Origin of the sequence: Brevibacterium sp. HMSC08F02, from assembly GCF_001807555.1 — a bacterium.
GTDB classification, from domain to species: Bacteria; Actinomycetota; Actinomycetes; order Actinomycetales; family Brevibacteriaceae; genus Brevibacterium; species Brevibacterium ravenspurgense.
In genome coordinates, this window is record NZ_KV789367.1 from 120,466 (window position 1) to 167,432 (window position 46,967).

At 62.9% G+C, this 46,967-nt stretch carries 43 protein-coding genes and 1 tRNA gene; 29 read left to right on the forward strand and 15 right to left on the reverse strand.

Going from position 1 to position 46,967, the window contains the following annotated elements:
- Positions 1-135: 135 nt before the first annotated feature.
- Positions 136-219 (forward strand) — tRNA-Leu (locus HMPREF3172_RS09945).
- Between the two features lie 296 nt (positions 220-515).
- Here HMPREF3172_RS09945 and HMPREF3172_RS10805 read toward each other — a convergent pair.
- Positions 516-788 carry a metal-sensing transcriptional repressor gene (locus HMPREF3172_RS10805; RefSeq protein WP_141741636.1) on the reverse strand — a complete coding sequence of 91 codons (273 nt, stop codon included), beginning with the start codon at positions 786-788 and terminating at the stop codon, positions 516-518.
- Positions 789-804: 16 nt separating this feature from the next.
- Here HMPREF3172_RS10805 and HMPREF3172_RS09950 point away from each other — a divergent pair, with 16 nt between their 5' ends.
- The 6 genes from HMPREF3172_RS09950 to HMPREF3172_RS09975 all read left to right on the forward strand — a co-directional run bounded on the left by HMPREF3172_RS09950 (position 805) and on the right by HMPREF3172_RS09975 (position 6,497).
- On the forward strand, positions 805-984 hold the full coding sequence (locus HMPREF3172_RS09950) for a hypothetical protein (protein WP_070517221.1): 180 nt from the start codon (positions 805-807) through the stop codon (positions 982-984).
- A 140-nt stretch (positions 985-1,124) separates the two neighbouring features.
- Positions 1,125-1,403 carry a mycoredoxin gene (locus tag HMPREF3172_RS09955; RefSeq protein ID WP_019174058.1) on the forward strand — a complete coding sequence of 93 codons (279 nt, stop codon included), beginning with the start codon at positions 1,125-1,127 and terminating at the stop codon, positions 1,401-1,403.
- Positions 1,404-1,546: 143 nt separating this feature from the next.
- Complete coding sequence (locus tag HMPREF3172_RS09960; protein WP_256173436.1) at positions 1,547-3,775, forward strand: bifunctional copper resistance protein CopD/cytochrome c oxidase assembly protein; 2,229 nt, start codon at positions 1,547-1,549, stop codon at positions 3,773-3,775.
- Between the two features lie 198 nt (positions 3,776-3,973).
- Complete coding sequence (locus HMPREF3172_RS09965) at positions 3,974-5,311, forward strand: MFS transporter (protein WP_070517223.1); 1,338 nt, start codon at positions 3,974-3,976, stop codon at positions 5,309-5,311.
- 146 nt (positions 5,312-5,457) lie between these two features.
- Positions 5,458-6,210: a 3-hydroxybutyrate dehydrogenase gene (locus HMPREF3172_RS09970; RefSeq protein ID WP_070517225.1), complete on the forward strand. Its 753-nt coding sequence runs from the start codon at positions 5,458-5,460 to the stop codon at positions 6,208-6,210.
- Between the two features lie 59 nt (positions 6,211-6,269).
- Entirely contained in the window at positions 6,270-6,497 is a 228-nt protein-coding gene (locus tag HMPREF3172_RS09975) for a hypothetical protein (RefSeq protein WP_070517228.1), read from the forward strand.
- A gap of 64 nt (positions 6,498-6,561) precedes the next feature.
- Here HMPREF3172_RS09975 and HMPREF3172_RS09980 read toward each other — a convergent pair whose 3' ends face one another.
- Positions 6,562-7,431, reverse strand: coding sequence for a LysR family transcriptional regulator (locus HMPREF3172_RS09980; protein ID WP_070517231.1), 870 nt, complete (start codon positions 7,429-7,431; stop codon positions 6,562-6,564).
- Positions 7,432-7,643: 212 nt separating this feature from the next.
- Between HMPREF3172_RS09980 and mmsB the strand changes: the two genes are divergently transcribed.
- Both mmsB and HMPREF3172_RS09990 read left to right on the forward strand, forming a co-directional pair.
- Positions 7,644-8,558, forward strand: a complete 915-nt coding sequence (gene mmsB, locus HMPREF3172_RS09985; RefSeq protein WP_070517315.1) for a 3-hydroxyisobutyrate dehydrogenase — start codon at positions 7,644-7,646, stop codon at positions 8,556-8,558.
- Positions 8,559-8,714: 156 nt separating this feature from the next.
- Positions 8,715-9,482, forward strand: a complete 768-nt coding sequence (locus tag HMPREF3172_RS09990) for a YggS family pyridoxal phosphate-dependent enzyme (RefSeq protein WP_070517233.1) — start codon at positions 8,715-8,717, stop codon at positions 9,480-9,482.
- Between the two features lie 98 nt (positions 9,483-9,580).
- Here HMPREF3172_RS09990 and HMPREF3172_RS09995 read toward each other — a convergent pair whose 3' ends face one another.
- The 3 genes from HMPREF3172_RS09995 to HMPREF3172_RS10005 are packed head-to-tail and all read right to left on the reverse strand — an operon-like array spanning position 9,581 to position 12,506.
- Positions 9,581-10,834 carry a MalY/PatB family protein gene (locus HMPREF3172_RS09995; RefSeq protein WP_070517236.1) on the reverse strand — a complete coding sequence of 418 codons (1,254 nt, stop codon included), beginning with the start codon at positions 10,832-10,834 and terminating at the stop codon, positions 9,581-9,583.
- A 28-nt stretch (positions 10,835-10,862) separates the two neighbouring features.
- A complete protein-coding gene (locus HMPREF3172_RS10000; protein ID WP_070517238.1) occupies positions 10,863-11,645 on the reverse strand; it encodes an HNH endonuclease family protein in 783 nt (260 codons plus the stop codon).
- Positions 11,646-11,651: 6 nt separating this feature from the next.
- Positions 11,652-12,506 (reverse strand): fumarylacetoacetate hydrolase family protein, encoded by an 855-nt coding sequence (locus tag HMPREF3172_RS10005; RefSeq protein ID WP_070517240.1) that lies wholly within the window; start codon positions 12,504-12,506, stop codon positions 11,652-11,654.
- 181 nt (positions 12,507-12,687) lie between these two features.
- Between HMPREF3172_RS10005 and HMPREF3172_RS10010 the strand changes: the two genes are divergently transcribed.
- The 4 genes from HMPREF3172_RS10010 (at position 12,688) to HMPREF3172_RS10025 (ending at position 17,559) form a co-directional block, all read left to right on the forward strand.
- Positions 12,688-13,413 carry a DedA family protein gene (locus tag HMPREF3172_RS10010; RefSeq protein WP_070517243.1) on the forward strand — a complete coding sequence of 242 codons (726 nt, stop codon included), beginning with the start codon at positions 12,688-12,690 and terminating at the stop codon, positions 13,411-13,413.
- A gap of 155 nt (positions 13,414-13,568) precedes the next feature.
- Positions 13,569-14,534, forward strand: coding sequence for a diaminopimelate dehydrogenase (locus HMPREF3172_RS10015; protein ID WP_070517244.1), 966 nt, complete (start codon positions 13,569-13,571; stop codon positions 14,532-14,534).
- 8 nt (positions 14,535-14,542) lie between these two features.
- Positions 14,543-15,376, forward strand: a complete 834-nt coding sequence (locus HMPREF3172_RS10020) for a histidine phosphatase family protein (RefSeq protein ID WP_070517247.1) — start codon at positions 14,543-14,545, stop codon at positions 15,374-15,376.
- A 242-nt stretch (positions 15,377-15,618) separates the two neighbouring features.
- On the forward strand, positions 15,619-17,559 hold the full coding sequence (locus tag HMPREF3172_RS10025; protein WP_070517249.1) for an NHL domain-containing thioredoxin family protein: 1,941 nt from the start codon (positions 15,619-15,621) through the stop codon (positions 17,557-17,559).
- 126 nt (positions 17,560-17,685) lie between these two features.
- Here the strand turns inward: HMPREF3172_RS10025 and HMPREF3172_RS10030 are convergent, their stop codons facing one another.
- The 4 genes from HMPREF3172_RS10030 to HMPREF3172_RS10045 form a co-directional block, all read right to left on the reverse strand.
- A complete protein-coding gene (locus tag HMPREF3172_RS10030) occupies positions 17,686-18,186 on the reverse strand; it encodes an Abi family protein (protein WP_083281537.1) in 501 nt (166 codons plus the stop codon).
- Between the two features lie 166 nt (positions 18,187-18,352).
- A complete protein-coding gene (locus HMPREF3172_RS10035) occupies positions 18,353-19,369 on the reverse strand; it encodes a hypothetical protein (RefSeq protein ID WP_070517255.1) in 1,017 nt (338 codons plus the stop codon).
- A 1-nt stretch (position 19,370) separates the two neighbouring features.
- The gene (locus HMPREF3172_RS10040) at positions 19,371-20,471 is read right to left on the reverse strand and encodes a hypothetical protein (protein ID WP_070517258.1); all 1,101 of its coding nucleotides are present in this window, start codon (positions 20,469-20,471) and stop codon (positions 19,371-19,373) included.
- A gap of 21 nt (positions 20,472-20,492) precedes the next feature.
- Positions 20,493-22,622: an LPXTG cell wall anchor domain-containing protein gene (locus HMPREF3172_RS10045; protein WP_070517260.1), complete on the reverse strand. Its 2,130-nt coding sequence runs from the start codon at positions 22,620-22,622 to the stop codon at positions 20,493-20,495.
- Positions 22,623-22,857: 235 nt separating this feature from the next.
- Here HMPREF3172_RS10045 and dcd point away from each other — a divergent pair, with 235 nt between their 5' ends.
- The 10 genes from dcd (at position 22,858) to HMPREF3172_RS10620 (ending at position 32,842) form a co-directional block, all read left to right on the forward strand.
- Positions 22,858-23,457, forward strand: coding sequence for a dCTP deaminase (dcd, locus tag HMPREF3172_RS10050; RefSeq protein ID WP_070428923.1), 600 nt, complete (start codon positions 22,858-22,860; stop codon positions 23,455-23,457).
- Positions 23,457-24,338: a hypothetical protein gene (locus HMPREF3172_RS10055; RefSeq protein ID WP_070517263.1), complete on the forward strand. Its 882-nt coding sequence runs from the start codon at positions 23,457-23,459 to the stop codon at positions 24,336-24,338. The genes dcd and HMPREF3172_RS10055 overlap by 1 nt, the downstream gene beginning before the upstream one ends.
- Before the next feature lie 61 nt (positions 24,339-24,399).
- The gene (locus HMPREF3172_RS10060; protein WP_070517265.1) at positions 24,400-27,483 is read left to right on the forward strand and encodes a Na+/H+ antiporter subunit A; all 3,084 of its coding nucleotides are present in this window, start codon (positions 24,400-24,402) and stop codon (positions 27,481-27,483) included.
- Complete coding sequence (locus tag HMPREF3172_RS10065) at positions 27,480-28,034, forward strand: Na(+)/H(+) antiporter subunit C (protein ID WP_061942372.1); 555 nt, start codon at positions 27,480-27,482, stop codon at positions 28,032-28,034. Before HMPREF3172_RS10060 ends, HMPREF3172_RS10065 begins: the two co-directional genes overlap by 4 nt.
- On the forward strand, positions 28,031-29,722 hold the full coding sequence (locus tag HMPREF3172_RS10070; RefSeq protein ID WP_070517268.1) for a Na+/H+ antiporter subunit D: 1,692 nt from the start codon (positions 28,031-28,033) through the stop codon (positions 29,720-29,722). Before HMPREF3172_RS10065 ends, HMPREF3172_RS10070 begins: the two co-directional genes overlap by 4 nt.
- A complete protein-coding gene (locus HMPREF3172_RS10075) occupies positions 29,719-30,468 on the forward strand; it encodes a Na+/H+ antiporter subunit E (protein WP_070428926.1) in 750 nt (249 codons plus the stop codon). The genes HMPREF3172_RS10070 and HMPREF3172_RS10075 overlap by 4 nt, the downstream gene beginning before the upstream one ends.
- Positions 30,468-30,899, forward strand: a complete 432-nt coding sequence (locus HMPREF3172_RS10080) for an MrpF/PhaF family protein (RefSeq protein WP_070517271.1) — start codon at positions 30,468-30,470, stop codon at positions 30,897-30,899. Before HMPREF3172_RS10075 ends, HMPREF3172_RS10080 begins: the two co-directional genes overlap by 1 nt.
- Complete coding sequence (gene mnhG / locus HMPREF3172_RS10085) at positions 30,896-31,471, forward strand: monovalent cation/H(+) antiporter subunit G (RefSeq protein WP_070517273.1); 576 nt, start codon at positions 30,896-30,898, stop codon at positions 31,469-31,471. Before HMPREF3172_RS10080 ends, mnhG begins: the two co-directional genes overlap by 4 nt.
- Complete coding sequence (locus tag HMPREF3172_RS10090) at positions 31,464-32,252, forward strand: HpcH/HpaI aldolase family protein (RefSeq protein WP_176746151.1); 789 nt, start codon at positions 31,464-31,466, stop codon at positions 32,250-32,252. The genes mnhG and HMPREF3172_RS10090 overlap by 8 nt, the downstream gene beginning before the upstream one ends.
- Before the next feature lie 56 nt (positions 32,253-32,308).
- Positions 32,309-32,842, forward strand: coding sequence for a hypothetical protein (locus HMPREF3172_RS10620; protein WP_218078940.1), 534 nt, complete (start codon positions 32,309-32,311; stop codon positions 32,840-32,842).
- Between the two features lie 97 nt (positions 32,843-32,939).
- Here the strand turns inward: HMPREF3172_RS10620 and HMPREF3172_RS10100 are convergent, their stop codons facing one another.
- From HMPREF3172_RS10100 to HMPREF3172_RS10110, 3 genes are all read right to left on the reverse strand, one after another.
- Entirely contained in the window at positions 32,940-33,941 is a 1,002-nt protein-coding gene (locus HMPREF3172_RS10100) for a glycine betaine ABC transporter substrate-binding protein (protein WP_019174021.1), read from the reverse strand.
- Between the two features lie 92 nt (positions 33,942-34,033).
- Positions 34,034-34,885: an ABC transporter permease gene (locus HMPREF3172_RS10105; RefSeq protein ID WP_026022638.1), complete on the reverse strand. Its 852-nt coding sequence runs from the start codon at positions 34,883-34,885 to the stop codon at positions 34,034-34,036.
- A gap of 2 nt (positions 34,886-34,887) precedes the next feature.
- Positions 34,888-36,189, reverse strand: a complete 1,302-nt coding sequence (locus HMPREF3172_RS10110) for a quaternary amine ABC transporter ATP-binding protein (protein ID WP_141741633.1) — start codon at positions 36,187-36,189, stop codon at positions 34,888-34,890.
- Between the two features lie 362 nt (positions 36,190-36,551).
- Here HMPREF3172_RS10110 and HMPREF3172_RS10115 point away from each other — a divergent pair, with 362 nt between their 5' ends.
- The 4 genes from HMPREF3172_RS10115 to aroD all read left to right on the forward strand — a co-directional run bounded on the left by HMPREF3172_RS10115 (position 36,552) and on the right by aroD (position 40,083).
- A complete protein-coding gene (locus tag HMPREF3172_RS10115; RefSeq protein WP_070517283.1) occupies positions 36,552-37,187 on the forward strand; it encodes a hypothetical protein in 636 nt (211 codons plus the stop codon).
- A gap of 153 nt (positions 37,188-37,340) precedes the next feature.
- A complete protein-coding gene (locus tag HMPREF3172_RS10120; RefSeq protein ID WP_070517286.1) occupies positions 37,341-37,934 on the forward strand; it encodes a copper chaperone PCu(A)C in 594 nt (197 codons plus the stop codon).
- A gap of 2 nt (positions 37,935-37,936) precedes the next feature.
- Positions 37,937-39,259, forward strand: coding sequence for a Dyp-type peroxidase (locus HMPREF3172_RS10125; protein WP_070517289.1), 1,323 nt, complete (start codon positions 37,937-37,939; stop codon positions 39,257-39,259).
- Positions 39,260-39,276: 17 nt separating this feature from the next.
- Entirely contained in the window at positions 39,277-40,083 is an 807-nt protein-coding gene (aroD, locus tag HMPREF3172_RS10130) for a type I 3-dehydroquinate dehydratase (RefSeq protein ID WP_070517290.1), read from the forward strand.
- A 363-nt stretch (positions 40,084-40,446) separates the two neighbouring features.
- On the opposite strand, the gene HMPREF3172_RS10135 is transcribed toward aroD, so the two are convergent.
- From HMPREF3172_RS10135 to HMPREF3172_RS10145, 3 genes are all read right to left on the reverse strand, one after another.
- Positions 40,447-42,810 carry a (Fe-S)-binding protein gene (locus tag HMPREF3172_RS10135; RefSeq protein WP_218078941.1) on the reverse strand — a complete coding sequence of 788 codons (2,364 nt, stop codon included), beginning with the start codon at positions 42,808-42,810 and terminating at the stop codon, positions 40,447-40,449.
- A 74-nt stretch (positions 42,811-42,884) separates the two neighbouring features.
- The gene (locus HMPREF3172_RS10140; protein WP_061942349.1) at positions 42,885-43,157 is read right to left on the reverse strand and encodes a DUF4235 domain-containing protein; all 273 of its coding nucleotides are present in this window, start codon (positions 43,155-43,157) and stop codon (positions 42,885-42,887) included.
- A 154-nt stretch (positions 43,158-43,311) separates the two neighbouring features.
- A complete protein-coding gene (locus tag HMPREF3172_RS10145; RefSeq protein WP_070517292.1) occupies positions 43,312-44,412 on the reverse strand; it encodes a VIT1/CCC1 transporter family protein in 1,101 nt (366 codons plus the stop codon).
- 224 nt (positions 44,413-44,636) lie between these two features.
- On the opposite strand from HMPREF3172_RS10145, the gene HMPREF3172_RS10150 reads away from it, so the two are divergent.
- Both HMPREF3172_RS10150 and HMPREF3172_RS10155 read left to right on the forward strand, forming a co-directional pair.
- Positions 44,637-45,092, forward strand: coding sequence for a DUF3817 domain-containing protein (locus HMPREF3172_RS10150; RefSeq protein WP_062019304.1), 456 nt, complete (start codon positions 44,637-44,639; stop codon positions 45,090-45,092).
- An 86-nt stretch (positions 45,093-45,178) separates the two neighbouring features.
- The gene (locus HMPREF3172_RS10155) at positions 45,179-46,672 is read left to right on the forward strand and encodes a glutamate-cysteine ligase family protein (protein ID WP_070517295.1); all 1,494 of its coding nucleotides are present in this window, start codon (positions 45,179-45,181) and stop codon (positions 46,670-46,672) included.
- Positions 46,673-46,967: the final 295 nt, after the last annotated feature.

Genomic DNA, 46,967 nt, shown 5'->3' on the forward strand with positions numbered 1-46,967 from the left:
AGATTCCGGCTAAAGGGTGTGCGGAGGTTTTAGGACGAGGTGCTGGGCCAGAGGGGTGGGGTGCCGCAAGGGTGGTTTTGGCACTCGTTTTGCTGCCGGGGCCCAGATGTGTGTATAGTTTCTTTTTGCTGCTTCGCGCGAGTGGCGGAATTGGTAGACGCGCTGGCTTCAGGTGCCAGTGGTGGCAACATCGTGGGGGTTCAAGTCCCCCCTCGCGCACAGATTGAAAGCTCGGACATCGGAAACGATGCCCGAGCTTTTTTCATGCACCGTGCGCACACCGGTTAGCAATGAATCCACGCTTTAGCCGTAGGGAGACTCCCTTTAGCAAGAGAAACTCCCGTTAGCAGTTGTTGCTAAGGCGCAGATTCCGGCTAAAGGGTGTGCGGAGGTTTTAGGGCGAGGTTCCGGGGTCGGCAGAAGCTGCACTTCATGCTTGAACGGAGGCGGGTGTGGCCAGCTGTGCGCACACCGGTTAGCAATGAATCCACGCTTTAGCCGTAGGGAGACTCCCTTTAGCAACAGAAACTCCCGTTAGCCGTTGTTGCTAAGGCGCAGATTCCGGCTAACGGGTGTGCGGTGGTTCTGGGACGAGTTGCCAGCCAAGTGAGGGAGTTGTGGAACGAGCTCCCGGGCTGGCAGGAGGGCGAGGTGCCGGGCTGGCAAGAGGCCGAGGTGCGGCAGTTGGCGTCGTCTTCGACCTGCCGGATGACGGCGGCCAGCTGGCCTTCGGCCCGACGTAGAATGTTGAGCTCGATTGGGCAGCTGAAAAGTGACCAACTGCGAATCTACAAGGAGAAACATATGTGCCGACCAGTCACTTGCCGTGTGTGCGATAAAACGACGTGGGCCGGTTGCGGCCAGCACATTGCCGATGTCAAAAAGCAGGTGCCGGCCTCGCAGTGGTGCGACGGCAAGCACTCCGACGCAGAAAAAGCGCAGGCCGGTTCGGGCGGATTCTTCGCGCGCCTGTTCGGTCGCTGATCCCCGGTCGGTCGGCTGACTCAGCCGACCTCCACCTCTTCTGCTTTTCGGGGCACGAGGTGGAGGGCACGGGAATAAGGTTCCCGCGCCTTTCGTTCCCAATTCAGCAAGACACCACGTAACTCAGCAGAGGAGTGTTCATGTCCGACATCACCGCACCCTTCCTTCCCGAAGCCGGCACAGTGACCATGTTCACCACATCGTGGTGCGGCTACTGCAAGCGTCTTATGCCCCAGCTGAAGCAGCAGGGCATCGAGTTCCGCGAAGTCAACATCGAAGAGATCGAAAACGGTGCGCAGGTCGTCGAAGCCGCCAATGACGGCAACCAGACCGTGCCCACTCTTCTCTACGCGGACGGCACCACCCAGACCAACCCGGGAATCGGCGAAGTCAAGAAGAAGCTCGAAAGCCTCGCCTGACGCGCTTCACAGGTTCTCTGAAAGCCGCAGCGACCAGGACCCTCTGGCGCTGCGGCTTTTCTGCGCTCTGAGCGTTCCGCGTCGGTCTCAGCAGAGGGTGACGTCCCAGCGGCCGTGTCAGAGGGCCTTAGTACCCTAGGGGCATGCGCCCGAATGATCGTTCCTCTGGCTCTGCGGACTCCAAACGAGCTTCGTCAGCTGCCGTGCTCGCCCGCCGTTTGGCCATTCCGCTCTTCACGGTCGTCGGCGCCGCTTTCGGGGGCTGGGCGCTCATCTACACCGGCGCCACGAATCCCATGCTCGTCGGGGACTCTGGTCCGCTGGGCCGCATCGGCCTGCCGATCGCCGAATTCTTCTTCCAGTCGGCCAGCGTGGTGGTCATCGGCGCCATCATGCTCATGATGCTCATCCTGCCGCGGTCGAAACCTCAGCGCCGTCGCGGCGCGGGAGCGCGCAGGGCAGAAAAGAAAGCCAAACAGCTCGCGGCGAAAAAAGCTGCGGCCGGCAAGGCATCGGCTACTGGGGAAGCAGTGGCTGCTGCAACATTGACTGCTGAGGCCACAGCAGCGTCCGCTTCTGGTGCAGACGCGTTCAAGACTGACCGCAAAGCGGACCGCGACGTCGAACTCGACCCATCGTGGGCGGCAGCGCTCCTGACAGCGCAGATCGGGTCGATTTTCCTTGTCCTGTCCTCGGTTGCCACCCTGATTCTGCGCTACGTCAACACCGCCGGCACGGCGGCGACAAACGCAACCCAAGCCGAATTCTCTGCCCAGCTGGGCGCCTACATCACTCAGATCGACTCGGGCCGACTGTGGTCGCTGGTCGTGGTCACTGCCATCGTCATGTCGATGATCCTGTTCGCCACCCGCAGCTTTGCCGGGATCGGCTGGACGGCGCTTCTGACGGTGCTCATCCTGTTGCCGCAGGCGCTCATGGGTCACGCAGCAGAAGCCAAAGGCCACATTGAAGCCGTCAACAGTCTGGGCCTTCACCTGGTTGCGGTCATGGCGTGGGTCGGCGGACTCGTGGTCCTCGCACTGATCTCGCCGACCCTCACGGGACGGCAGGACCTGGGCGAAATCATCAAGCGCTACTCGACGATCGCCCTGTTTTCGATCGTCATCATGGCCTACTCCGGCTTCGTCAACGCCACCCTGCGTGTCAAAGGCCTCGACGACTGGCTGACCCCCTACGGGCAGCTGGTCATCATCAAGGTCGTCTTGACCGTCATCCTCGGCTTGATCGGGTTCTGGTACCGCCAGCAGATCATTGACCGCCTGGGCTCGAGCATGCGCGCCGTCGCAGAATTCTGGCGTCTGGTTCTTGCCGAGATCGCCATCTTCGGCGCGGTTGTCGCCATCGGCATCGTGCTTGCCAGTTCGCAGCCGCCGGTCCCGCAGGAGCTGCGCTCCCAGCCCACCCCCTCGGAAATCCTGTCCGGCGAACTCCTGCCGCCGGAACCGGTCTGGTACAACTACTTCCTCGAGTGGCGCTTTGACCCGCTGTGGGTGGTCATCGGCGTGGGCGCATCAGTCCTGTACATCATGGGCTACCGCGAACTGAAGAAGCGCGGCGGACAGTGGCCTCTGTGGCGCACCATTTCGTGGGTGGGCGGCATGGCCATGCTCATCTATGTCACGTGCGGCGGTCCCATGGTGTACGGCCGCGTGCTGTTCTCCGGCCACATGATCCAGCACATGCTGATTGTCATGCTCGTGCCCATCCCCATGGTTGTGGGCGCTCCCATCACGCTGCTCATGCGTGCCATCCACCCCCGCCAAGACGGTTCGCGCGGTGTGCGCGAATGGATCCTCATCCTGGTGCACTCCAAGTACATGCGCTTCTGGGCTCACCCGATTGTCGCGTCGATCAACTTCTCCGGTTCGCTCATCGTCTTCTACTACAGCGGCATCATGTGGTACGCGCTGAAGTTCCACCTGGGCCATGAACTTATGATCATCCACTTCCTGGCGGCGGGCTACATGTTCGCGCAGGCCATGATCGGCGTGGACCCCGGCGTGAAGCGCTTCCCCCACGCGGTGCGGTTCGTGGTGCTCCTTGTGACCATGACCTTCCACGCCTTCTTCGGCATTTCGATCATGACCACAGAAGTGCTCATTGAACCCGAGTGGTACGGCAACATGGGCCAAACGTGGATCAGCGCCCTTGACGACCAACAGCTGGGCGGCGGAATCGCGTGGGGCATCGGCGAATTCCCCACACTCATCCTGGCGTTCACCGCCGCGGTCCAATGGTCGAAGGCCTCCGACCGCGAAGCCAAACGAAAAGACCGCGCAGAAGCCCGTTCCGGTGACGCCGAGCTGCGCGCCTACAACGAATACCTGGCCTCACTGGGCGGCAAACGCTGAATCTCGTCACCCTGTGCGTCCCGGCACAGGGTGAGTGCGCATTTTTTCACTGCCGAATGGCGGTACGAAGGCCCTTTGCCGTTCACTGTGCGCTTATAGATGGGTCATCTCACAATTGCGTGAGTGCTGTTGCCCGCATGGACGCGGGTACCGGACCCGCGCGTTGAGTCGCACGCACTATGAGGCAAAGGAGCCGAAATGGCAATGGACGTTCAGGAGCGTCGCGGCCTGCAGAAGGTCGTCGCCGCCTCGATGGCCGGAACGGTCGTCGAATGGTATGAATTCTTCCTCTACGGGTCAGCTGCGACCCTGGTGTTCAACCACATCCTCTTCCCGCCGTCGGACAACCCGCTCACCCCGATTCTCGCAGCGTTCGTGACCTACGCGGTCGGCTTCATCGCCCGCCCCGTCGGCGGCATTGTGTTCGGCCACTTCGGCGACAAGCTCGGCCGTAAGAAGCTGCTGCAGCTGTCGATCATCCTCGTGGGTGTTTCCACCTTCCTCATGGGCTGCCTGCCCACATACCAGGCGATCGGCATCATGGCGCCGATCCTGCTGGTGCTCCTGCGCTTTGTGCAGGGCTTCGCAGTCGGCGGCGAATGGGGTGGCGCTGTGCTTCTGGTTGCAGAGCACTCACCGAAAGAATCCCGCGGATTCTGGGCCTCCTGGCCGCAGGCCGGTGTGCCCCTGGGCAACCTGCTGGCCACTGCTGTCCTGTGGGTCCTGTCCACCACCCTCGATGAAGCGCACTTCATGTCCTGGGGCTGGAGGATCGGCTTCTGGCTGTCGGCTGTCATCGTGCTCATCGGCTGGTACATCCGCACGCAGGTCTCTGACGCCCCGATCTTCAACGAAACCAAGGACGCCATTGACGACGGCGCGGCCGAATACGGTGTGTTCTCGGTTCTGAAGAAGTACCCGCGCGGCGTCCTCTGCGCTATGGGTCTGCGCCTGATTGAGAACATCCACTACTACCTGGTGGTGACGTTCACGATCACGTACCTGTCGGTCGAAGTGAACATCAAGTCCAGCGAAATCCTCGGCCTTCTGCTGGGTGCCCACGCCATCCACGCCTGCCTCGTGCCGCTGGTCGGAAAGATCACCGATATCGTCGGACGCAAACCGCCCTACCTGGTGGGAATCCTGCTGTCGGCGTCTTGGGGCTTCTTCGCCTACCCCCTGTACTCGACGGCCGACCCGTTCAACATCTTCATCGCAATGCTGGCCGGTCTGGTGTTCCACGCCCTCATGTACGCGCCGCAGCCGGCGATCATGTCCGAAATGTTCCCCACCCGCATGCGCAACTCCGGTGTTTCGTTCGGCTACCAGGTCACGGCAATCGTCGCCGGGTCCTTCGCCCCGATCATCGCCGTGTTCCTGCTGGACAAGTTCAATTCGGCCATCCCGATTGCCATCTACGCTGCAATCGCCGCGGTCATTTCGCTCATCGCCCTGGCCTTCACTAAGGAAACGCGCGGCATCGACTTCGCGGACATCGACCGCGCCGACGCCGAACGCTTCGGAGTCAAGCTCTGACCAAACCAAGCGTGCGCGCATAGGCGGGCGGCGCCTCGTTCCCGGAATAATGGAACCGAGATTCTCGGTTCCCCGGATGACGAGGCGCCGCTCGCCTTATCCGCGGTGTGCAAGCACCGATTCCCGAAAGTCAGGAGGACAGCACGATGGCAGAAGGTCGACTGAACGGACGAAACGCCCTTGTGACGGGAGGCGCTTCCGGCCTGGGCCAGGCGATAGCGGAAGCGTTTGCGGCCGAAGGTGCGACCGTCACGGTTGCCGACATCAACGGCGATGCAGCGAAGGACATCGCTGAGAAGATCGGCGGTAAGCACTGGCAGGTGGACCTCGCGGATACAGAAGCGCTTGATGAGCTCAGCCTGAACTACGACATTCTGGTCAACAACGCCGGCATCCAGCACATCGAAGCGCTCGAAGACTTCCCGCTGGACAAATGGCAGCTGATCAACAAGCTCATGCTTGAAGCGCCCTTTGTCCTGACAAAAGCGGTTCTGCCGGGCATGTACGAACGCGGTTTTGGCCGGATCATCAACATGTCGAGTGTGCACGGGCTGCGCGCATCGGCCTATAAGTCCGCCTATGTTGCGGCCAAGCACGGGCTCATGGGACTGACGAAGACCACCGCGCTGGAAGGCGGACCGAAGGGGGTTACCGCCAACGCCATCAACCCCGGATACGTCATGACTCCGCTGGTGGAACAGCAGATTGCCGACCAGGCTCGCACTCGCGGGATCTCCGAAGACAGTGTTCTCGAAGAGGTTTTCCTGGGCCATTCGGCTGTTCCTCGGCTGCCCGAAGCTGACGAGGTGGCGCAGCTGGCCGTCTTCCTGGCCTCCGATGCCGCGGGTGTCATCACGGGATCGGCACACTCGATTGACGGCGGATGGTCCGCGGCATGAGTGCTGGGTCTGGTAGTGCGGGCGAGCGCGGACCTGGCGAGAGCGGAGCTGCTGGGCGCATGCCCGGCAGCCGCACCGGCACTCGAAAAATCCTGCGCTGGGTGAGCATTGCGGCGATTGCCACCGTGGTGCTTGCGCTTGCACTCTTCACCCTGGCCGGTTCGTCGCAGTCGGGAGTGTTCTTCTTCGCGCTCATCTGTGCGGCGGCTGCCGGTGTCCTCACCATCTGGGCGGTTATCGGCTGGGTGTTTGAGTTCCTCGACAGGAAGCGTGCGTCAGGCCAGTGAGCAGGGGTGCTGGGCTCCGCGCGTGCTCAGGCCAGGGGCTGACAGTCCGCCGTCACGCCTGCAGTCATTCACCGTCCGGCACCGTCAGGGCGCGCACAACTGTCTGCACGGCAGTGCGCCGCAGTGCTTCGGGCCTGACAACAGCCCAGTAGTGCACGGGCAGCGAAAAGTCGGGGATCACCCTGGTGAGACCCTCACCGGCAAAGGTCGGCAGAAGAGCCACACCGACACCTCGGCGGCAGGACTGGACGTGAGCCAGTGCCGAGTTCGAATAGAAGTGCCCGGCCGGTTCCGGCAGCACGTTCCACGCGCTTTCCAAGCTGGCCACGCCCAGGGAGTGCTCGGCGTAGTAGATCAGCCGATGCGCCCGCAGATCCTCCGTGGTCTGCGGTGCCTGTGCAGTGGACAAATAGCTTTCAGAAGCGTAGAAGCCCAGCTCATAGGGCCGCAGGTGGTGGACTGTGGCGTTGGAAACATCCGGTTTTTCCACCACGATCTCAACGTCAAAACCCGACCTGTGCTGGCGTGCCCTCTGAGTGGAAGTGGTCATCTCAATGTTGAGGCGCTTGTGTTCAGCCTGCAGCTGAGCCAGAGCATCAACCGCATAGAACATGGCAAAAGCCTCGGGGCAGGCAATCCGCACGTTCCCATACATCGAGGTGTCCGGCGCATCGGCCTGAATTGAGCCGAGAGCCTTCTCGATCATTTCAGCACCCGGCATCAGCCTGCGGCCGGCCGCACTGAGCTCCCAGCCATCCGGCGTGGCCGTCAGAAGGGTTTCGCCGATCGCCTTTTCGAGGTTCGCTATGCGCCGCGACACCGTCGTGTGCGTCACCCCCATGCTCGCGGCCGCCGCCGTGTACTTGCCCAGACGAGAAACAGCCAGAAGGGCAAGCAGATCATCCGGCGACACCGGGGGACGGGAGACGTTCATGGTGCCAGTCTACTGAGCCGAATGTGCGCTGACGCACTCCCGCGGTGCGCAAGTGCCGTCCGAAAACAGGGCCGAACAATGTGATCTGCGCAATGCCCGGCGTTATGCTGAACATGAATTTCAGCCGCTTAGCAGCGCACCGCGAGTGCAGAAGCACAGCCGGTGCAGACAGTTGGGCGGCAGTGTGCACTCACCATTTGCAAGGAGGCATGATGGCAATCATCGGTTGGGTAGGTCTGGGCAACATGGGACGCCCCATGGCAGCAAACCTCGTCAAGGCAGGCCACACAGTTCAGGGATTCGACGTTGTCGAAGCCGCAGTCACCGCTGCAGCAGAAGACGGCATCACCCCGGCCAAGTCAATTGAAGAGGCCGTAAACGGCGCCGAAATCGTCTTCACCATGCTTCCCAAGGGCGAACACGCCCGCTCGGTGTACCTCACCGAAGGCGGTGTGCTCGAAGTTGCATCGAAGGACACCATCCTCGTGGACTCGTCCACCATTGACTTCGACACCGCCCGCGCCCTGCACGACGCGGCACGCGAAGCCGGCTACGTCTTCCTCGACGCACCTGTTTCCGGTGGTGTGACCGGTGCGGCCGCCGGCACCCTGACCTTCATGGTCGGCGCTGAAGACGAAGACTTCGAAGCAGCCAAGAAGTACATCGAGCCCATGGCCGGCAACATCTTCCACGCCGGTGGCGACGCCGCCGGTCAGGCCGCCAAGATCGTCAACAACATGATGCTGGCCATCAGCGCCCAGGGTGTTGCCGAAGGTGCTGTGCTCGCTGATCGCTTCGGCCTTTCGCACGAAACGTTCCTCAACATCGCCAAGGTGTCTTCCGGTGACTCGTGGCCGCTGCGCACCTGGTATCCCGTGCCCGGTGTTGTCGACACCGCTGCAGCCAACAACGGCTTCAAGCCCGGCTTCGCTGTTTCGCTCATGCGCAAGGACCTCGGTCTGGCGCTCGCCGGCGGCGAAACCCAGGGTGTCCCGCTCGATGCCGCACAGCTCGTTGCCGACAAGCTCGACAAGCTCATCGACGAAGGTTGGGAACTGGCCGACACCATGGCGCTGATCCGCAACATCGACCCCGAAGCTGAAGGTCTCCCGAAGAACTTCAGCTGACGGGCCCTCACCAGACCCACTGACGAGGTGGAGGTCGGCACAGTGCCGACCTCCACCTCGTGCTTTGTGGCGGGGGGGAGTGGGGCGCGGCCCGGCGGGGCAGAACGGCCCCGGCTACCCTTAGGGAAGCTGTGTTTTTCTAGGCGAGGAGTGCCCGTGACGAATGCTGATGAGCCGATTCTGACCGATGCCGAGCGCGACGAGATCCGCGCCAAGCTGGACGATGTTGCCCAGCGTGCCGAGGCCGCCGCGAAAGCAGCGGGACGAGGCTACGGCGGCGGCAATCCGGAGGCTGCGGCCGAAGACGTCAAAGTGCTCCTGGCAGTCAAAACGCAGCCGGTCCAGAAGATCCGCACGGCCATTGAGCACGGCTACCGGCTGATCGGTGAAAACCGGCAGCAGGAGCTCACCGCCAAAGCCGAAGGGCTGGCCGACCTCAACCCGGTTGCGCACCTCATTGGGCCGCTGCAGCGCAACAAGGTCAACCACACGCTGGCAGTGGAATCGTGTACGTGTATCGAATCCATTGACAACATGCGCTTGGCCCAGCGGATCGACAACCGCCTGGAGCTGCTGGAACGCGACAGCCTCGACATCTTCATTCAGGTCAACACCTCACGCGAAGACAGCAAATTCGGTGTCGCCCCAGAAGAGGCCGAACAGCTGATCGAAGAAGTGCGCGGGCTTGAGCGCCTGCGGATTCGCGGGCTCATGACCATCGGACTGCCCGGATCAACGGCCGACGAAATCCGGCCCTCCTACGCTGACCTGAGCGAACTGTCGCAGCGCCTGCGCGACAGCGGAGTTCTGCCCGTCGATGCGGTTGAACTGTCCATGGGTATGTCCGCCGACTTCGAACTCGCGATCGAAGAGGGCGCCACTATTGTGCGCGTCGGCTCGAGCGTTTTCGGCGCTCGCAGCTGAATTTTCGGCGGGAGCGGGCGCTATTCGCAACTGAGACTGCGCTGCGCTGAAGCGGCGCCGCGGCCCGGCACCAAGCGCCGGGCCAGGGCGCTCCTTGCTTACAGCTTGCGGATGGCTGCGGCCATAGCTTCGAGTGCCTCCTGCACAATGGGCCGCGGTGTTCCCATGTTGAAGCGGACCCAACCCTTGCCGGCCTGACCGGTGGCAGCGCCGTCATTCATGGCCACACGGGCTTCCTGCAGGAAGAACTGCTGGGGGCTCACGCCTTCGGGCAGGCGGGGGACCAGCGCGTTCGCATCGAAGAACGACAGGTACGTGCCCTGCGGTTTGATGTAGCCGAGCTCCGGAAGCTCTGCCGCTGCGAAGTCGGCGACGAAGTCGCGGGTCTGTTCGAGGTAGCCAAGAGTGTCGGCCAACCATTCGCCGCCCTCGCGGTAGGCGGTGATGCCGGCAATGACACCCGGTGTTGCGGCTGTCGCCGAGAACTGCGCTCCGTGCTTCTTCCACGCGGCAAGGTGTTCGTCGTTCGTGAAGATCAGCTGAGCGCACTTCAGGCCAGGGGTGTTGAACGACTTGGTGTGTGAGGTTGCGGTCAGCGTGTGTCGTGCCGCAGCCTCTGAGGTCGAAGCGTAGGGAATGTGCTGGAAGCCGCTGTAGGTCAGCGGTGCGTGGATTTCATCCGAAAACACCAGAGCGCCGTTCTTTTCGACGATCTCGGTGATCTTTTCGAGTTCAGCCCGCGTGTACACGCGGCCGGTGGGGTTGTGTGGATTGCACAGCACCAGCACGCCGCCGGGCCCTCCGTCCGGACCGGCAGTGGACAGCGCCGCATCGATCGCTGCGAAGTCCATTTCCCAGTGCCGCCCGGCAAGCGGGGCGGGTACCTGCCCGTCAGCAGACGAGGTGGAAAGCAGCTCCGGGGAGGGTTCGTCGACGATCTTCTGCGGCACCTCGACATGGTCGCGGAAGAACGCGCCGGGGACGGTGAGGAACGGCATGTACGCCGGTGTGGGCACTACGATTTTGGCGCCGCGGGGCGCCAGAATGTCGAGGAAGCCGCCCATGCCCAGCAGAACATCGGACGCGGGGAACACGTTTTCAGCGGGGAATTCCCATCCGTAGCGCGAAGCGTAGAACTCGGAAGTGGCTTCGCCCAGGCCCTTCAGCAGTGCGGGCGGGGTGTAGCCGTACAGCTGGTTTTCGTCGATGACTTTGAGAGCTTCGCGGATGGCCGGCGCAATGCCGAAGTCCATTTCCGCAATCCATGCGCCGATCGCCCCGGGATATTCCGCCCACTTTCGGCTGCCGCGCTCTTCGATCTGCTTGCGAGTGATGCTGTCATACGGGTGCATGAAGCCAGCCTAGCGGCGTTCACCCGCCTCAGCACTTGTTGAGCACTCGTTCCATGGCATCGCGTTCGGGTTTCGTGACCCACAGGGAGTACTTTTCCTTGACCCGGATCTGCAGGCCCACGTAGGTGCACCTGTAGGACTTGTTCGGCGGCAGCCAGGAAGCGGCGTCCTTATCGCCCTTTGCGGAGTTTGTGGCTCCGTCGACGGCAATGAGGTTGAGCGGATCGTTCGCGAATTCGACGCGCTGCTCTTGGGGCAGCTGCTGTGCACCGGTGAGCCACGCGTTGTGCAGCGCAACAATATGGTCGATCTGCACTTTCTGGCTGGTGGTCTGGCCGCGTACGAAGTCGATCCGCTTGCCCGTGTAGGCGTCCACCAGAGTGCCGGACATGACTTTGCAGTGGCCCTCGCGGGTGATATTGACGAGGTCCCGGGCCAGAATGTCGTCGCGAGTGCGGCAGCCGTTGAAGTCGGTATCCGTCCAGGCCCTGCCGAACTTTTCGACCCGCCCGTACCCGGTGGCCGGTGCTTTGCCCTTGACGGGCAGCTTCTTCAGTGCGGCCAGTGACTTCTGGGCGCCGGGGTTTGCCGGCCCCACGTCCGAGGTGCCACCCGGCTTCTTCTGCGCCTGCGGCCTTTTCGGGGGTGGAGTGGGTGAGGGGCTTGGCCCTTCCGATGGAGCTTCGGCTGCCGTCGGAGTGGCGTTCGGGACGGATGTTTCACCAGGTGAAGGTTCCGGCAACGGGGCGCAGCCGCTGAGGACGAGCAGTGTTGCCAGTGCAGCCGGAACCCACCTGCGTGGTGAGCGCACAGACGGTCAGCCTTCGCGCTGGAAGAATTCTTGACGCTGCGAGCCCAGTCCGTCGCCTTGAAGTTCAACAACGTCACCGGCAGTAAGGAACGGGTGGGTTCCGGCCATGGCCACACCCGCGGGCGTGCCCGTCGACACGATGTCGCCGGGTTCAAGAGTCATGTACTGGGACAGCTTGTACACGATGGTTCCCACGTCGAAGATCATCTTCGAGGTGTTGCCGTCCTGGCGGACTTCGCCGTTGACCAAGGTGCGCAGACCGACATTGTTCGGGTCGATGGAATCGGCGGTCACAACCTTCGGGCCGACCGGTGTGGAGCTGGGCATGTTCTTGCCCAGACCCCACTGGGGTGTGAGGTTCTGGAAGGCACGTTCGGAGACATCGTTGACCAGGGTGAAGCCGGCAATCGCGGCAAGGCCCTCTTCAGCTGAAGCCAGTGCGTGGGCGCGCTTGCCCATGACAAAGCCGAATTCGACTTCCCAGTCGGTTTTCTCAGAGCCCGGCAGAATGCCCACCGGGTCATTGGGGCCGACGATCGTACCCGGGTGCTTGAGGAAGGTGACCAGATTGGTGGGAATCGGCTGGCCCGCTTCTGCAGCGTGGTCGGTGTAGTTCAGGCCAATGCAGATGACAGCCTGCGGCGAGGCGATCGGTGCGCCGATCCGCTTGCCTTCGGCATCAAACGGCGGCAGCTGGCCCAGTTCAACCAGCGACTGCAGCTTAGGCAGTCCTTCCGCCCAGAAGCGCGGACCGAAGTCCCCGCCGAATTCGGTGACAGCAGAGCTCGCATCGAAGCAGCGCTCGCCCTCCACAACAACCGGGGTTTCCTGTCCGGCCTGACCAATCCGCATAAGCTGCATGGGTTCCTCCTGTGTTTTCTTCAATCTAGACCAGGGCACTGACACGAAGGCTCCCGGGGAGCCGAACTCCGCCTCGTCAATCCGAACCCCACCTCAAACGAGGCGAAGGGCACACCCGGCTGTTCGGCATGCACACAGAAAAACACGGCATAGTAGTGGGGACGCATACAGAAGGACACTCATGCTCGACACTCTTGCCGCCGCCTCAGCGGGGGCGACCGACATCATTGCCGCTCCGGCATTCCTCGATCCACAGCGGATCATCGAATCAGCAGGCCCGTGGATGCTCGCGGTCGTAGCACTCATCGTGTTCATCGAATCCGGTGTGCTGTTCCCGTTCCTGCCCGGTGACTCGCTGCTGTTCGTGGCAGGCCTCATGTCACCGGCAATGGGCGTTCCCCTGTGGCAGCTGATCCCCGTCATCTGGATTGCCGCCATCTGCGGTGACCAGGTGGGGTACTTCCTGGGCTACCGGTTCGGCCGCAGGCTGTTCAAGGACGATGCACGCGTTCTGTCGACAGCCCACCTGCGCCAGGCGGAAGAGTTCTTCGTCAAGCACGGCGGGAAGTCGCTGTTCCTGGCTCGCTTCGTGCCGATCGTGCGGACTTTTGTGCCGCTGGCCGCCGGCGTCGCGCACTACAAGTACCGCAAATTCATCTTGTGGAACGTGGCGGGCGGTCTCACGTGGGGCTTTGTCCTCCCACTGGCCGGCTACTACCTAGGCACCTTTGACATCATCCGCGAACACGTGGACCTGTGGGTGCTCGTCATCATCGGCCTATCGCTCATCCCCGTGGCCATCGAAGTCATCCGCGAACGCCGCGCCTACAAGAAGGAACAGGCTGCTCGCGAGGCCGCCGGTCCGGTTGAAGCGCAGGAAGCTGAAAGCGAAGAGTACGGGGCCTGATCAGCCCCTTCCCACTTTCTGAGCGCGGGAAAGGGCCGCCGTTTGCTGTGAATCTGTCGATAAAGTCGAGGCAAAAGCAGGCGTAGAGTAGCAACCCGGAGCGGGCTTAACGCCGTTTCAGAATCTATGCGCCCAGTGCGCGAAGGAGTGAAACGATGACTCAGAAGATCAGTGCAGCAATCGTCGGCTACGGAAACCTCGGCAAGAGCGTTGAAAAGCTCATCGCCAAGCAGCCGGACATGGAGCTCTACGGAATCTTCTCCCGCCGCGACTCACTGGAGACCGACGCCGCCGTCTACCCCGTGGCAGAAGCTGCCGAGCACAAAGACAAAGTCGACCTTCTGTTCCTGTGCCTGGGTTCGGCAACTGACATCCCAGAACAGGCCGCGTCATTTGCCGAGAACTTCACAACCGTCGACACCTACGACAACCACCACCTCATCCCCGCCCACCGCGAAAAGATGGACGCCGCTGCAAAGGCCGGCGGCAACGTCGCCATGATCTCCACCGGTTGGGACCCCGGCATGTTCTCGATCAACCGCACGATCGGCGAAGCTCTGTTCCCCAACGCCCAGCAGAACACCTTCTGGGGCCCGGGACTGTCGCAGGGCCACTCCGACGCCGTGCGCCGAGTGGAGGGTGTGAAAGCCGGCGTGCAGTACACGCTGCCGAAGGAAGAGGCCCTGCAGGCAGCCAAGGAAGGCCGGGGTGACGAGATCACCGGCGCGAACGCCCACCGTCGCCGCGTTGTCGCAGTTGCCGACGAAGCCGACCAGGAGCGCATCCGTCAGGAAATCGTGTCGATGCCCGACTACTTCGAGCCCTACGAAACGACCGTCGAGTTCGTCAGCCAGGAAGTCTTCGACCGCGAACACCAGGGCATGCCCCACGGTGGCCACGTCATCACCTCGGGCGACCTGGGCGGTACGCACAGCTCGGTCGAATTCACCCTCGAACTCGAGCGCAACCCCGACTTCACCGCCGCTGCGCAGCTGGCCTACGGCCGTGCCGCGGTCCGCATGGCCCGCGAAGGCCGCACGGGTGCCGTCACGGTTCTCGAAGTTGCGCCGTACCTGCTGTCGACTGCCAGCCTTGACGAACTGGTGGCCCGCGACATCTGATTGTCTGTATGACTCGCATTGTTCTGGCCCGCCACGGGCAGGCTTCCGCGCACGCTGAGGACTACGACGTTCTGTCGCCTCTGGGCCACCATCAGGCCCGGCTGTTGGGCGGCGGGCTTGCCGCTCTGAAGCTGCACGATCCCGTGGTTGCCACCGGCACACTCAAGCGGCAGATCGACACGGCGTCGATCATCTTCGGCGACGAGCTCGAGGCTCTGCGCGATGAGCGGTTCAACGAATACGATCACCGCCGCGTGATGGCTGAGTACACCCCGGACATGAAGCCGGGGCAGCCTGGCCGGCTGGACCGTGCGATGGCCCTGTGGATGGCTGATGCACAATCGGATTTCCCGCCGTTTCTGCGTCAGGTGATCGCCGCTTACCGCGAGTTCTGCGAACGACTGCCGGAAGGCCGCGACGGGCTGATCATCAGCTCCGGGGGCGTGTCCGCGGTGATTTCAGCTTGGCTCATGGCGGGCCGACCGGAGGTCTTCGCAGGACACGCTCTCGAGGCGCCGTCGGCCGGATCTTCCACTGCCGGGATTCTGGACTTCGGTTTGGAAGGGCACGACTTCACCCAGGAAACGGGGCCCGCGGCGTTTCTTGATTTCGGCGCGGGCTTCCCGGCGGATACAGCCGGTGGGCCCGCTGGCGGGCCGAAGATGTCCGCTGCTGAAACGGCGGATGCCGCGCGTGCTGTTCGCGAAATCGAACAGGTGGTGCTGTTCAACAGCGAGTTCGTCAACGCTTCGATGAGCCAGACCGACGGCCGCCGACTCATCACCTTCAACGAGCACGCGCACCTCGGACCGCCCGAAGAGGGCCGCATCACCCCGCACTGACGCAGATCGTTGCCGAGGGCAGATTGTCCCGCGACACCCTTTAGCCGGATTCTGCGCTTTAGCAACAACTGCTAACGGGAGTTTCTGTTGCTAACCGGAGTCTCTGTGCGGCTAAAGCGTGGATTCGTGGCTAACGGGTGTGGAATCGGGCTCAGGCTGGCCAGGAGGCACGCGGGCGAGGTGCGTCTCAGCTGCCGGGTGCAGTGCACCCCACTACGACCGTGTTTGGAACAATGAACGCTATGACTGAACCTTCTTCACCCCGTCTGCGCGCACCCGAACTCGTGGGCCGCCGCTGGATCAACACCGGCGGCAAAGACCTTTCGCTGCAGGATCTGCGCGGCAAGATCGTTCTGCTGGACTTCTGGACGTTCTGCTGCATTAACTGCCTGCACGTTCTGGATGAACTGCGCGAAATCGAAGAAAAGTATCACGACGAGCTCGTGGTGATCGGCGTGCACTCGCCGAAGTTCGAATTCGAACGCACCGTCGAAGCCGTAGACCAGGCGGTTGAGCGCTACCAGGTGGAGCACATTGTGCTCGACGACCCCGACCTCGTGACATGGCAGGCCTACACCGCCCGAGCGTGGCCCACGCTGGCGCTCATCGACCCCGAAGGCTATCTCGTGGCGAAGATGTCCGGTGAAGGCCACTCGAAGGGCATCACCAGCCTCATTGAGGGCCTCGTCGAAGAACACCGCGCCAAGAGCACACTGCGTTCCGGCAACGACCCCTACGTGGCACCGGAGCCGCGCGAAGGTGAACTGTTCTACCCGGGCAAACTCATCCGCCTGGAAACCGCCGGCCACGAAGGCAACATCCTCGTGGGCGATTCCGGCCACCACAGCCTCGTTGAATACGCCCCGGACGGTGTGACGAAGCTGCGCCGCTACGGCGCGAAAGAACGTGGCTTCGCCGACGGCCAAGCGCTCGTCACGGACACCTCGGCAGACGCCGAAGCCGCTCAGGCGCGCTTCTCTGAGCCCGGCGGCATGGCCGAACTCAGCCCGGAACTGGCTGAGAAGGTCGGCTACCACGTGGTCGTCGCCGACACCGTCAACCACGCACTGCGTGGCCTCAACCTGGACACCGGCGAAGTCACGACAGTTGCCGGCACTGGCGAACAGTACATGGTCGGTGCTGCCGACAACACCGTCGAAGGTCGCAGCACGGAACTGCGCTACGACGGTCCGGCCCGCGGCATCAAGCTCTCCAGCCCGTGGGACGTGCAGTTCGTACCGGCAACCGGCGATGTCATCATCGCCATGGCCGGCAACCACACCATCTGGGCGTTCAACCCGGAAAAGGACACCGTCCGCCTGTTCTCCGGCACAATGAACGAAGGCCTGACTGACGGTGGGCCGGAAGAAGCCTGGTACGCCCAGACCTCCGGCCTTGCGCTGACCAAAGAAGGCCAGGTGCTTCTGGCAGATTCGGAAACCTCGGCCCTGCGCAGCCTCAACCCGGCAGACGGCACGGTTGAAACCTATGTGGGCACCGGCCTGTTCGACTTCGGCTTCCAGGACGGACCGTCAGCCGAAGCTCGCCTGCAGCACCCGCTGGGCGTGGCAGAACTGCCAGACGGCTCGATTGCGATTGCAGACACGTACAACGGCGCCGTCCGCCGCTACGACCGCACGCGCGACGAAGTTTCGACCCTCGCCCGGGATCTGCGCGAACCGTCCGACATCCTCGTGGTCACCCCGGAAGACGGCGATGCGTACCTGCTGGTCGCAGAATCCGCCAACCACGCGCTGACCGCCGTGACGATCCCGGCCGAAGCCCTTGAGGTCAACGAAGGGCAGAAGCAGACCAAGCGTCCGCCCACGGAAATCGGCACGGGCAGCCTCGATGTCGAAGTGCACTTCACCGTCCCGCAGGGCCAGAAGCTCGACGACCGCTGGGGTGACCCCACGTGGCTGCAGATCTCCTCGACCCCGCCGGAGCTCATTGCCGACGGCGCCGGGGGAGCGGAGGGCCAGACCCGCACCATCACCCTGGCCGAAGGCTTCACGGAGGGTGTTCTGCACGTGACGGCCCGCGCGGCATCCTGCGATGGCGAACCGGGCGGCGAAATCCCGCTGCACGCGGCCTGCCACCTGTACCAGCAGGACTGGGGCATTCCGCTGGTCATCCGGGAGGGCGGCCCCGACCGCCTCGACTTGGACCTCCGCGGGGTCTGACCCCACTCCCACGCACGAGGTGCCGCTTAGGCGAGTTTCCGAAACTCGCCTAAGCGGCACCTCGTCATTTCAGGGTTCGATCTGTGCGTTAGCTATATTCTGCTCTGTTGTGCCCGCAGAGGGCTCTCAGAGCTCGCCATAGGTGTGATCACGCGGGCTCTGCGGTTTGGCGAGCCCCTGCCATAATGCGGAATTGCGCCCGTAGTCCGCAAAGAGCTCAGGAAGAAGCGGGTCAGCGACTTTGGTTCGGCACGCCATATCGTCGAGCGAGGCGATCACGTCAAGCACGGACCGAGACTCGAACTGGCCGAATTTTCGCTTCGCCTTGTTGCGCACATTGTTCGGTGTTGGCCCGGCATCAAGGACAGAGTGGTGCCACAGGCGGCTGTGGTGCGCACAGCGGTTGCGAAGGATATGACGATCCTTGCTCCGGTCGATGTCGCGCAAGCAGGATATGACGGTCGGTTCACGGTCCTCGATCTCGGTGTAGAAGTCCTTGTCGAGGTAGCGGCCGTAGGCTCCATGCTCGTCGGCAATAGCCCGGGCGCACTCAGTTTGGTCAGCTACGATGAGGCCTCGGCTGACTAGAAGGTCGACCTGCTCGTCCCAGGACAGCGGCGGTTTCACGGGATACCCCCAGAATGAAAAGGCCCCTCCCATTTGAGCTTCACCGAGAGGCTTGGGAGGGGGTCGGTTAGTCTCATTTTAGCAGAACCACGACTTGGTTTCCATCCACGCACGAGGTGCCGCCCCGGTGAGTATCGAAAACTCACCTAAGCGGCACCTCGTCATTTCAGGGTTCGATCTGCTCGACCCGCACCTTGCCGTCCTCGGTGAGGATGATGCGGGCGGAGATGAGCTCGGTGACCTCTTCGCGGAAATCAGTTTCCGTGCCGGTGCGGGAATCCCGGTAGTTGCCGGAGATGATGAACGTTGCCTCAGCTGGGCGCATGCGCAGACCACCAGCCGGCCGAGCCTTCTGGCTGTCAGCCTCAGAAGAATCCCCGGAGCTGCCCAGTGACGTGGACACCGTCATGCTGGGGTCGCGCACAAGCTCGACGTCCGGAACTGACTTCAGCTCCCAGTGCACATCGCCCAGGATCGTGTTGTCTGTTTCGTAGCCGAAAACACAGCCGGTGGGCATGAGCACCTTCTGCTTAGTGCAGTCCTCCAGCTGTCTGCGCAGCTGCGCCTGGGCTTCTTCGCTCAGCGCCGGAGTGGGCTCAGCCTCGACCGTGACACTGTGCTCTTCACCGGGCTCAACCACGTCAACCGTCTTGTAGCCGGACTTCACGTACTTCTGGTTGAAGCCGATCCCGTACTGCAGGGGAAAGAGAACCGGAACGGCGTTCGTGCCGTTGGCCATGGGCTGACTGTTGATGTTTGCGGCTTGAGCCTGCGGTCCTTGAACTGACAGCGTGGGCCAGTCCTCAACGCGGATTCTCCACTGGCTGAACAGTCCCCACGTGCGCGGAATCCGTTCGAGCGTGAAAACCGTCGAATGTGGTTTCGACCCCAGGACGTAGTCCGCCCGCACCCGGGCCGTGGTGTCCCCGGATTCTTCAACATCCGTTTTGATCTGCGTGGGCACACCCTGCGCGCCGCCGATCACCTCGTCAGTCATGCCATCGGTGTTCTGCAGGTCAGGCCCCAGAACAAGTCCGCGTGCCGTCGCTCCGTTGCCGTCAGCCAGAGCGTTCAGATAGCGGCTGACCGTGGTCGCCGGCGAATAGCGGGTCAGATTGAAAACCGGCACGCTCACAACCGCCAGCAGCAGAAGGACAGCAGATGCGCTCAACCACTTGCGCATGTCATTCCTTCGCGCTCATAACAGCTGTCGGTGAAGCGTCCGCTACGGGATAGGCGCGCATCTGTTCAGTGTCGACTTCGACCCACAGGCGTGTGCCCGGCCGCACAGCAGCGCTCTGCTGGGCAATGTCCGCACCCAGGTCCGGGTGGAGAACACCCCACGGAAGATCGGCGTTTTCAGCTGCTTCGGCACTGAAGTCGAACAGATCAGCCTGCAGCGCCAGCCCCACCTCGGTGTCGGATGGAGAGAGCGTGACCTGCACTTTTGAGTCTTTGTCGTGCAGGCCGACAACGAGGGCTTCGAAAACAGCCTCGCCGTCGAAAATCGGGGAGAATTCGTCAAAGGACAGGCGGACCGCACCGGTGGGAATCGTGACGAACACCTTGCCGTCCAACTCCGTTTTGGCGCGCACCTGCGAATGTCCAATTGAAAGCCAGCCGCGCCGAGCCAAACCGGAGAACACGTTGACCCCGGCCAGGTCTGCGGCCAGGTTGGAGCGCGGAGTGCGCAGCTGCTGGCCGAAATCACCGGCGTCAGCAACCTGATCGAGTTCAAGAACGACTGTTCGGCCGCCGATGATTCCCGCATCGACGGCCGAGTCGAGCGCAAAAACAGCCCCCAGTTCGAAGTGATCCAGTGCGTCCAGCAGTCTTCCTCGTATACCTGCTCGGGCACGTGTGGGGATCCCATCAAACGGCCGGTTCAATGCCAGCCAGGGGGTGTTCTGCGTGAGTGCGGCTGCGATAGTGACCGCTAAGCGCAGTCTGGTGCGAGCCGCGGGGTCGAGTTCCTCAGCCCGCCGCCCGTCGACGGTGATGCCGAAGAAACGAGCGGCCAAGCGCACATGCTCAAGCCCCGGCCGGACAGCCGCACGGCTGCCGGTCAGGGCGCGAAGCTGGTGCTTGGCGTAGCGAATGAGGGTGTCTGACGCTGTGGCTTCCCCTGCCAGAGCGCAGACCTCAGTTTTGGCGCAGACGGCCCGAAGGGCAGTCTCGACGTCCTCGCTTTGCCCCATGATGACGAGGCGTTCCGAGGTGCCGATCGGGCCGTCTGTCAGCGGTGTTCCCGAGAACACGACATCGCTGAGGTCAAGTTCAGTCATGTACTCAAGATACCGGTGGTGTCAGATGCCGCTGACCTTGCGTCGGGTGACGACGATCGATGCCGCACCAACCACAACGAGTCCAGCACCGAGTGCAAGACCGGTGAGGTCGCCGCCGGTGCGCGGCAGCTGCGAGCCGGTCGAGCCGGTGCTCTCCTGCGGCTGCGCGTAGTGGTCGTCCGGAGTGGTGTTGGGAAGCTCGCGGCGCTGCTCGGCGCCCGAGGTGTCTTCCTGCTCCTGTTCGGACGTCATGGTCTGTTCAGACTGGTCAGTCTGGTCGGACTGGTCGGCTTCCGAGCTGCTGTCTTCAGCCTTGTCGCCGGCGTCGTCAGCCTTGTCGCCGGCGTCATCAGCCTGGTCAGCGTCTTCTGCCTTATCGCCATCGTCAGTCGTGTCTTCGGCCTTATCGCCTTCGTCAGTCGTGGCGTTGGCGTCGCTCTCAGCCTGGCCGTCTTCGGTCTGATTAGCGTCGCCTTCAGCACCCGGCTTTTCAGCTCCGGGTGCCTTAGGCTTTTCGTTCATACCGCTAGCCTCAGATTCAGATGCCGGCTTGGGGTCTTTACCCGTTGTGGACGGAGTGGTCGGCTTCTGCTGTTCCGGCGTCTTCTGTTCCGGCTTGGGTTCCGGCGTCTTCTGTTCCGGCTCAGGCTTCGGCTCCGGTGCAGCCTTGAAGACGGTGAACGATGCAGATGCAACCTGGACGTTCTCTTCAATCTTGACGTTGGACGCCTTGTCCTTGTCGAGCTTCCGGACTTCATTCCAGTCGAGCTTCTCGTTCGACTCGGCCGCGGTGGACTCAGTCTTCTTGTCAGACGAATCCTTGTCGGCGTCGTCCTTCTTGTCAGCTTCGGTGGTCGGCGACGGGGTTGCCGTTGCGCTCACCGTGGTTTCGCTCGACGGAGTGCTGGACGGAGTGATCGAACCCGCGCCGGCGGTCGGTGCCTCAGACGGCTTGGCGGTTTCCTTGTCGGCATCGTCAGCCTTGTCGCTGACGACGGCCTTGGCGCCTTCAACCGTCACCTTGTAGGTGCCGGTCGCAGCGGTGCCCTTGTCGTAGATCCACACCGAGGCGGTGCCTGCCGAGTCGGTCTTGGCCGGAAGCTCAAACGGCTCGGCAGTTCCGGGCTGCTGCACCTTGAAGATGTAAGAAGCGCCGGGCAGACCGTTCTTGAGGGTCAGGGTGACGCCCTTGCCCTCTTTCGCGAACTCTTCCGACTTCTTCTGCGCAGCTTCCTTCTGCTGCTTCGAAGCCTTTTTGCCAACCTCGACCTGGGCGACCTCGTCCTTGCTCAGGGTGAAGTCGGTGTCCTCAACGCGGTTCTTGCTGAACGACAGGGTCGAGGTGGGCAGCTGATCCTCAGTGACCTTCGGCTTATCAGCTTCATCGGACTTGTTGTCAGCGTCGTCCTGCTTTTCGTCTGCCTTGTCTTCGGACTTGTCGCCGGCCTCGTCCTTCTTGTCTTCTGCCTTGTCTTCGGGCTTGGCAGTTTCGGTGGCGGACGGGCTGTCGCTGGGTTCCGGCGATGCGGAAGTCGAGGGGGTCTCCGACGGGGTCGAGGTTTCGCTCGGCTGTGCCGACGGGCTGGCGCTCGCGTCTGCGCTCTTGTCCTCTGCCGGGGTCGATGCGGAATCAGCGGATTCCGATGCGCCTTCCGGCTTAGCAGAACCTTCTGGCTTTGCCTGCTGTTCGTCTTCTGCCGGCTTTTCGGCAGTGTCTTCGGCCTTGTCGCCGACGTTGAACTTCGCCAGTTCGGTGGCTTCGTTTGTCTTGAGGTCCGTCAGGAACAGACGGTAGCTGCCCTCGGGGACCTTCGAGCCTTTGTCGGTCGAGAAGAAGTAGGAGCCCTTGACCTCACCGGCCTGCGAAACGGACAGCTTGGTGTCCGGGGTGTAGGAAATTCCGTCGGTGCCGATGACGGTGACAGTTGCCTTGTCTCCGGGGGTGAAGCCTGTTCCGGTGAACTTCAGACCCTGCTTGCTGTCGGCAATCTGCTCGGCGGCAATGGAGTCCTGTGCGAGCGAAACGCTGACTTCGCCTTCTTCAGAATCAGATGATGACGTAGTGGAGTTCTGGCCGGAAGCTGTATCCGGGGCCTGATCCCCGGGAGCGGCAAAAGCGGGAACGGCTGCAAAGCCTGTAACCGCGGCCACTGCGGGGGCAAGAACAAGACTGGGAAGAGTCTCACAGTTAGCCTTTCGGTTGTGTTGCAAACACACCCAACAAAGGCGACGACACCTACCCACCCAACGAGGTTGAAAGGGGAAGGCACCATCGGTGCGGGGTGTAGGTCAGTTTCCAACTGTAAACGATTTCTGGCCAGATGTTAAGAAAGCCCTCAGCGTTAGCGGTGTATGAGCGACTGGCCGGGCGTTGTAGCCTGGTGACGTGAGTCTCCTATCTGATGGCGAAATCCGCGCCGAACTTGCCGAAGGCCGTATCCGCTTGGACCCGCTGGATGAAAGCCTCGTCCAGCCGGCATCCGTCGACGTGTGTTTGGACCGCAGCTTCCGGCTTTTCGACAACCACAAGTATTCGGTCATCGACCCTTCCCAGGAACAGCCCGAACTGACCCGCCTGGTTGAAACCGACGGCGACGAACCGTTCGTGCTGCACCCCGGCGAATTCGTGCTCGCCTCGACCCTTGAGGTCGTAACCTTGCCCACCGACATCGCGGCCCGTCTGGAAGGCAAGTCGAGCCTGGGCCGCCTGGGTCTGCTCACGCACTCCACCGCAGGCTTCATTGACCCTGGGTTTTCGGGCCACGTGACCCTCGAACTGTCGAACGTCGCGACCCTGCCCATCACCCTGTGGCCGGGCATGAAAATCGGCCAGCTGTGCTTCTTCCGCATGGGAGCGCAGGCTGAGCGCCCCTACGGAGCCGACCCGGCAACCGCCAACCGCTACATGGGCCAGCGCGGCCCCACCGCATCGCGGTCCTTTGAGAACTTTTACCGCGCACAGGTGAACCCACAGGATCCGCGCTGATGTCGCAGACCGCTGATGTCGAGACGCTGCGAAACCAGCACCTGCTGCTGGTTGACGACACTGTTCTCGACAGCGACGTCGACGTTCTCCTGTCGAATGTGCTGCCGCGCCTTGCAGCTGATGGCGGCACGCGAAAGCTCAGCCGCTATTCAACACTGACAGGCCCGCTGGAAATCACAGAGAGCGCTGCCGAACAAGCACAGATCCCATCCGTGTTCGCTGCAGCCTACGCGCTCTCGACGCCGAGGGAGCGTGAACCGGAAGCCCCACCGGAATGGTTCGTCCACTCCGAGGGAATCGAAAAGCTGTTTCCCGCCGGCCTGCCTATGCGCGAAGAAGAGCGCGGCGTCGACTTGCTCATTGCGCTCGCCCGCCGCCTCCACGCAGCGGTGCGCATCGCCGATGATGCCGAACCGGGCGGACACGAGCGAATCATCGTGCCCGATCCCGACGCCCACCCCGAAATCACGGTCTATTCCCAGTACTGGATCACCTCGGACCTCCTGCTGCCCCTGATAGAAAAGGCGATCCCGGAAGGTCAGGTGGTCGACACCTCGGCCGATGCCCCCGAGGACCAAGAACTCGACGGCTACTCCCTCGACATCGACCTGGGGGAGGGGCGCGGGCTGATTGAACTGGGTGTCATGGTCGAAACCGCCCTGCCGACAATCGTGGAGCGCTTTGCTGACGGCCCGCAGACTGCCTACTCCATTCGCTGGCACGCGGACGATGACGACGATTCCTCCCGTGCACACCGGCGCATGCGCAACACCGCCGGAAGCATCATCGGCGACCTTGCCGCAGCTGTCGTCGACGCCACCTGCGGAACCGCGGTAGACCGGGACGGATTCCTTCTGGCTGACCACCAACTGGAGGGGTGACGTTCACGCGTTCCCCCGGGTATGTAAAAATGTCAACTGATTTTCACACCCGGAGGGCGCGATGACGACAATTCTTCTGAGTTTCTTTGTCGCCGCCCTGTTCGCCCCGCTGCTGTTTCGTATTTTCGAGCGCGGGGCGTTCTTCATTCTTGCGGCAGTGCCCGCCGCTGGCTTCCTCTACACGGTCCTCAACGCCGAGCCGGTGCTCGGAACTTCCGGTTCGCCGCCTGTGCGCCAAGAGCTTTCGTGGCTTCCCGAACTGGGAATGAGCGTCGTCTTCCAACTGGATGCGCTGTCGTGGATCATGTCGCTCATCGTCACGGGTGTCGGCGCGCTCATCTTCATCTACAGTGCGCGCTACTTCGAAGCGGACGACCGGTCGCTCAGCAGGTTCGCCAGTGTCCTCATGGCCTTCGCCGGCATGATGTACGGCCTGGTGATTGCCGATGAGCTGCTGGTCATCTTCATCTTCTGGGAAGGCACAACGGTCTTCAGCTACCTGCTGATCGGCCATTTCAACACCCGCGTGCAGTCCCGCCGCTCCGCACTCCAGGCGCTCATTGTGACCACGTTCGGCGGCCTGGCGATGCTCGTGGGCATTGTTTTCTTGGCTGCCAGCTACGGAACCATGAGCCTCACGCGGATCGTGCAGGCCGGCTACCCGGAAACCGGCACGTACCCCATGGTCATCGCGGGTGTTCTTCTGCTGCTGGTCGGAGCGATGGCGAAATCCGCTCTTCTGCCGTTCCACTTCTGGCTTCCCGGTGCGATGGCCGCACCCACCCCCGTGAGTGCCTATCTGCACGCCGCGGCGATGGTCAAAGCGGGCATCTACCTGATCCTGCGCCTGGCTCCCGGCTTTTCGGCCATGCCCGGTTGGCAGCCGGTCCTATTGGCGGTCGGCATCAGCACCATGCTCCTGGGTGCCTGGAGGGCGCTCAAGCAGTACGACCTCAAACTCGTTCTTGCCTACGGCACCGTGTCTCAGCTGGGACTCCTGGCCGTCATGGCCAGCTTCGGCACCGCCAGCCTCACCCTGGCCGCCCTGGCAATGCTCGTCTCCCACGCGCTGTTCAAATCGACGCTGTTCCTGGTGGTCGGCATCATCGACCACTGGGCGGGTACCCGTGACCTGCGCAAGCTGTCCGGCTTCGGCCGTGAAGACCCCCTGCTGGCCGCTGTCGGCACGATCGCCGCAGCATCTATGGCCGGCGTGCCCCCGCTGTTGGGCTTTGTGGCAAAAGAAGCGTCCTACGGCACTCTGCTGGATGACGGTTCGACCGGTGCGACGATCGCGCTCATCGGCATTTTCCTGGGCTCGGTCTTCACCTTCGCCTACGCGACGCGGTTCGTGTGGGGTGCGTTCTTCAGCAAGTCCGGAGTCGAAGCGGTCGCACCGGGCAATACCCACCCAATCCTGATTCTGCCCACCGTCGTTCTGACTGCGGGCATCCTGTCGTTCGGGCTGTTCCCGGCCGCGCTGCAGGTTCTCCTGCAGACCTACACCGCCTTCGTCCCGCCGGCTGCGGGTGAAGCAGAGCTCGTCGAACTCAGCCTGTGGCACGGCTTCAACCCAGCACTCGGCCTGTCGGTCGCGACGATCATCCTGGGTGCGCTGATCGCCTGGGTGTCCGGGCGCGATGCTCGCCTGCACAAGTACGTCCCCGAACTCGACTTCAACGAGGGCTACCGTCGTGCAATTCAGGGGCTTGAACGCACTGCCGCTTTCGTCACCGCCCGCACGCAGCGCGGTTCGCTGCCCTTCTACCAGGCCGTCATCCTGCTGGTGACCGTCGGCTCCCTCATCACCGCACTCGCGCTCAACCGCACGTGGCCCGATCAGCTGGTGCTTGCCGACAGCTGGCAGCAGTGGGCAGTTGCCGCCACGCTCATCGCCGCAACCATCGGCGTACTCATGATGAAGAAGCGCTTCGCCGCGGTCGTCGTCGTGAGCATCTCCGGCTACGCCATGGTGGCGTTCTTCGCCTTCCAGGGTGCACCCGACCTCGCCCTGACCCAGGGACTGGTGGAAACCATCACGCTCGTCGTGTTCATCCTCGTGCTGCGTCGACTGCCCAGCAACTTGACCAGCGGCAAACGCAAACGACCCTTCAAGCAGGCGGTGCGCATCGGCCTGGCAGTGGCCTTCGGCGCTGTCATGTCGATTGGCACGATCGTGGCCATGGCCGCTCGCTCAGAACGGCCGATCTCGACTGACTGGGGTGCTCTCGCATGGTTCGGCGGACACGGCAGGAACATCGTCAACGTGACACTCGTCGACATTCGAGCCTGGGACACTCTGGGCGAGCTCGCCGTGGTGGTCGTGGCCGCCACCGGCATTGCGAGCCTCATCTTCATCAACAACAGGGGCACCTCGCTGCAGCGTATGCAGTCAGGCACATCCAGCGATCAGGGGCGCAAGCGCGGCATCCTGTGGCGCTTCAACCCGGTTTACGACGCTGTGTCCAGCGAGGGTGCGGACGTGTCGCGCTACCCGCAGAACTACCGCAACGCACCGGAAGCCGCTGACGAAGTCGCCCATCGAGGCGCCTGGCTGCTGGCAGGCCGTACCCTCAACCCGCGCAACCGGTCGATCATCCTCGAAGTCACCGTCCGACTGCTGTTCCACCCCGTCATGGTGTTCTCCGTCTACCTGCTTTTCGCCGGCCACAACCTGCCCGGCGGCGGGTTCGCCGCGGGGCTCGTGGCCGGACTCGCCTTCATCATGCGCTACCTGGCCGGCGGCCGGTGGGAACTCGCCGAAGCCGCACCCATCAACGCGGGCCTCCTGCTGGGCTTGGGCATGACGATGGCGGCACTCACCGCCGTGGGCGGACTGCTGTGGGGAGACGCCGTGCTGTCCAGCGTGTTCGTGGAAATCCCGCTGGGCCCCCTGGGCGACATCGCGTTCGGCACGTCGACCCTGTTTGACATCGGCGTCTACCTGATCGTCCTGGGGCTCATGCTCGACATCCTCCGCACGCTCGGTGCGCAGGTCGACCGGCACCAGGAAGAAGACGAAGACCGACTGACCGAAGCGCTGTCGGACGTCGACGAAGACTTCGACACTTCGCGCATGCACGCCATCATGGGCCGCATCGACCGACTGGACGGTGCCGGCCAGCACAGGGGTGATTCACTGTGACAACACCTCTCGTCATGGCCCTGGCCATGGGCGTCATGTTCGCCGGCGGCGTGTACCTCATGTTGTCGCGCTCACTGACCCGCGTGCTGCTGGGCATCGTGCTCTTCGGCAACGCCGTCAACCTCCTGCTGGTGCTCACCTCCGGAAAACCGGGGCGGGCGCCCCTGACGAGCGAGGAAAACCTGTCCACCGCAGGCATGTCCGACCCTCTGCCGCACGCGCTGACTCTCACCGCCATCGTCATCACCTTCGGCGTGACCGCGTTCATGCTCGCGATGATCTACCGATCCTGGCGACTCATGCGGCGTGAAAACCTCGACGATGACCTCGAAGACATCCGCATCGGCCTGAAGTCGCGCGCAGCAATGGGCGATGAAGGCGACGTTTCCGAAGACCAAGACGACACCGAATTCGGCGGTGACGCCGAATTCCCCGTCACCGGGGCCCGCAAACTGGCAGACCTCGACGGGGATCCAGAATCCCAGCCGACAGAACACGAACAGCCGAGCGGCACCTCGGCAGACCAGCAGGACAAGGGAGGAGACTCATGACACTCGCAGCCCTTGTTCCGCTGCCGGTGGTGCTGCCGCTGTTGGGAGCGGGCATCAACCTGCTCGCGGGTATGCGCGTGCGCCTGCAGAACCTGGTCACGGTCATCACATTGGTGCTCGTGCTCTGCATCAGCGGTGTGCTCCTGTGGGCCGCCGATGCGCAGGGCATCCAGGTGGTCGCCGTCGGCGGGTGGGAACTGCCCTTCGGCATTGCACTCGTGGTCGACCGACTGTCAGCGCTCATGCTGGTGGTCTCGATGCTCGTGACCCTGAGCGTGTTCATCTACGCCGTTGGGCAGGAGATGACCGACGACTCCCAACAGTCGCCCGTTTCGGTGTTCAACCCCGCCTACCTCATCCTGTGCGCCGGTGTTGCCGGTTCATTCATCGCGGGTGACCTCTTCAACCTCTACGTGGGCTTCGAAATGCTGCTGGTGGCATCGTTCGTGCTCATCACAATCGGCGTGACCCCAGAGCGAGTGCGCGTCGGCGCCACCTACATCGTCGTGTCACTGCTGAGCTCGCTCATCTTCTTGGGTTCCATTGGGCTGATCTACGCGGCCACCGGAACCGTCAACATGGCAGACCTCGCGGTCAAACTCAGCATGCTGCCCGAGGACGTCCAGCTGTTCCTCCACATTGCGCTGCTGTTGGGCTTCGGCATCAAAGCCGCGGTCTTCCCGCTGTCGTTCTGGCTGCCCGACTCCTACCCGACCGCCCCGGCCCCCGTTACCGCGGTATTCGCGGGCCTGCTGACGAAAGTCGGCATCTACGCCATCATCCGCACCGAAACGCTTCTGTTCTTCGGCCAGTCGCTGCGCACACCGCTGCTCATAGTGGCCGGGCTGACGCTCATAGTCGGCATCCTCGGAGCTGTCGCCCAAACCGACCTCAAGCGAATGCTGTCGTTCACACTCGTATCCCACATCGGATACCTGCTGTTCGGTGTTGCCCTGGGCACCGAACTGGGCCTGGCCGCCGCGCTGTACTACACGGTTCACCACATCGTCGTGCAGACCACGCTGTTTCTGGCGGTCGGACTCATCGAACAGCGCACGGGAACCACTAAGATCAGCGCGCTCGGCGGCCTCATGACCCTCTCACCGGCCCTGTCCTGGATCTTCCTGATACCCGCGCTCAACCTCGGCGGCATTCCGCCGCTGTCAGGGTTCATCGGCAAGGTCGCCCTGTTCTTCGCGGGTGTTCTCGACGCAGACTGGCTGACCATCACACTCGTGGCCATCGGCGCGCTTACCAGCCTGCTGACCCTCTACGTCATCGGCCGCACGTGGAACCAGGTGTTCTGGCGCTCGCCGGTAGAGGCCCCGGAAAAGCTGCCGGAAACCGAACGGCTGATCAAGCAGATCAAGGCCGTCAAGGGTGCCCGGGCCATCGGTGCGGAAGAACCCGCCCGGCAGAAGCTCCCCGGGGCTATGGCCCGTCCGGCAGTCCTCATGCTCGCGGTGTCGATAGCACTGACGGTCTTCGCCGGCCCACTGTGGAGGACTGCCGAAAACGCCGCGGTCAACCTCATCGACCCGCGAATCTACGTGTCAGCGGTTTTCGAAGTCGGCCAGAACGGCACACCGGGACCGGACGGAAAGTCCGTTCCGCCGGGCTACGCCGACGACATTTCCGAAGCCTCCGAACAGCAGGAAGGGGCAGATGCCGCGGGAGGTGAGCAGTGACGAACCAGAAGTCCAGCCAGAAGGCGGAGAGCCAGAAGTCCAAGAGCGCAGCCGCACGGACTGCCGATAGGAAAGCCCTGCGGTGGGCGCTTGTGCGACAGCTGCTGCTGACCACCGGACTCGTGATCCTGTGGATCATGCTGTGGGACGGCTGGTCGGTCGTGCACATCGTCACCGGCATCATCGTCGCCGTCATTGTCACGCGTCTGTTCTACCTGCCGCCGATCGAACTGTCCGGCCGCATCAATCCGTGGTACTTCGCGGTGTATCTGGCGTGGTTTGCCTGGCAGCTGGCGCGCGGTGCCCTGCAGGTTGCCGCCGTTGCCCTGCGGCCGCGCAAAACCAATCCCGGCAGCGTTATCGCTGTCGACCTGCACACCAGGTCCGACCTGCTGATCACGATCATTGCGCAGACCGCGGGGCTGATCCCCGGCACCTTTGTCACGGAGGTCGACCGCGCCCGCGGTGTGATTTTCCTCCACGTGCTCGACTGCAACACCGACGAACAGATTGAAAGCGCCCGCGAACTGGCCCTGGAAATCGAGGTGTATGTCATCAAGGCGATGGGTTCGCTCCACGACATCCACGTTCTCAACGAGTCCCGCATCGCCCAGGGGCAGAAGCCCGTTCTGGGTGGGCGCACCGTGAAGGACGTCAAAGCGAAATCGGACGCCAAGACCAGCGGCGAGGGCAAGCCCGGCGTGAAACCAGCCGGCGCTGACACCACCAGAGGGGACGGTGCCTGATGGAGTTCGACCCGCGCGTCGCAGCAGTCGTCTTGCCCGTGGCTTTTGTGCTGTTCTCGGTTGCCGCTGCGGTCGCCATTGTGCGGATTGTCCGTGGACCGGCAATTCTCGACCGCATGATCGCCACTGATGTTCTGCTGTCGACCATGATGTGCTCGTTTGCAGTGTTCATGGCTGTGACTGGCCGAACTGACCTGCAGTTCATCCTGCTGGCGATGGCGTTCTTCGGCTTCGTCGGCTCGGTCGCGGTGTCACGCTATGTGGCACGCTCCGAGAACACGCCGCCGCCGGCACCACCCGCCGACCCCGACCAGACCAACCCGAACCAGCCCGCCTCAGCCGACGGCACCTCGGGATCCGCACCCTCAGCCGGCAGCACCTCGGCCGTAAGCCCGGCAGACACCGACCCAGCGAAGGAGGTCGGCCCATGAGCCTCGTCGTTTCGATCATCCTGAGCGTTTTCATCCTGCTGTCCGGTGTTCTGTCCATTGCCGCGGCGGCCGGGCTCATGCGCTTTCCCGACCTGCTGTCGCGCCTGCACTCTGGGTCGAAACCGCAGGTGTTCGGGCTTGTTCTGGTGCTCATCGTCGTGGCGGTCACCCAGCCGAGCTTCGGTCTGATCACCACGTGCCTGCTCATTGCGGTCTTCCAGATGGCGACTGCTCCCGTTGGTGCGCACATGGTCGGTCGAGCCGGCTACCGTACCCGCCACCTGCGTCGCGCGCAGCTGTTCCGCGATGAATTGGCCGATGCTGTGTCGCGTGCTGAAGCCCGCGAAGCGACAGCGCTGGCGGAGTCTGCCGAGCCGGGGACAGGTGACACTGATTCTCACGAGGCGCCGGTCGGCTCTGCGGAGGAAGCCGCCAGCACGCTGGACGTTGGGGGAGCGGACCCCTCGGGTCCTGAAAGCCAAGCTGAAGCTGCCAGCAGCGAGGGCGCCGGCGCAGATTCAGCCGCAGAAGATTCCAATAGCGGGACAGTCAAAGGAGATGACCGTGAGTGACACAGAAGGCGCTGCACAGGAAAACCAGCTGCTGACGACGGCTCGGACCAGGCCCGTGTTCGGGACTTTCGTCATCGAATTCTTCAGTCCCGGCCTGCCGACCCTGCTGAAACAGGCGGGGGCCGATTGGGTGCTGTTTGACCTTGAGCACTCCGGTTTCGGTCTGGATGCTGCGCGCGCGCCGATCGCGGTGGCCCGACAGACGGGTATCACAGCCGTGGTGCGCGTGCCGGGGCCGCACCAGCACCTGGTGTCGACAGCGCTCGATGCGGGGGCTGACGCGATTATGGTTCCGTGGGTTGAATCGGCCGCGGATGCCGAGCGAATCGCTTCGTGGATCAAGTACCCGCCGCTGGGTGTGCGCGGTTCGGCATTCGGCATTGCCGGAGATCAGTACGTTGGCGGGCCGGCAGAAGCCGCACAGCGCGCAGCAGACGCCCGCACGTTCTTCCTTCCGCAGATCGAAACTCCTGGCGCCGTAGAAGAGGTCGACGCTATCGCCGCGCTGCCCGGTGTCGATGTGCCGTTCGTCGGCCCGCTCGACCTGTCGACCAACCTGGGTGTGCCGGGTGATTTCACCGCCCCGGCGGTGGAACGCGCTCTTGAGCGAGTACTGGAAGCCTGCGCTGCACACAGCAAGCTGCCCGGCATCTTTGCGCCAACCATCGAACTGGCGCGCCGCTGGTCCGATATGGGCTTTCGCATGGTGTCGCTTGCGGCGGACACGGCTTTGCTGAGCTGGGCCTTCGCAGATGGGCTCGAGGCGATCCGCAAGGGCTGAGCTTCCGATGGGATGCTTCCGAGAGCGGTGTTTTGGGAGCGTGTCAAAATGGGGGCATGGATGCTCTTATGCTCATCAACACGCACGAATCCGCAGTTCCCACTGAACCGCTGATCCAGCTTCTGGGCAAAGCCCGCATGGCCGATGGCGTCATCGCCTACGTGACCGCCCCGGCCGAAGAATCCGCGTTCGCGGAACCGGTGGAAGGTGCCGCCCCGGCCGAAGAATCCGCGTTCGCGGAACCGGTGGAAGGTGCCGCCCCGGTCGCAGCAGAACCGACGGCGGACGACCTCATCCTGGCCTCACCCACGCCGGACGCTTATGAGTCCTATGACGACCTCGCCCTGGGGCTGCAGGACATGGGCATCGAGCGTCTGATTGTGGCAGGTGCCGATTCGGCACCTGACGCAGAAGGCCGAGGTGCCGTCTGGGCTACCGCTGCTGCCGCTCTGGCGCACCAGTTCAGCGTCGTGTTCGTTGAATCGGCTGTTGTTCTGCCCTCAACGGGGGATCGCCCCGCCTGGATGCACGACGCCTTCCAGCTGGGTGCTGTCGAAAAGCCAGCCGAGGACATTTGGCTGAAGATGTAATTTCTGCCTACGCACAGCAGAGGGGCCGCGGATCAATCCGCGGCCCCTTCAGTTTTCAGTCGAAGTTCAGCCTGCCGGCTGAATCAGACGCATTCGATCAGGCGTCCGGGTTGGGTTCGCCCTTGAGCTCACCCTTCTCCCACTGTTCGACCCAGTCCTTGTTGTCGTCCATCCATTCACGGGCAGCCTTGTCCTGTTCCTCGCCGCCGTAGTTTTCTTCGGAGAACATGACGTTTTCAAGGCTGGACAGGTGCTCGTCGTCCAGCACGAGGTTCTTCAGCAGCTGAGCAACCTTCGGGTTCTGTTCGCCGAAGCCTTCCGAGGAGAACGAGTAGATGACCTCAGCCTTGCCCATGACGCCCTTGGGGTCTTCAAGGTCGCGGACGGGGAAGGCGTCGTATGCCCAGTGCGGACGCCACAGGGTGACGGCGACGTCCTTGTCTGCTTCAGTCGACTTCTTCAGCTGAGCCAGCATTGCCGGGGTCGAGCTGAGCTTGAGGTCCATATCGGACAGCTCGTAGTCTTCGACAGCCTGCTTGGCGGCCTTGGAAAGACCAGCGCCGGGCTCAATTCCGTAGATGGTGTTGCCGTAGTCGCCGCTCATCGACTTGAGGTCCTCGATTGTCTTGGCCTTCGAGTCTTCGTTCACGGCGATGGTGAGCTTGGCGTTGTTGTACCAGCAGCCCTGAGCTTCGAGCTTGTCGCCGAACTTCTCGATGTAGTCGGCGTGGGTCAGCGGCAGCCAGCCGTCGACGAGGAAGTCAACGTCGCCGTTGGCAACTGCGGTGTAGCCCGGGCCTGCGTCGAACGCCTTGATTTCAACGGTGTAGCCGTCGTCCTCAAGCTTGTTCTTCAGCAGGTTCGAAACGGCGAAGGACTCGTCCCAGCCGTTGAAGGCGCCGATCGTGATTTCCTTGTTGTCGTCGGCTTCTTCACCGGAAATGTCCTTGGCCTCGGAACCGGGGGTGCATTCAGCCCAGTTCTGGTCGCCGCCAGCGGTGTCTCCGCTGTCGCCGTTGTCGGCGCCGCCGCAGCCTGTCAGGACGAGTGCGGAAGCAGCGAGGGCCGCTCCCATCTTGGCAATTTTCGGAAACTTCATGTTTCTCTCCTTCATTCACATCGTTCCGCTTCGGAAGCGGCGAGCCGTGTGCGGTTTCCACACCGCTCGGCCCTTTTATCGGTCGGTTGGGGTCAAACTGTGGAGTGCTCGCTGTTGCGGCTGCCCAGTGCTGCCGTGACGCGGTCCAGGAAGATGGCCAGAACGACGACTGCAACACCGGCGTCAACGCCCAGGGCCACGTTCAGCTGCGAAATAGCGCCGATGACAGCACCGCCGAGGCCCTCAGCGCCGGCCATACCGGCCAGAACAACCATCGACAGGGCCAGCATGATGACCTGGTTGACGCCGGCCATGATCGTCTTGAGTGCCAGGGGCAGCTGCACCTTGAACAGAATGTGGCTGGGTGTCGCGCCGAAGGCCTGAGCTGCTTCGACGACTTCACCGTCAACCTGGCGGATGGCAAGCTCCGTAAATCGCACGCCGGGCGGCAGGGCGAAGATGATCGTCGCGATCGCGCCGGGCACCTGGCCGACGGAGAACATGACGATTGCCGGAACCAGGTAGGCCAGGGCGGGCATCGACTGCATAAAGTCGAGGATCGGCCGGACAATGGTCGACACGATCCGGGACTTCGCAGCCCACACACCGATCGGCAGCGAAATGATGAGCGCGAAGATCACCGACACCAGCACGAGCGCGAACGTGCTCATGGCGTTCTCCCACTGGCCCAGAGCCAGGATGAGGTAGAAGCCCACAGCGGTGACAATGCCCAGCTTCCATGTGGCAGCAGCCCAGGCGATCGCCGCGAAGATCAGAATCATGATGAACGGGTGCGGTGTCTCCAAGAGCCAGTTCAGCCCCGAGTACATGCTCGACAGCACCGTGGTGACCGCTGAAAGCAGCCAGTCGAAATGCTTCTGGAACCAGATGAGGAACGTGTCGACCCATTCGCCCAGCGGCAGGTGAGGTTCAAGCGGGTTCATGCTCACGCTTCCTTTCCAGTTGCGGTGTCAGGGGCATCGTCATCGTTCGGCTCCGGCTGCAGTTCCTGTTCGGGTTCCGGGTGCGGGTCCGGGACCGTCGATACCGCGGGAAGTTCGCCGGTGGCAGTGGACTCGGTGCCCATGGCCTGCAGCAGCTTGACTCGAGGCACAACGCCCAAGAGCTTTCCTGCCTCGTCGATGACGCACAGCGGCACCGGGGCTTCAGCCGACGGCGCGAAGAGGTCCGCGATCTGCGCATCCGGCGGACACGTGAGGATGTTTTTGGTGTAGATGATGTTGTCCAGGGTGCGCTCGCCGCGTTTGGCCGCTGCCACTGCGTCGTCGTCTGTGACGAGCCCCAGCAGCTTGCCGCTGCGGTCGGTGACGAGAACAGCGGACTCCTGGGTGTTCTGCATTTCCCGGATGGCCACGTTCGGTCCCACGGTGTTGTGGACGACGTTCGTGGGCGGGCGCATGACGGTCTGCGCGGTGTAGACGCGCGAACGGTCGACGTCCTGAATGAACGATGCGACGTAGTCGTCGGCCGGATTGGTGAGGATGTCTTCGGCCGTGCCGATCTGGGCAATTCGGCCGTTGCGCATAACGGCGATCCGGTCACCCAGGTACATGGCCTCGTTGAGGTCGTGGGTGATGAAGATGATCGTCTTCTTCAGGGAGTGCTGGAGTTCGGCCAGCTGCTGCTGCATTTCCCGGCGGATAAGCGGGTCGAGAGCTGAGAACGCTTCGTCCATCAGCAGGATGTCGGTCTCTGCGGCCAGGGCGCGGGCCAGGCCGACGCGCTGCTGCATACCGCCGGACAGTTCGGACGGGTACTTGTCCTCCCAGCCCTTCAGGCCGACGATCTCAAGCCACTTGTCCGCCTTCTTCAGGCGCTCCGCCTTGTCCATTCCCTGCAGCTCGAGTGAGTAGGCCGCGTTTTCGCGCACCGTGTGGTGCGGCATGAGGGCGAAGTGCTGGAAGACCATCGAAATGTGGTCGCGGCGAACCGCGCGCAGTTCGGAGGCGTTCATCTTGGAGATGTCTTTGCCTGCGATCTCGACGGACCCGGAGCTTGTGCTCCACAGGCCGTTGAGGGTTCGGATGAGGGTCGATTTACCAGACCCGGAGAGGCCCATGACAACGAAGATCTCACCGCGTTCGACTTCGAAGCTCGCGTCGATGACGGCTGCGGTTCCCAATTCGCGCAGGTCGTCGCGGTCCTCGCCGTTTTCAATGCGGCGAATGACTTCTTTTTCGTTTGGGCCAAAGACTTTGTAGACGTGCGATGCACGGACTAATGCCACTGCGTGGCCACCTTCCGGTCGACTGTGCACATCCGCGCCGGGTGGCGCGGGCATTGACGCCGGCAGCCGAAAAACGGGACAGCGCCGGTAATCCACCTTAAACACAGCCCTCTTTCAGACGGGGTCAAGGGAGGTGTCAGATTCGGCAAGCCTCCTGAGTAAACCCTCAAACACCCCGTCTGAACAGGGGTTTTGCTTATTTTTCGTTGTTATTGAAACGTTACGGCAGGTTGTGGGCACAAGTGGAAGAACGATCGCCTGAAGGCGCTCTGAAGGGCAGGAGGCTCAGCGAGGCAGCGCGCCGCCGCTGGCTGTATGCGGGTGACCTCACTGTGCTTTCCAGCGCTCGATAGAATGCCGGCATGACTGCCGAACAGAAGAACCGCATGCGGCGTGCCCGCATGCTCCGCGGTTGTGCCGCGGCGTTCTTTTCGGTGTTCATCGGCTTGGTATTCCACACGGGAGCAGGCGGTGCGGCCTCTGCCGCGGCGAGCATGTTCGCTTTTCTTGTCGCCGCCTGGCTGGGAATCATCCTGTCGGCACTGCGCCTGCGCGTCACCTCTGTCCTGGCAGTTGCCGCTGCGGGGCAGTGGCTTCTGCACGTCTTCATGACCTTCGCTTCAACCGCCGCACCCACGCCACGCGGATCGGGGTCGCTGTTGGAAACCTCCGTCCACGCGCTCTGCATGGGGCTTGTGTCCCCGAGCGCAGGAACCGTCACGCCCGCCGCCATGCACCACGCGGACTTCTCCGGTCCGCTCATGCTGGCAGCCCACGCCGCTGCGGTTGTTCTCACGGCCGGCTACGTGCTCTTCGGCGAACGGGCTCTCGAGGCGGTGCTCACCGAAATCGTGGGCCCCGTCGTCTTCGTCTTTCTGTCTGGTGTGCTGCCGCGGGTCCGCCGCGTTCAGCGCCCCGGTGTGTTCCGCACCCGCAGTGCCGGCACCTCGCAAGTCTTCAGCTCGGTATCGCAGCGCGGCCCTCCCGCTGCTGTCTGACACACACACGGGGCTTTCTGGCGAAAGCCCACACCCTGCCGCGCAGGAAAAGACTGCGGGCGGGCACACCCACTATCTTCTGCGGCTGAATGCCGCATCCCCGGGGCTTAAGCCCCCTGTTGTGCGCCCGTAAGCGGGTGCGAAAGGACAACCATGAAACTCCGCAAGACCCTTATGGCCGCTCTCGCCGCTGCAACCCTGGCACTCGCCGGCTGCGGTGGCGGCGATACTGCAACAACCGCCGCTGATGCACTCAAGGTCGACGAACCGTGGGCAAAGGCCGTGTCCCAGGACAAGGGTATGACCGGTGTCTTCGCAACGATTGAGAACGAAGGCAAAGAAACCATCACCATCACCGGTGCTGAATCCGACGTCGCCGGAAAAGTGGAACTGCACGAAACCACCGGCGATGGCAAGGGCGGCATGAGCATGAAGGAAAAGGAAGGCGGCTTTGAACTGGCTGCCGGCGACACGCTCGAGCTCAAGCCCGGCGGCGACCACATCATGCTCATGGACCTCAAGCAGGGCATCGAGCCCGGTGAAGAAATCAAGATCACCGTCAAAACATCAGCGGGCGACGTCGACCTGACCGCGCCGGCCCGTGAATTCACCGGCGCTAAGGAAGAGTACGCACCGGATGAGCACGACCACGGTGAGCACATGGACCACGGCGACATGGACCACGGCGACGATGAGCACGGTGAGCACATGGACCACGGCGACGATGACCACGAGGACAGCAAGTAACAATGACTGAGATCTCCAGACGCAGACTTCTTGGTGCTTCGGGCATCGGGGCCGGCGCTGGACTCGCAGCGGGCATTGGCGGCACCTATGGCGTCATGGGTGCCGCCGCCCGCGGCGGTGAAGACAGCGAAGGCTTTTCCGGCAAGCAGACCGTTCCGTTCTACGGAGCACACCAGGCCGGGGTGGAAACACCGCCGCAGGCGCACGCGGTCTTCCTTGCCGTCGAACTGAAAGACCACGTTGACGCGGCCGCCATGCGTCGGTGGCTGAGGATCCTCAGCGATGCTGCCGCAGCACTCACACAGGGCAAGGCACCGCTGGCGGACACGGAACCTGACATGGCCGCTCAGCCGGCATCGCTGACGGTGACGTTCGGCTTCGGTCGCAAAGTCGTGGAACTCGCCGGTGCTGACAAGGTGCCGGCATGGCTGAAACCGCTGCCGGACTACTCGATTGACCGTCTGCGCCCCGAACTGTGCGGCGGTGATCTGCTCATGCAGATCTGCTCAGACGACCCGCTGACCCTGGCCCACGCATCGCGCATGCTCATGAAGGATTCGCGAGCGTTCTCAGAAATCGCCTGGGCCAAGGAGTCATTCCGCCGCGCCTACGGCACCGACCCTAAGGGCACCACGGTGCGCAACCCGTTCGGCCAGGTGGACGGAACCGTCAACCCCGAAATCGACACCGATGACTTCGCCGCTCTCGTGTGGGGTGACCCCAACGCGCCCTCAAGGCCTGGCGCCTCGGATCGGAAGAGAGTCGAGTCACCGCGCGGAAAAGCGCCGGCCGACCTGAATTCCGCACACCCCGACTGGATGGCCGGCGGTACAACCCTCGTCTTGCGCGACATTGCGATGGACCTCGAAAGCTGGGATCTGGCGGACGAACCGGCCCGCGACTTCTCCGTGGGCCGTCGCATGAAGGACGGTTCCCCACTCACGGGTGAGCACGAACACGACATCCCGGACCTCGAAGCCGTTGGCAGCGATGGCTTCAAGAAGATCTCTCCGGCCAGCCACGTGGCCCGTTCGCGCAACGACAAAAAGCCCGAAGAGCAGATCTTCCGGCGCGTCTACTCTTACCAGTCGCTGACCAAGGGACCCATCCGGGACGACGTTGAAGGAGTCCGCCAGATCAACGATGCGGGGCTGATGTTCGCCAGCTACCAGGCGGACATCGAACGGCAGTACAAGCCGATCCAGCAGCGCCTGGCAGAGGGTGACCTCCTCAACGAATGGACGTTCCCAATCGGTTCGACCGTGTGGGCGATTCCGCCCGGAGCATCTGAGGGCGGGTACATCGGCGAGACTCTGTTCGGATGATTGCCTAAGCTGAGATCATGCTCAGCCTTCCGTTCATCGCCAGCACCCCGCAGAACATCAAACGGCCCAAGGTCATCGTGCCGTTTGCGCCGCGAACCCTTGATGAAGCTCGCGCGGCGGGAGAGTGGGCGGCGCACGCCCAAAAAGCGGGTGCAGATGCCATGGAATGGCGCGTTGACGCGCTGGCGGACAGTGTTGATCTGCTCGATGCTGATGGGCCGGCTGCTCAGGCGCTTGACGAGGCGCAGCGGGCCATTCAAGACCAGCGGGAACTTCCCGTGCTGATTACGGTGCGGACCGCAGCCGAGGGCGGGCAGGCTGATCTTGACGACGCCGCCTACGCGAAGGTCGTCTCCGGTCTCATCCGCCGCACCCAGCTGACCCCGCCCCTGGGCACGCAGCCGCGCATTGCAGTTGATGTCGAAGTTGATCGCGAACCGGCAGCCCAGCTGTGCAAGCAGGCGGGAGAGCTCGGCGTTTCCGTTGTCGCTTCCCACCACGACTTCGATCGCACCCCGGACACCAGAATCCTGCTGGCAAAGATCCGCGACATGCTCCTCATGGGAGCGGATGCAGCGAAGATCGCCGTCATGCCGAAAGAGCCGAGCGATGTTTCACGGCTCCTGGAGGCCTGCGCGTCTGCTGTTGAAGTCGCCGAGGTGCCGGTCATCGCCATCTCGATGGGCCCCCTGGGGCGCTCCACCCGCGTGTTCGGAGGGGACTTCGGTTCGGCTGCCACTTTCGCCACACTGGGTGACGAACCGACCGCACCCGGTCAGATCCCCGTCGAAAAGCTGCGCTCCGTCTGGACTGAACTGTACTGACCAAACCGGGCCGGCACCTCGGCAGGGAACCCGGCGAACAGGTGGCGACTGAGCCACCCGGCCCCGTTTCGACACTCCCGTTAGCCGGGATCAGCGCTTTAGGCACGAATCCACCCGTTAGTCGCAAGGGGACTCCCGTTAGCCGAGATCTGCGCTTTAGCAGTAACTGCTAACGGGAGTTTTTGTTGCTAAAGCGTGGGTGGGTGCAGAAAAGGGGCCGAGGTGCCGGGCGCGGGTGTGTGGGTGCAGGCAAGGGGCCGAGGTGCCGGGCAGCTGGCTGGCAGACTGTCGAGGGCCGGGGCGGACAACGTGAAGGGGCGCCGCCGAAAATCGGCGGCGCCCCTTCAGAGGTCAGTCAGTCGATCAGACCTCGGCGGGTTCCGGTTCGGGCTCCGCTCCGCCCTGACCGCGCTTAACGCCGGCCAGCAGCATCTGCGCGACATCCAGAACTTCGACGCCCTCGGAGGCGTTGCCCTCAGACTGTTCGGCGGTCAGACCGTCAGACAGCATGACGCGGCAGAACGGGCAGCCGACCGCAATCTGTTCGGCGCCGGTGGCGACGGCTTCCTTCGTGCGGTTGACGTTGATGCGCGAACCGATGGTTTCTTCCATCCACATGCGCGCACCGCCGGCACCACAGCAGAAGCTCGTTTCCTTCGAGCGCTCCATTTCGCGGTACTCCACGCCGGGCAGTGAGCCGATGAGCTCACGCGGCGGTTCGTAGATCTGATTGTGGCGGCCCAGGTAGCAGGGGTCGTGGTACGTGACCGGGGTCTGCACCTGCTCACCTTCGGCCGGAGCGACCGGGGTGAGCTTGCCTTCGCGGACGAGCTTGTTAAGCAGCTGCGTGTGGTGAACGACTTCGAACTTGCCGTCCAGCTGCGGGTATTCGTTCGCGATCGTGTTGAAGCAGTGCGCACAGGTCACGACGATCTTGCGCGCCTTCATTTCGTTGAGCACCTCGACATTGGCCTGAGCCAGCATCTGGTAGAGGAACTCGTTGCCCGCACGGCGAGCGGGGTCACCCGTGCACGATTCGCCATCGCCGAGGACGGCGAAGTCAACACCGGCCATGTTGAGAAGCTCCGCAGTTGCCTGCGTGGTCTTCTTGGCGCGGTCTTCGAAAGCACCGGCGCAGCCGACCCAGAAGAGGTATTCGACTTCGCCGAGGTCCTCGATGTCGGCACCGACCTGCTTGACTTCGAAGTCGAGGTCCTTGGCCCACTCGAGGCGCTTGCGCTGGGACATGCCCCACGGGTTCTGCTTGTTTTCGAGGTTCTTGAACAGACCGCCGAGCTCGGTGGGGAACGCCGATTCGATGAGCACCTGGTAGCGGCGCATGTCGACGAAGTGGTCGACGTGCTCGATGTCCACCGGGCACTGCTCAACGCAGGCACCGCACGTGGTGCACGACCACAGGGCGTCGGGGTCGATGACGCCGAGCTCTGCGAGTTCTTCGACGTCCTGTGCGCCGACGAGCGGGCGGACTGCCTCAGCCTGAGCAGCCTCCGACAGGGTGCCCAGCAGGTCGAGGTTTTCGTGCGGGTCGGAAATGCCCTCGTAGGCGTCCATTTCCTTCTGCCACGCGCGCTTGGCCTTCTTGTCGGCATCGTCGGCAAGAGGTGCCGGCGGCTGTGCTTCGGCCTGCGCCTTCTGCGCTGCTTCCAGCCACGGCGACTTGGCCGCAGCGTGGTTGCGCAGGTTGATCATCATGAGCTTGGGGCTCAGTGGCTTTTCCGTGTTCCAGGCGGGGCACTGGCTCTGGCAGCGACCACATTCGGTACAGGTGGAGAAGTCCAGCAGGCCCTTCCAGGTGAAGTCTTCGACCTTGCCGACGCCCATCGTGGTGGAGTCGTCCATTGCGTCGGGGTCGGAGAAGTCGAGCTCTTCGCCGTCGGACACCATCGGCTGGAGAGCGCCGAGTGAGGTGCGGCCGTTTGCGTGGCGCTTGAACCAGATGTTGAAGAACGCGAGGAAGCGGTGCCAGGCAACACCCATCGTGGGGGTGAGGGCGACGGTGACCATCCAGGCGTAGGAGATGAGGATCTTCGCCAGCGCGATCGCGACGATGAGGCCGGACACGACCGGAATCGACAGGCTGGAGAAGATTTCGCCGATCCAGAAGGTCAGCGGGAAGTGCAGGATGAGGTTTGCCTGGCCCTCGTGGCCCTGCAGCACGTATTCGAGGCCGCGCAGCAGTGCAATGCACAGGCAGACGCCCAGAATGGTGAACTCAACGTAGTAGGCCTGCCAGAAGTTCGAGCCGTAGAAACGCGACTTGCGCTGCGTGTCGAGTGTTTCGCCCTTGGGCTTCTTGGCTTGGCGAATGGCGATCAGCACGATGATGCCGATCAGGCCGGCCATCGCAAACAGTTCGGTGATCCATTCGTAGGGCACGAAGTGGCCGATCAGCGGCAGGGTTGCAGCCGGGTTGAACAGCTGCATGGTGGCCTGGGCGAGCGTGAGCGTGAGCACGCCGAAGGAGATCATGGTGAACCAGTGGGCGATTGCCACAACGGGCAGACGCGCCATCCGGGTGTGACCCAGGAACTCCTTGACGAGGGTGCCGGTGCGTGCGCCGGCGTCGTTTGTGCGCTCACCGGCGCGCGTGGGTGCGCCGAGCTTGAAGAACTGGACGAACTTGCCGATCCGCATCAGGAACATCGTCCAGCCGACGATGGTCGCAGCAACGCCGATGACGGCTGCGACGATCTGCAGGGCTGTCATGTGTGTTTTACCTCCGGGCGGCCCTTTCGCAAGGGCACTGAAAATCCATCAGAAAGATGGGCAGAAAAAGATGCTCAGTTGGATTCCGCAACAGCTTCGTTGCCGAATTGGCTGCGGATTGCCTGAGCGGCATAGCGCTGAACGACGATCTGGGCGATGGCCACACCGACACCCGAAACGATGGTCCAGGCGATGACTTCGGCCATGTCCGTATCGGTGTCATTGGGATCGCTCGGAGCGGGACGGCCAAGCGATTTCTCCCAGGCCAGGCTGATTGCCTTGCGTGCGGCGATAGCGGCAAGCGCTCCTCCGCCTACGCCGATGACCTTCCAAGCGAGTTTGCCCATGGTGTCTCCTCAGATCAGTGTGGACCTCTGTGTGTTTTCAGTCTCACCAGGATACGACACAGACAGTTCACAGTGCGGTTTTGAGCTTCTGCCAGGGATGGTATCCCGGCCGCTGTCTCGTGCAGAAGTCGCAAGGTCTGAGGTAGGCGGGCGATCAGCCCGCCACAGACCCGAAAAGCAGACCCAGTGCGTAGGTGATGCCCGCGGCACCCAGGCCGATTGCCAGCTGGCGCAGTGCGCGCGGCAGCGGCGCCTTGCCGGAGAGCACGCCGACGACACCTCCCGTGAACAGCAGCGCCATGCTCACCAGCACGGCCGCGATCAGCAGCGGCAGGGTGCCGTCGAGTCCGAAGAAGTAGGGAACGATCGGGATGACGGCACCAGCGCTGAAGAACAGGAAGGAGCTCACGGCCGCTCCGAGACCAGACCCGGTGCCTTCGTGTTTGACCCGCGCAATCGAGTTCGGCAGGAAAGTGGCGCCACGGGGAGTGCGCGCCCTGCCGATGGCGGTGCGGGCAGCGAGCTCCGCCTCGTCCTCCTCCATGCCGCGGGCCTGAAAGACCAAGGCGAGCTCATTGGCGTTGATATCGAGGTCCTGCAGGATCGTGTCAGCATCGGGTTCGGGGTTCGAGGCGTCAATCAGCTCGTGCTGGGAGCGCACCGAAATGTATTCCCCGGCACCCATCGACAGGGCACCGGCCAGGAGCCCCGAGATTCCCGTCAGAAGCACCTGTCCGCTGGTCAGACCGGCAGCGCCGACACCCATGACGAGTGCGAGGTTGGACACCAGTCCATCGTTGGCGCCGAAGACCGCGGCGCGGAAATTGCCGGACATGTCAGACCGGCTCTTGGTGGCCAGCGCGCGCACAACCTCCGCGTGGACGCGTTCGTCGGCGGCCATCTGCTCGGTCGCGTACTCATCGACGATGTACGGGGAGCTGCTTTCAGCCTGCTGGGCCAGCGCCAGCACGAAGATCGAGCCGAACATGCGCGCAAACATGGCCAGAATGACCACGCCGAGGTCGGGTCGGCCCGGTTTGTCAGCGTGATGGCCCAAAAGTGTGCGCCAGTGCTGCTGGTGACGACGTTCGGCGTTGGCGATCGCCAAGAGGATCCGGCGCTCATCGCCGGTCTTCTTCATGGCGAGGCTGCGGTAGACCCGCTCCTCAACGAGTTCGTTCGCCAGGTAGCGGCGCCACTGCCTGATGAGGCGCGGGTCGTCAGTCGCGGGAGTCGCAGGAGAATTCTGTTCCACACCGGCAATCGTAGGAGAGCGCTGTGCCGCAGTTTTTCTTAGCGCGGCTTAACCTCGCGAGTGCCGGCGGTTCTGAGGTTCCGCCGATTGCGGGTGCCCGGACAGTTTCATACTTTCGGCTGATGTCCGCACTCAGGACGGCCTGGAAAACTGGAAGTATCATCGCCCGGTCTGGCTTCTGTTCTGGCCAGGGCGTACGAGCACTGCACACAAGGAAAAGGTCAATGTCACCCAAGAGGCTGTTTTCGATTCTCGCCATTGCCGAGGCGGTCACGTGGACCATGCTGATCATCGGCATGGTGCTCAAGTACGGCACCCAGACCACTGAACTGGGCGTGCGGATCGGCGGAGGCGTCCACGGTTTTGTGTTCCTCGCCTACTGCGTTGTCACGGTTCTCGTGGCGACTTCGGAGCGTTGGGGCAAGGCTCGCGGTCTGCTGGGGCTCGGTTCGGCCATCATTCCCTACGCCACCATCCCGTTTGAGATCTGGGCGCGCCGCAAGGGTCTGCTGCCCGAAAGCTGGAGCCTGGGTGAGCAGCGGCAGCCGGCCAATCCGTTTGAGCGGCTGTGCCTGTGGGCTCTGAAGAACCCGGTGCTGGCTGTCATCGTGGGCATTGTGCTGGTTTCGGCTCTGTTCGCCTTCCTGCTCTTCTTGGGTCCGCCGGTCCCGCAGAGCTGACTGCGGGCCCGATTGTCGGGCTGAGCGCACGAGGTGGAGCCCGGTTCGGGCTGGTTGAATGCCCGGGTTTGTGGTTGGCTTGATCTATGGGAGACGCAGTATCACGGGAGCGCTACACCCCGCGTGAGCGGACTGACTACCGTCGTGAGCTCAACGACGACCTAGAGACCTTTGACGCCTATCTGCAGCAGGCAGAGTTCGTCAGCCGCGGCACTATAGGCATGGAGCTTGAGCTCAACCTGGTCGATGAGCAGATGGCGCCGGCTCCTGTAAACCTCGATGTTCTCAAGACTCTTGACGATGCTGATTTCCAAAGTGAGATCGGATCGTTCAACTTCGAAATGAACCATCCGGTTCTCTCAGTTGAGGGTGATGGTCTGCGGGAACTTGAGGACGGTCTGCGCGAACGCCTCGATCGCGCCGCCGCTGCCGCCGTACAGCACAACTCTTCGGTCGCGATGATAGGCACTCTGCCGACGCTGACCGAGCAGTTCTTGGAAAGCCTCGAGTGGATCACTCCGGAGAATCGCTATAAAGCGCTGAGCAACGCTGTCATGGACAGTCGCGGCGAACTGGTCACGATCGACCTTGCGGACCGCGAAGTGCTCAACCACGATTTCGAAGACATTGCCCCGGAGTCTTCGTGCACCTCTATGCAGCTTCACCTGCAGGTTTCACCGGAGCGCTTTGCTGAGGCGTGGAACGCTTCGCAGGCGATTGCCGGTGTGCAGGCGGCACTGAGCGCGAACTCACCGCTGTTCTTGGGCCGGAAGGTGTGGCACGAAAGCCGCATCCCGGTGTTCGCCCAGGCAATTGAAACCCGTCCGCCGGAACTCATCGCCCAGGGTGTGCGGCCGCGCGTGTGGTTCGGCGAACGCTGGATCACCAGCATCTTCGACCTGTTCGAAGAAAATGTCCGCTACTTCCCGGCTCTTCTGCCGGAATCGCGCGAAGAGTCGGGTTCGCCGATTATGCGCGGCGAAGCTCCCGCCCTGCACTACCTCAATCTGCACAACGGAACGGTGTGGCGCTGGAACAGGCCCATCTACGCACCAAGTTCTGACGGCTTGGCGCACGTGCGCGTAGAGAACCGTCTGCTTCCGGCCGGTCCGACCGTGGTCGACATGGTTGCGGATGCCGCGTTGTACTACGGTCTGGTCAAGTTCTTGGGAGAACAGACCCGCCCCGTGTGGTCGCGCCTTCCCTTTAAGACGGCAGAGAAGAACTTCATGACGGCTGCGCGCTCTGGGCTCTACGCCCGGCAGGAATGGCCGACTCTCGGTGCAATTGACGTTGCCAAGCTTGTGCACGAGCATCTGGTGCCGCAGGCACGCCGCGGTCTCGAAAAGCTGGGCGTGAACGAAAAGCTCATCGACCGCTATATGGGAATCATCGACGGTCGAGCTGTTGGTCGGCAGAACGGTGCGCTGTGGCAGCTGCGAACTTTGAGCAACATCAGGCCGAAGAAAGCTGCGCCCGGCAGCCCCGAACGTCAGAAAGCTTTGGCGCTCATGCTCAAGCAGTACATGGAGAACCAGGCAAAAGGTGAGCCAGTCCACACATGGGAAATCGGCGAATAAGCCGTACTGCACCTCGGTGCGAGTCCGCTTGTTCCGCGAGAACTCGCGGAATTTGAGCCGTAGAAAAATATTTTCGCCGCGGAGTTGCATCCTGCTCTGAAGTGTGTGTAGAGTAGTCCTCGTTGCTCGGACGGAAAACACCGAAGCGAGCGGGCCCCAGGCCGAAGATCAGATCTTCCAAATGGCGCGGCCCCGCTTCCACTGGAACCGAAGTTCTGGCAGCAGAATCAATCTGATTCGCATAGTCCGTTAGGGCTGTGAACTTTCACCTTTGATGAAGTGCTCACGGTTGTGG

What these genes read in the sequence shown, in the direction of transcription:
- HMPREF3172_RS09950 (WP_070517221.1), top strand. Translation starts at nt 805, where the DNA reads ATGTGCCGACCAGTCACTTGCCGTGTGTGCGATAAAACGACGTGGGCC.
- HMPREF3172_RS09955 (WP_019174058.1), top strand. Translation starts at nt 1,125, where the DNA reads ATGTCCGACATCACCGCACCCTTCCTTCCCGAAGCCGGCACAGTGACC.
- HMPREF3172_RS09960 (WP_256173436.1), top strand. Translation starts at nt 1,547, where the DNA reads ATGCGCCCGAATGATCGTTCCTCTGGCTCTGCGGACTCCAAACGAGCT.
- HMPREF3172_RS09965 (WP_070517223.1), top strand. Translation starts at nt 3,974, where the DNA reads ATGGCAATGGACGTTCAGGAGCGTCGCGGCCTGCAGAAGGTCGTCGCC.
- HMPREF3172_RS09970 (WP_070517225.1), top strand. Translation starts at nt 5,458, where the DNA reads ATGGCAGAAGGTCGACTGAACGGACGAAACGCCCTTGTGACGGGAGGC.
- HMPREF3172_RS09975 (WP_070517228.1), top strand. Translation starts at nt 6,270, where the DNA reads ATGCCCGGCAGCCGCACCGGCACTCGAAAAATCCTGCGCTGGGTGAGC.
- HMPREF3172_RS09980 (WP_070517231.1), bottom strand. Translation starts at nt 7,431, where the DNA reads ATGAACGTCTCCCGTCCCCCGGTGTCGCCGGATGATCTGCTTGCCCTT.
- mmsB (WP_070517315.1), top strand. Translation starts at nt 7,644, where the DNA reads ATGGCAATCATCGGTTGGGTAGGTCTGGGCAACATGGGACGCCCCATG.
- HMPREF3172_RS09995 (WP_070517236.1), bottom strand. Translation starts at nt 10,834, where the DNA reads ATGCACCCGTATGACAGCATCACTCGCAAGCAGATCGAAGAGCGCGGC.
- HMPREF3172_RS10005 (WP_070517240.1), bottom strand. Translation starts at nt 12,506, where the DNA reads ATGCAGCTTATGCGGATTGGTCAGGCCGGACAGGAAACCCCGGTTGTT.
- HMPREF3172_RS10010 (WP_070517243.1), top strand. Translation starts at nt 12,688, where the DNA reads ATGCTCGACACTCTTGCCGCCGCCTCAGCGGGGGCGACCGACATCATT.
- HMPREF3172_RS10015 (WP_070517244.1), top strand. Translation starts at nt 13,569, where the DNA reads ATGACTCAGAAGATCAGTGCAGCAATCGTCGGCTACGGAAACCTCGGC.
- HMPREF3172_RS10020 (WP_070517247.1), top strand. Translation starts at nt 14,543, where the DNA reads ATGACTCGCATTGTTCTGGCCCGCCACGGGCAGGCTTCCGCGCACGCT.
- HMPREF3172_RS10025 (WP_070517249.1), top strand. Translation starts at nt 15,619, where the DNA reads ATGACTGAACCTTCTTCACCCCGTCTGCGCGCACCCGAACTCGTGGGC.
- HMPREF3172_RS10035 (WP_070517255.1), bottom strand. Translation starts at nt 19,369, where the DNA reads ATGCGCAAGTGGTTGAGCGCATCTGCTGTCCTTCTGCTGCTGGCGGTT.
- HMPREF3172_RS10040 (WP_070517258.1), bottom strand. Translation starts at nt 20,471, where the DNA reads ATGACTGAACTTGACCTCAGCGATGTCGTGTTCTCGGGAACACCGCTG.
- HMPREF3172_RS10055 (WP_070517263.1), top strand. Translation starts at nt 23,457, where the DNA reads ATGTCGCAGACCGCTGATGTCGAGACGCTGCGAAACCAGCACCTGCTG.
- HMPREF3172_RS10060 (WP_070517265.1), top strand. Translation starts at nt 24,400, where the DNA reads ATGACGACAATTCTTCTGAGTTTCTTTGTCGCCGCCCTGTTCGCCCCG.
- HMPREF3172_RS10070 (WP_070517268.1), top strand. Translation starts at nt 28,031, where the DNA reads ATGACACTCGCAGCCCTTGTTCCGCTGCCGGTGGTGCTGCCGCTGTTG.
- HMPREF3172_RS10080 (WP_070517271.1), top strand. Translation starts at nt 30,468, where the DNA reads ATGGAGTTCGACCCGCGCGTCGCAGCAGTCGTCTTGCCCGTGGCTTTT.
- mnhG (WP_070517273.1), top strand. Translation starts at nt 30,896, where the DNA reads ATGAGCCTCGTCGTTTCGATCATCCTGAGCGTTTTCATCCTGCTGTCC.
- HMPREF3172_RS10620 (WP_218078940.1), top strand. Translation starts at nt 32,309, where the DNA reads ATGGATGCTCTTATGCTCATCAACACGCACGAATCCGCAGTTCCCACT.
- HMPREF3172_RS10100 (WP_019174021.1), bottom strand. Translation starts at nt 33,941, where the DNA reads ATGAAGTTTCCGAAAATTGCCAAGATGGGAGCGGCCCTCGCTGCTTCC.
- HMPREF3172_RS10105 (WP_026022638.1), bottom strand. Translation starts at nt 34,885, where the DNA reads ATGAACCCGCTTGAACCTCACCTGCCGCTGGGCGAATGGGTCGACACG.
- HMPREF3172_RS10115 (WP_070517283.1), top strand. Translation starts at nt 36,552, where the DNA reads ATGACTGCCGAACAGAAGAACCGCATGCGGCGTGCCCGCATGCTCCGC.
- HMPREF3172_RS10120 (WP_070517286.1), top strand. Translation starts at nt 37,341, where the DNA reads ATGAAACTCCGCAAGACCCTTATGGCCGCTCTCGCCGCTGCAACCCTG.
- HMPREF3172_RS10125 (WP_070517289.1), top strand. Translation starts at nt 37,937, where the DNA reads ATGACTGAGATCTCCAGACGCAGACTTCTTGGTGCTTCGGGCATCGGG.
- aroD (WP_070517290.1), top strand. Translation starts at nt 39,277, where the DNA reads ATGCTCAGCCTTCCGTTCATCGCCAGCACCCCGCAGAACATCAAACGG.
- HMPREF3172_RS10135 (WP_218078941.1), bottom strand. Translation starts at nt 42,810, where the DNA reads ATGACAGCCCTGCAGATCGTCGCAGCCGTCATCGGCGTTGCTGCGACC.
- HMPREF3172_RS10140 (WP_061942349.1), bottom strand. Translation starts at nt 43,157, where the DNA reads ATGGGCAAACTCGCTTGGAAGGTCATCGGCGTAGGCGGAGGAGCGCTT.
- HMPREF3172_RS10150 (WP_062019304.1), top strand. Translation starts at nt 44,637, where the DNA reads ATGTCACCCAAGAGGCTGTTTTCGATTCTCGCCATTGCCGAGGCGGTC.
- HMPREF3172_RS10155 (WP_070517295.1), top strand. Translation starts at nt 45,179, where the DNA reads ATGGGAGACGCAGTATCACGGGAGCGCTACACCCCGCGTGAGCGGACT.